The sequence below is a fragment of the Kiritimatiellia bacterium genome (assembly GCA_018001225.1).
In the GTDB taxonomy this organism is placed as follows: Bacteria; Verrucomicrobiota; Kiritimatiellia; order CAIQIC01; family JAGNIJ01; genus JAGNIJ01.
Genome location: JAGNIJ010000034.1, coordinates 1 through 49690 on the forward strand (window position 1 = coordinate 1; position 49690 = coordinate 49690).

Consider the following 49690-nt stretch of genomic DNA (forward strand, 5'->3'; position numbering starts at 1 on the left):
GGTGGACGGCGGGGGCGACGAGGGCCGTGGGCTCGCGCGGGCGGCGCGGAAGAAGGCGGTGCGGTTCCAGTTGATGCGGAACGTGGCCGTGGCCGCCGACGACCGGCGGGCCTGGCGCTCCTCGGAGCGGATCGGGTCGCGCCGGTCCGACGGCCTGTAGGCGGAGGCGGCATGCACGTGCCCGTCCTGCTGCGGGAGACCCTCGAGGCGATGGGGATCCGGGCGGGGGGCACGTACATCGACGGGACGGTGGGGAACGGCGGGCACGCGGCGGCGATCCTGGAGCGGGCCGGACCCCGGGGGCGGCTGCTGGGGATCGACCGGGATGGCGAGACCCTGCCGCGCGCGGCGGATCGGCTTTCGCGGGTCGGCGGGTGGTACCGGTTGGAGCAGGGGGACTACGCGGATATGAAGGCGCTGGGGCTCCGGAACGGAATCGAGAAGGCGGACGGCATTCTCCTGGACCTGGGGATGTCCTCGGAGCAGGTGGACGACGCCGCGCGCGGGTTCAGCTTCCAGCAGAACGGGCCGCTGGACATGCGCATGGACCGCGCACAGGTTCCCACGGCCGCGGAGTACGTGAACCATTTGGGCGAGGCGGCGCTCGCGGAGCTCCTGTGGAAGCTGGGCGAGGAGCCGATGGCGCGCCGGATCGCCCGCCGGATCGTGGAGGAGCGGGCGCGTCAGCCGATCGAGACGACCGGCGAACTGGCGGACATCGTGGCGCGGGCGAAAGGCGGGCGAAGGGGCCGGATTCATCCCGCGACGCAGACCTTCCAGGCGTTGCGGATGGCCGTTAACCAGGAACTCGAGAGCCTGGACCGGGCCCTGGCCGCGGCGCCGGACCTGCTGGCGCCCGGGGGCCGGCTGGCGGTGATTTCGTTCCACCGGCTGGAAGACCGGCGGGTGAAGGCGGCGATGGCGGCGCACGTGGGCCGGTGGGAATCGCTGCCGGCGGGCGGGCGTCGATGGGTGGGAGAGCGGCCGGTGCTGCGCTGGATCACGCGCAAGCCGGTCACCTGCTCGGAGGAAGAGCGCGGGGTCAATCCCCGGGCCCGTTCGGCCAAGCTGCGGGTGGCGGAAAGGATCGATTAGGTCATGCGACGGCGGCGGAAACAGAACCGGAAGACGATCCAGGAGGGCTCGCCCTTCCCGGTGTCGCTGGCGCTCATTCTCGTCCTGGTGACGGGGCTCGCGTTCGGATTTCTCTGGCTGCGCGACCAGTGCGACACGCTGGGGCGCCGCCTGCAGGGGCTGGAGGCCCGGCGCGTCGAGGTCGAGCGGCAGTACCTGCGCGAGGAATCGAAGTGGTCGAACCTGAAGAGCCCGCAGAACCTTGAGCGGCTCATGGCCCAATTTCACCTGACCATGGTCTGGCCCGGGGAGCAGTACACCAAGCGCCTGCCCCGGCCCGAGCTGGAGCCCGAGGCCGCAGCGGAGATGCAGTACGCGCAACGGGAACTGGCGACGCGCCATGACTGATTGGAAATACAGGATCCGCATGGACATGGTGGCGGGCGTGCTCCTGGTGATGCTGGCCGCCCTGGCCGGCCGCGTGGTCCAACTGCACGTCGGCCCCAACGAAACCTTGCGCCGCCGGATCGAACAGGCCCGCCGCTACGAGAACCGCCTCCCCGAGCCGCGCGGGCGCATCCTGGACCGCCACGGCAACATCCTGGCCCTCGACCTGGCGATGAAGGACGTTGTGGCCGACCCGAGAGAGGTGATCGCCAGCGGGCACATGCGCTTCATCGGGATGCAGCTGGCCCGCGTGCTGCAGCTCGACCCGGCGATGGTCCTGGCGACGCTCAACCAGCCCCGCCGGCGCTTCGAGTACATCCAGAAGCGCGTGCCGGAGGAGACCGCCGAGCAGATCCGGCGGATGCAGCTGAAGGGCGTGCGTTTCGACGAGGTCAGCGCCCGCCACTATCCGCAGGGGATGCTCGCCTGCCACGTCATCGGGTTCGCCAACCTGGAGAACATGGGCAGCGCGGGGATCGAGCAGCGCTTCCACAACTACCTGCGCGGGCAGCCGGGCCTGCGCGTCAGCGAAAAGGACGGGCGCCGGCGCGAGATTTACGACCGGCGCGTCCTCGACATCCCGCCGCAGCCGGGCGCGGACATCTATCTCACCCTCGACCAGAACCTGCAGTACATGGTGGAGAAGGCCCTCGCCGCCGCCGTCGCGGAGCACCAGGCCAAGGGCGCCTGGGCGCTCGTCCAGCGCGTGCGCACCGGCGAGATCCTTGCCATGGCCTCCCTGCCGGGCTTCGATCTCAACGAGTTTCGCGAGGCCGGCGACGCGCAAAAGCTCAACCGGGCGATCGGCTACGTCTACGAGCCCGGCTCGACGTTCAAGGTCGCCACGATCGCCGCCGCGCTGAACGAGCAGGCCGTCTCGCCCGACGACGTGTTCGATTGCGAGAACGGCTGCTGGTTCTTCAAGGGGCGGCCGCTGCGCGATTTCCACCCGAACGGCCCCCTCTCGGTGGCCGACGTCCTGAAAAAGTCGTCCAACATCGGCGCGGCCAAGATCACCCTGGCGATGGACGAGAAGACCGTGGAGCGGTACCTGCGCGCCTTCGGGTTCGGCGTGCCGGCCGGCATCGAGCTCCCCGGCGAGGAGGGCGGCCTCCTGAACGACCGGTCGCGGTGGACCTCGTTGAGTCTCTCGCGCATCGCCATGGGCCACGAGATCGGCGTGACGGCCCTCCAGATGCTCAACATGCTCTGCTCGGTGGCCAACGACGGCGTGCGCGTGCGCCCGACGATCGTCCGGCGCGTCGTGGACGCCGAGGGCCGCCTGCTCATGGAGTCGCGCCCCGACTTCGTGGCGCAGACCATCCGCCCGGAAACTTCCGCGCTGATGCGCCGGCTGCTGGTCCGGGTCACGGAGGAGGGCGGCACCGGCACGCGCGCCGCCGTGGAGGGCTACACCGTCGCAGGCAAGACGGGCACGGCGGAGAAGGCCATCGACGGCAGCTACTCCAGCCGGGCCAACGTCTCGTCCTTCATGGGCTTTCTTCCCGCCGAGGACCCGGACCGCATCGCGATCATGGTCGTGATCGACGAGCCGCAGGGGACCTATCGCACGGGCGGCGTGGTGGCCGCGCCCGTGTTCCGCGAGATCGCGAGCCAGGCGGTCCGCTACCTGGATATTCCGCCCGATGTCCCGGCCGTCGCGGAGGAGGACCGTCCGCCGGAGCCGTGGCGCAGCCTGTAAGGAGGCCGCCGTGATCCTCGGCCAGCTTTGCGTGGAGACCATGAGACTCGAATACCTGACGCGCGTGATTCAGCCCGTGACGGTCCGCGGGTCCGCCGACTGCGAGATCGAGGGCGTGGCCTACGATTCCCGCCAGGTCCGGCCGGGATTCCTCTTCGTCGCCCTCCCGGGTTGGCGGCGGGACGGCCGGGATTTCGTGGCCGATGCCGTCGCGCGCGGCGCGGCGGCCGTGCTGTCCGAGCAGAACGAACTGGCCCGCCGCGACGTGACCTGCATCCGCGTCGAGGATGCCCGGCGCGCCATGGCGGAGATCGCCTGCGCGTTCTACGGGGAGCCGTCCCGCGAGCTTTTCGTGGTGGGCGTCACGGGTACCAACGGCAAGTCCACGGTCAGCTTCATGGTGCGCGACCTCCTGCGCGCGGCCGGCCTCGCGCCCGGGCTCATCGGCACCATCCGCTACGAGATCGGGGAGCGCTCCATCCCGGCGGGCCGCACGACGCCCGAGTCCCCCGACCTGCAGGGCATGCTCGACCGCATGCGGTGCGCGGGCTGCCGCAGCGCGGTGATGGAGGTGTCGTCGCACGGCCTGGACCAGAAGCGCGCGTGGGGCACCGATTTCGACGTCGGCATTTTCACCAACCTCACCCAGGACCACCTGGACTACCACCGGACCATGGACCGGTATTATGCGGCCAAGACGCTGTTGTTCCAGGGACTCGGGCAGATGGAGAAGACGGCCCATGCCGTCGTGAACATCGACGATCCCTGGGGCCTGCAGCTGGCCGGCACGGGCGGCTTCAACGCGACCCTGCTGACGTTCGGCATGCATCCCGGCGCGGCCGTCCGAGCGGAGAACGTGGAACTGTCCGCCGACGGGTCCTCGTTCGACGTCGCGACGCCGTGGGGCTCCGCCCGGGTCTTCCTCCGCCTCCTCGGGCGCTTCAACGTCAGCAACGCCCTGGCCGCCATGGCGGCCGGCGGTGTGGCCGGGCTCGCGCCCGCGCGCATGGCCGAGGTCCTCGGGGAGATGAGGGCCGTGCCCGGCCGCCTGGAGCCGATTATCTCGCGGCACCCGTTCCGCGTTTTCGTGGACTACGCGCACACCCCGGATGCCCTGACCCAGGTGTTGCGGACGCTGCGCGAGCTGACCCCGGGCCGCGTCCTCGTGGTCTTCGGGTGCGGCGGGGACCGCGACCGGGCCAAGCGGCCCCTGATGGGAGCCGCGGCGGCGAGCCTGGCGGACTACGCGGTGGTGACCAGCGACAATCCGCGCAACGAGCCGCCCGGGCAGATCATCGCCGAGATCGTCCCGGGGTTCGGCGAGGCCGCGAATTTCGAGATCGAGGAAAACCGCGAGAAGGCCATTTTTAAGGCGCTGTGCACCGCGCGGGAGGGCGACACCGTGCTCCTGGCCGGCAAGGGACACGAGACCTACCAGGAGATCGGAAACACGGTCTCGCCCTTCGACGACCGCGAGGTGGCGCGGCGGCTGCTGGATAACTTGTAGGCGGGGTAAAAAACGATCCCGGGAAAAAGGGGCGAAGTATGGAAGAGAAACATATCGTGGTGAAATGCTGCCGGTGCCGCCGCGTGCGGCTCCAGGACCGGTGGGTGGCGGAGGGCGAAGCCTTCGTCAGCCATCCGCTGTATTCGCACAGCTACTGTCCCGTCTGCATGGAGCAGGTCCATGCCGAGATCAGTTCCTGCCCCGCGGCCGCGGCCTGCTGATCTTCGCGGTTCCGGTTACAGGCGTCATGCCCTTGCTGTCGGCAAAGGACCTCGCGACGTGGTCCGGCGGTGCGTGGGAGGGGGCCGCTCCCCCGTCCGCGCGCGGGGTCTGTGCGGATACCCGGCGCCTCCGCGAGGGCGATCTCTACGTCGCGCTGGCCGGCCCGCGTTTCGACGGGCATGATTTCATTGGGGCGGCCTTCGCCGCCGGGGCCTCGGCGGTCATGGCGGAGCGCGCGCCTGTCCCGGCGCCCGGGCCCGTCCTTCGGGTAGGCGACACCCGGAAAGCGCTCGGCGAACTGGCGGCCGGCTATCGGCGCACGCTGGACGCCCGGCTGATCGGCGTGACCGGCAGCGTGGGCAAGACGACGGTCAAGGAGATGACCGCCGACATGTTGGCGCAGGCCGCCCCGACGGCCCGCACGCTCGGGAACTGGAACAACGACATCGGCCTGCCGTTGAGCGTGCTGGCGATCGAGCCGGTGCATCGCTACGGCGTGATGGAAGTCGGAACCAGTCATCCCGGCGAAATCGCGGCGCTCTGCGCGTGCCTTCGGCCCGACTGGGGCCTGGTCACGGCGGTCGGGCCGGGCCACCTGGAGTACTTTGATTCCGTGCAGGCCATCGCCCGAGAAAAAGCCGAGTTGCTGCGTTCCCTGCCTCCCGGCGGGCTGGCCTTTCTTTCGCGGGACGATGCCTGGTACGAGCTGCTGTACGCCGCCACGCCGTGTCCCGTCGTGACCGTGTCGCTGGAGGCCGGGGCGGACTACCGCGGCCGGCCCGATCCCGCGGGTGGACTCCGGTTCACCGTCGAGGAGCGCGAGAGCGGCCAGGCGGCGGAATTGGAAGTGCCCCTGCCGGGCCGGCACTTGGTGGCCGACGCCCTCCTGGCCGTGGCCGTGGGCCGGCGGTGCGGCCTGTCGTGGGAAGCGATCGGCGCGGCCCTGGCGCGGTTCCGGCCGCAACCCCTCCGGTGGGCCCGCTCCGTGGCGCGCGGCGTCGCGTTCGTCAACGACGCCTACAACGCCAACCCGATGAGCATGAAGGCGGCGCTCGAAACCTTCGCGAAAAGCCCCGTGGAAGGGCGTCGCTGGCTGGTGCTCGGCGGCATGCTTGAACTCGGGGCCGCCGAATGCGATCTTCACCGGCAATTGGGTCGTATCGTGGCGGCGGGGCCGTGGGCGGGCCTGTTGGCCGTCGGGCCGCTCGGGGCGTGGATCGCGGAGGGGGCCCGCGAGGCCGGCTTGTCTGACGGCCGGGCTTTCCTCTGCCCCGACGCGGAAACCGCGGCCCGGCGGCTCCTGCAATGGACGCGGCCGGGCGACGCCGTACTGCTCAAGGCCTCGCGCGCCGAGCAACTGGAGAAAGTGCTGGAGGCCTTCGCCGCCGGGTAGGCGGGCGCGCGTATAAGGATTTGGTCATGTTCTACTACCTGCACCTGCTGACGGATTGGTTTTCGCCGCTCCGCGTGTTCCGCTACATCACCGTGAGGGCCATCGCCGGCGCGGGGACGGCCTTCCTGTTCAGCCTGCTCCTCGGCCCCTGGCTGATCCGCGAGCTGCGCCGGTTCAAGATGGGGCAGCAGGTCCGCAAGGACGAGGCGCCGCCGCTCTACATCTTCCACGGCAAGAAGGCCGGCACCCCCTGCATGGGCGGCCTGCTGATCATCTCCGCCGTGCTGGTCTCCACCCTCCTATGGGCCGTGCCGACCAACGAGTTCGTCCTGCTGACCCTCGCGACGATGTGCTACATGGGGCTCGTCGGCTTCCGGGACGACTACCTGAAGGTGACCCGTAAAAGTTCCCGCGGCCTGGGCGTCCGCGCCAAGCTGATCTACCAGCTCGGTTGGGTGGCGGTGGTCGTCACGATTCTCCTGCTCCTGCCGTCCACGCGCGTCCACGTGCAGCAGTTCTTCATCCCGTTCGTCAAGGATCCGGTGACCCGGCACATGGGGTTCCTGGCGATCTTTGTCTTCCTCGCCCTCGTCATGGTGGGGTCCACGAACGCGGTGAACCTCACCGACGGGCTGGACGGCCTCGCGATCGGCTGCAGCAATTCCGTGGCGGCGGCCTATCTCGTCATGGCCTACGTGGCCGGCCACGCGCGCTTTGCGCAGTACCTGCAGGTTTCCTATATCGCGGGCAGCGGGGAGCTGGCGGTGTTCTGTGCCTGCCTGCTCGGGGCCGGGCTTGGGTTCCTCTGGTTCAACTGCCACCCCGCCCGTGTGTTCATGGGCGACACCGGGAGCCTGGCGCTCGGCGGCGCGATCTCCATGGTCGCCATCCTGATCAAGCAGGAGCTGGCCCTGGTCATCGTCGGCGGCGTGTTCGTGATCGAGGCGGCCAGCGTGCTGCTCCAGGTGTCCTTCTTCAAGCTGACCGGTGGGAAGCGCATCTTCAAATGCGCGCCGCTGCACCACCACTTCGAGGTGCTGGAGAAGGAGCAGGCGGAGCGCGAGCACCGGGACGTGGAGGTGATCGAAACCATGATCACCACGCGGTTCTGGATCCTGGCCATCATTTTCGCCCTGATCGGCATCGCCACGCTGAAAATCCGATGACGGATTCCTGGAAAACGGCCCTGGTGCTCGGCCTCGGCGAAAGCGGTGAGGCCGCCGCCCGCCTGCTGCGCGCGGAGGGCGTCGCCGTGACCGTGGCCGACGGCGCCGAGACCCCCGCGCTGCGGGAGAAGGTCGCCCGGCTCGCGGAGGAAGGCGTACCCGTGCTCGTGGGCGCGAAGGAACTACCGGCCGGCCCGTTCGACGTGGCGGTTATCAGCCCGGGGATTCCCGCCTCCTCGCCCTGGGTGGCGGAACTGAACCGCCGGGCCGTCCCCGTGATCTCCGAGCTGGAGCTGGGCTGGCGGCGCCGGGCCTGCCGCGTGGTCGCGATCACCGGCTCCAACGGGAAGAGCACGGCCGTCAAGTGGCTGGCGGAATCCCTCGCGCAGGCGGGCCTCCGGGCGGCGCCCTCCGGCAACTACGGTGACGCGATCTGCCGCGTGGTGCGGGAGCGGCCGAACCTCGACTGGCTCGTGCTCGAAGTCAGCTCGTTCCAACTGGAAACCGTGGACGAGTTCAGGCCCGAGGTGGGCGTGCTGCTGAACGTGCTGCCCAACCATCTCGACCGGCACGGCACCATGGCCGCGTACACCGCGCTCAAGGCGCGGCTGTTCGCGAGGACGCGGGCCGGCGACACGTGCCTGGCGCCCTGCGTGCTCCGGGAGGCCGTGCGCGGCCTGGCCGGCGGGGCCGGGCGCTGGCTCGCCTTCGGCCCGGAGCCGGAGTCGGACTATCGCTGGTGCGACGGGCGGGTGTGGCGCGGGGACGCGGCGCGGGCCGACCTGCGCGGGACGCGATTCGATAACGAGATCCTGGGTCCCGCCGCGGCGGCCGTCGTGGCCGCGGCCGAAGCCTGCGGCGCGGACGCGGCCTGCGTGGAGCGGGCCGCCCGCGTCTTCGAGCCGCTGCCGCATCGCATGGAGACGGCCGCCGAGTCCGGCGGCGTGCGATTCATCAACGATTCCAAGGCGACCAACATCGCCGCCATGGTCGCGGCTCTCCAGATGGCCGGCCGGCCGGTGCGTCTGATCGCCGGCGGCCTGGCCAAGGAGACCGATTTCACGCCGGCGCGCAAGGCCCTGGCGGCGCACGCGCGGGGTGTATACCTGGTCGGGCGCGCCGCCGAGCCCATGCGGCAGGCCTGGGCGGACGTGGTCCCGTGCGAGCTGTGCGGCACGCTGGACCGGGCCGTGGCGCGCGCGGCGGAGGTCGCCGTCGAGGGGGAGACCGTGTTGCTCTCTCCGGCCTGCACGAGCTACGACCAGTACAAAAACTACGGCGAACGAGGCGCGCACTTCATCCGGTGCGCGCGAGAGCGGGCGGCGGCCGGCGCGCCACGGACGGGCGCATAGACTGTTTGCATTGCGGACGGATTCGGTTCTATACTGAACGCGCGAATACCAATAAGGAGAAATGGAATGAAGTCATCGGTGTTGATTGCGGCGGTCGTCGGCATACACGTGCTGGCGGTCGGCGGGGTGGTCATCATGCAGGGGTGCGAAACCCGGCGGGTCACGGTGGACCAGGCTCCGCCGCCCGCGCCGCCCATGCCGCCCAGCCCGGAAACGGCGCCCGTGCCGTCGCCCCGGCCCGTCCTTCGTCCGCCCGTGCCCGTCGAACCCGCCCCGTCGGTGATCGAGCCGGGTTCGGGCCGGACCTACGAAGTTCAGAACGGCGACTCCCTCTCGAAGATCGCCAGCAAGTTCGGCGTCAGCACCCGCGAGCTTGCGGAGTTGAACAAGATCAAGGATCCGAACCAGATCCGGATGGGCCAGAAGCTCATCATTCCCGACTACGCCAAGGAACAGCCTGCCTCCGCCTCCAAGCCGAAGGCCAAGGCCAAGGTCGTCGTGCCGGAAGGCGCGGAGACCTACACGGTCCAGGCCGGCGACATGCTCTCGAAGATCGCGGTCAAGTACGGGGTGAAGGTCGCCGATCTGCGGGAGGCCAACAGCCTGTCGGGCGACAAGATCCTCGTCGGCCAGAAGCTCGTCATCCCGGCGGGCGGCAAGGCGGAGAAGAAGGAAAAGGCGAAGGACAAGGACGCGAAGCAGGACGAGGGGAAGAAGACGGAAGAGGTCGCGCCCCCGCCCGCCCCGGCCCCCGTGGCCGCCGCGAAACCCGACATCATGCCGGCGGTGGAGCCCGCGGCCCCGCTCCTGCAGGGCGAGGAGCCGCCGATGGAATACACGGTGCAGCCCGGCGACACGGTGGATTCGATCGCCAAGATGTACATCATCCGCCGGGAGCAGATCCTCCAGTTGAACAACCTTTCGGAGGGCGCGGAGCTCAAGCCGGGACAGAAGATCAAGCTGCCGACGACGATGTAAGGAGCGGCGGATCGCGGCCGCGGGGTCGCGGGAAAGGCCCGGGGACACCCGTTGCAGGGGTCGCCCGGGCTTTTCTGTTGAATCGAGCAGTGGGGTATGTACAGGACCATGGTCATACTCATCGGGATCGTCCTGATCCTGGTGACGGTCGGGATTGTCATGCTGGCCAGCACGAGTTCCGTGCAGGGCGGCACGCAGTTTCACGATCCGCTCTACTACGTGAAGCGGCAGGCGGTCGGTCTCGTGGTCGGCGCTTTCATCGCCCTGTTCGCGGCCCGCGTGGACTACCACTACTGGAAGGCGTTCGCGATCCCGTTGGCGCTATGCTCGCTGGTCCTGCTGGCGCTGGTGCTCGTGCCCGGGATCGGCCTGACCGTGAAGGGCAGCAGCCGCTGGCTGCGGCTGGGGCCTGTGACCTTCCAGCCCTCCGAACTGGCCAAGTTCTCCAGCGTGATCCTGATCGCGTGGTGGATGGCGCGCTTCCAGCTGCACGCGCGGGAGTTCCGGATGGGCTTGGCGTATCCCCTGTCGATCCTCGGCCTGTTCCTGGGGTTGGTCTTTGCCGAGCCCGACTTCGGCACGACCATGCTGCTGGCGGCGGTGGGTATGCTGCTGCTCTTCCTGGGCGGCGCCCGCATCGGGTACCTGGCGGTCGCGGGCGCGGGGGGCGCGACCCTGTTTGGCCTGGCCATTCTCCATGATCCGGTCCGCCTTAGGCGGATCACGGCGTTCCTGGATCCCGAGCAGTACGCCCGCAACGAGGCCTTCCAACTGCTCAACGCCATCTATGCCTTTGTCGTGGGCGGGGGCCGGGGCGTCGGGTTCGGGCAGAGCCTGCAGAAGCATTTCTATCTTCCGGAGGCGCACACGGATTTCATCTTTGCCATCATCGGCGAGGAACTGGGCATCAAGGGCTCCCTGGGCGTCTTGGTGCTGTTCATGGGCTTGTTCCTGTGCGGTCTGCATATCAGCCACAGGGCGCCGGACCGGTTCGGGCAACTGCTGGGCTTCGGGTGTACGCTGATGCTGACCATCCAGGCGGCCATCAACATGGGCGTGGTGACCGGCAGCCTGCCGACGAAGGGGCTGCCGCTGCCGTTCATCAGTTTCGGGGGGTCCAGTCTCGTGGCCTCGATGGCCATGATCGGCGTGCTGCTCAACCTGGCGCGCCACGCGGTCGCCGAGGAGGCCGAGCGCGACGCGCGCTGCATTCGCGACGCCGCCCACCGGATCTGATCCTACGGCGAGCCTGCTTCGGCCCGCAGGATCCCCGCTGCCATGATGGCGGCGGTTGCGCCAAGAATCAGAATCACGATGGTCGGGGCGGCCCAGTGTTCCCATTCCCGGTCGAACTCCGCCTTCCGCGGGTCGGGGCGGCCCCAGATCGAGAAGTCGACCAGCAGCCGCAGCGTGGAAACCGTGTTGGCCAGCAGGGCGAGTCCGCCGATCCACCGGCGGACCGGCGGCAGCGCGGCGATACCCGCCCGGAGGGGCGGAAACAGGAAGGCCAGTGCCAGAACGATCATGGCCATCACGGCGGTCAGTCCGAGGGCCCACCTCGCGGCGGGCGGGCCGGCGGGCGTCGGATTACGGACGCGCCGCCGCAGGGCCGCGCCGGCGAGCAGCGCCATGGCGGCGGTCAGGGCGGCCAGCGTGACGTACAGTCCGGTGTACGCGGCGAAGAAGACCGAGTCGCCGGACCACGCCAGTGCGATGAACTGGACGGCGAATCCGCCCGCCAGGATGATCGCTCCCCCGAGCCGGAGCGGAAAACGGTACATGCACAGCAGGGCCTCCGCCATCAGCCATAGGATCAGCGTCACGGCGCCGGAGAGAGCGAGGGCCCCCTGGTGGAGGAACCGCGGAATCGAAAAGGACTCGGGGGCCGCCGCCGCGGGCAGGGAACGGACCAGGTGAACGGCGGCCAGCGCGGGCATCACGCCCTGGGCCAGCAGCCAGGTCCATTTCAGCAAGCGATAAATGGCGGGTCGGGGTTTCGCATCCATGGCGAATGTGTACACCAATCTCGGCTTCGGAAAAAGCCGGGAACGAATCCGGCGTGACGTGAGAAGTGAAAGCTATCCCTGGCTTGCCAGCCGGAGTCGCGGCCGGTTCAGCCCGTCCGCCTTCGTCCCGCCCGTGGCGGGGACTCCGGCGGACAGCCTCCGCGCGGCACGTGGCCGTGCCGCGCGAAGGCTGGTGGAGGGTAGGAGAGTTGAACTCCCGACCTCCTGAATGCCATTCAGGCGCTCTCCCAACTGAGCTAACCCCCCACCGGGGTCGACGTGAATGACGTCGATGCAGGGACAATATGAAGGCGGCCTTGATTTGTCAATGGCCGGGAGGTATTTTTTAGCCGTTCCTAATAATGCCTGCGCGATAAAGGAGCGCTATATGAACGTACTGGTCGCCCTGATGATGGCGGGGATGATGCTGGCTTCGTCCATGACCTGGCTCCAGTCCCCGGTTCCCGGCAGCGTGGTCGATTCCGGTTTTCCCGCGGAAGCCCCGGCGGAGGAGGCCATGACGGAACCGGCGGCGGAAGAGTCCGCGCCGGCCGCGGAGCCCGAACCGGCGGCGGTCCCGGAGGATACCTCGAGCGGCGCGCCGAAGTTTGCCGTCTTCCTGCCCGAGCGGATCGAGAGGGTCTGGTACTGGTATGCCTATACCGAGGAGATCCAGCATATCGTCCAGAGCGCGGTCGAGAAGGCCCTCCTGAACGCGGGCCTGGAGGTCGTCGACATATCGAGCCTTTCGCTGCCGGAGCAGGGCGACCTGAACCAGGTCATGTCCGCGCCGCAGGTGGTGCGCTGGGCGGCCGCGGCCCGCGTGGACTATATCATCATGGGCACGGCCACGGCGGATCCGCAAAGCGAGGGCACGGCGTACGGCCAGCGGGTCGTGCGGTCCACGGCCAACATCTCCGCGCGGATCATCCGCGTCAGCGACGCGCGCATCGTCGCGGTGCAGGATGCCACGGCGCTGATGGGCGGACAGGCCCTCGCCGCGGCGGCGCGGGAGGCCCTGAAGAAGGGCGGCGAGGATATCGGCCGCAAGCTGGCCCGCTCCGCGAAAAGCCTGGCGGGCCCCTGATCAGAACAGCGACTGCCAGGCGCGGACGCGGCCCGGAAGATCGGCCGCGTCGCGCAGGTCGGAAATCACGGCGATCCCGTCCGTCCCCGCCGCGAGCAGCGGCGGCGCATTTTCCAGCGTGATACCTCCGATGGCGACGACCGGCAGGGCGCACCACCGACACATGCGGGCAAACGATTCCATGCCCAGCGGCGTGTAGCGGATGTCCTTGGAGGCGGTCGGATAGACCGCGCCCAGCCCGATGTACGAGGGGCGGAGCGCCAGGGCCCGGGCGAGGTCCGCGTAGGAACTGGCGCTGACGCCCAGGCGCAGGCCCGAGCCGGCCAACGCCGCTAGATCCGCACGAGGCAGGTCTTCCTGCCCCAGGTGAACCCCCCAGGCGCCGTGCCGGAGCGCGAGGTCCGCGCGGTCGTTGATGACCAGCCGAACTCCCCCCTCGCGGGCCAGGCGCACGGCTTCGCGCACTTCGCGGTCCAGCGCGTCGCCGTCCAGCTCCTTGGCGCGCAACTGGATCATGTCCACGCCGAGCGGGATGAGCCGCTCCAGCCAGGCCGCGCGGTCCACGATGGGATAGAGCCCGATCGGCTTGCCGCCGCCGGGAAAGGCCGGCCGCAGACGCCCGGTTTCCGCGGCCGCGGTAAGCCAGGGCGCATCCTCCGGCGAGGCCGGCCATCCTTCGTGGGCCAGGGGGCCGTGCCCGCGGCCGATACCGCCCCCGAGCCGAAGCCCCTGGTTGACATACGCCTTGGCCAGGACGAGGGCGTCTTCCAGCCCGTACCCCAGGGCACGGACGGCGGCGGTCGCCGAGGAAAAAGTGCACCCCGTGCCGTGCGTGTGCCGGACCGCGCGACGGGGGCTCGTGATCCAACCGGACCGCGCGCCGTCGGTCCAGTAATCCTGGCTGAACTCCGGATCGTCGGCGTGGCCGCCCTTCAGCACCACCGCGCGCAACCCCATGCCGAGTATCGCGTGGGCGGCCTCGATCGAGTCCGACGCCGACCGGATCGCGCGGCCTGTGAGCCGCTGCGCCTCCGGGATATTCGGCGTAAGCAGGTCGACCCGCGGCAGCAGATCCTCGATGACGGCGGGGAGCAGGTCCGGCGCCATCAGCCCGTGCCCGCTGCTGGCACCCATGACGGGGTCGTACACGACGAAGGCCTCCAGGCCCCGGATCGCCGCGGCGACGGCACGGGCCGTCGCCGCCGTGCCCAGCATGCCGATCTTGACGGCGACGGGCGGGAGATCCTCGCGAAGCGATTCCAACTGGGCGGTGACGAGGTCCGTGGGCATATAGTCCACGCGTTGCACGCCGAGCGTATTCTGCGCGATCACCGCCGTGATCACGGAACAGCCGTGGGCGCCGAGTGCATGAAGGGTTGACAGGTCGCCCTGGATCCCGGCGCCGCCGCCGGGATCGGTCCCTGCGATGGTCCACACGATGGGTTTCATGGGCGGCCGCTCCTCTCTCCAGCGGGAACGAGTTTTCGCAGGGCGACATACAGGGCCGCGGCGCCGAGCAGGCCGGGCAGGGAAGCGCCGAGGCTCCAGCCCAGCTGGGACGCCGTCCGATAGATCGCCCAGCCGGCGAGCCAGGCGATCACGGCGAGGCCGCGCACGCCGGGCTCGGTCGGGCCGAAGCGCATGCGGCGGATCACGAAGTAGTCGGCGAGCACGACACCGAACAGCGGGCAGAACAGCGCGCCGATGAACAGCAGGAAGGCCTCGTATTCCGTGGCAGGGAAAAACACGGCCAGCAGCGTCCCGAGCACGCCGCCGGCGACGATCAGCGCGCGCTCGTTCAACCGGGGCGCCATGCTGCGGGCGGACACGGCGTTGGAGTAAATGTCGAGGAACGTCGTCGTAACCGTGGAAAGCACCACGATCAGGAGCGCGGGCCCGGCCCAACCGGTCCGGGCCATCAGGTCCATCACCATGCGGTCGGGGGTGGGCGACCCCGAAGCCAGGGCGGCGCACAGGCCGACGGCATACATCCAGCTTCCTGCCAGCAGGTAGCCCCACCACGTGCCCCAGAAGGCGCCCCGGGAATTCCGCGCGAAGCGCGAGTAGTCCGAAACGAGCGGGAGCCACGAGATCGGCATGGCGATGACCAGGTCCAGTCCCTGCCCGAAGGAGAGGCCGCCGGCCGGCCGGAGGGCCAGCAGGTCGGAGAGCGCGTGCCGGCGGAACACGATCACGGTCATCAGGACGGACAGCATCGTCAACAGAAGCACCGCCGTGCGCTGGAGCCAGCGCCGGAGGCCGTGACCGGTCAGCGTCCAGGCCGTGGTCACGGCGCCCGCGACGAGCACCCAGCCGCGGGCTCCCAGAACGGCGTTCTCGGGTAGCACGGCGGCGGCCGTGTGCCCGCAGATCCACAGCATGACCGCCGTCCAGCCGACCAGTTGGACGCAGTTCAGGGCCGCGGGCAGGAAGGAGCCGTGGACTCCGAGGGCGGCGCGGGTGCTGACCATGGCCGGCACGCCGTGGCGGCTACCGATGAGCCCGCCCAGGGCCATTGGCGTGTTGCCGATGACGTGGCCCAGCACGATGGCCGCGAGACCCGCGGTCAATCCGAGCGGAGCCAGCAGTCCGCCCGCCCAGATCTCGGCGAGCGAAATCGCCGCGCCCATCCAGAGCACCAGGAAATCCAAGGACGTCAGGTTCCGGCTGTGACCCGTCATCATCGCTTCCCTCCGTCGGCATGACCCGTACAGGTTCAAGGGGTTATCCCATCGCGGGAACTCTCAGCCCCGGCCGCGTCGGCGGATCGGGGCACCCCCAGCGAACACTACCAGTGTCCCGCAGGGCCCGGCGCCTGTCAACGTGCGAAAAGAAGGCTGCTCCAGCCCGCCATGCTCGTGCTCGTACTCTTAATCGTAATTTCCCCGTCGGGAGAGAGTGCGAGGACGAGAGGGAGAACGAGAACGAAGGGATTCAAACGAGCGGGCGCAGGAATTCGGCCACCTGGTCCGGGTTCATGGGGATCGGGTTTCCGGACATGCTGGTGCCCAGGGAGCGGCGTGCGATCTCCTGCACGTCGTCTTCCGACAAGGCCATTTCCTTCAGGTCCGGGGGGATGCCGATCGAGTCAGCCAGGTTTTCTACGGCCTGGATGCCGTCCTCGACGATCCGGGGCGCCATGCCGCCCTGGTTGAGGAACGCCGAGAGCGCGTGCGCCAGCTCGGCGGGGCAGGCCGGGGCGTTGTAGCGAAGGGTGTAGGGGAGGAGGATGCCGCAGGCGAGTCCGTGCGGCACGCCGTAGAGAGCGCCCAGCGCGGCCGCGATGCCGTGCGCCATGGCCAGGCCGGCGTTGGCGAGACACACCCCGCCGAGCATGCTGACGAGGGCCATCTTGTCGCGGGCGGCCTCGTTGCCCGGCGCGTCCACGCTGACGGCGATGGCCTCGCGCGCCATGCGCAGGCCCTCGTGGGCCAGCGCCGTGGTCTCGGGGCGCCGCCGGTTGCTGATGCACGACTCGATCAACTGGGTCAGAGCGTCCATCCCGCCGGAGGCGGTCACGTCGTGGGGGACGCTCAAGGCGAGCATGGAATCGATCAGCGCCACCGTGGGGATCATCGAGTCCGCGCGCATGCTGCGCTTGAACTTCTTTTCCGGGCAGCCGATGACCGCGTTGCGCGTCATCTCCGCCCCGGTTCCCGCGACGGTCGGGATCGCGACGTGCGGGAGGGGCGCGACGCCCAGGGATCGCGTCTGGGTCTCGCCTTCCAGGTAGTCCTCCACCGAGCCCTCGTTGACGACCAGGGCCGCGACGGCCTTGCCGGTATCCATCACGCTGCCGCCGCCCGCGCTGACGATCAGGCCGGGCTGCAAGTCGCGCGCCCGTGCGGCGAGTTCATCCACCCGGGCCACCGTGGGCTCGCCGTGGACCCCTTCCAGGATTTCCGCGGCGACGCCGTGCCGGCCCAGCAGGGTGGTGATTCGCTGGTCCAGGCCCGACTGCCGGGCCGAGCCGCCGCCCAGCAGGATCACCGCTTTACGGCCGGCGGCGAGGGGAAAAGCGAGATCGCCGAGTTCGTTCAGGCGGTTTTTCCCGAACACGATCGTGCGGGGCGCCTTGAGGCCGTAGCGATGCACGGCCTCGATCATTTCGCGGGCCTTCTGGGCTGTGGGCACGGTCGGCATGATGTCCCCCGGAGTCTTTGTCTTAAGGATAGAGAGATTCCGCGCTCCTGTCCAGCGTGACGGCCTCCCCGGCCCCCGGTCCCGGCTGTAACAAATTGCATCACGACCGTGAATAGATTTGTTACATTGCTTCCGGCGGGGCAGTTTGTCGTTGCGCGGCCCGGCGCGGTGTGAGAAAGACAACGCCAACACTACGTCATGCGCATGCTGTTCATAGGCTCGGGATCGGTCGCCTGCCCGGCGCTGCGCGAACTCGCCGCGCGGCCGGACGACACCGTCGCGGCCGTCGTCACCCAGCCCGACCGGCCCAGCGGACGGCGCCGGGAACTGGCCGCCTGCCCGGCGAAACACCTAGCCGAGACGCTGCGGCTCCCCGTGCGCACGCCCGAGAAAGTGGGCGATCCTTCCGAACTCGACGCCTTGAAGGCCCTCGCCCCGGACCTGATCGTCGTCGCGGACTACGGCCAGTTCCTGCGGCCCGCCCTCCTGGCGCTGCCGGCCCGGGGCGCCATCAATATTCATCCCTCCCTCCTCCCGAAATACCGCGGCGCCGCGCCCGTCCAGTGGGCCGTCGCCAACGGCGAAACGGAGACCGGGGTGACAATCCTTCACGTCACGGAGAAAATGGACGCCGGCGACATCATTCTTCAGGAAAAAGTTCCGATCCGCGACGAGCACACGGCCGCGACGCTCACCCCGCTGCTGGCCGAGTTGGGGGCCACGCTGCTGATCCGCGCGATCGAGTTGATCCGCCGCGGCGCGGCGCCGCGGCGCCCGCAGGACGAGGCCCTGGCTACCTTCGCGCCGAAGCTGGCCAAGGAGGACGGCCGCATGGATTGGAGCCAGCCGGCGGAAAGCCTGCGAAATCGCCTCCGCGGCTTCACGCCCTGGCCGGGTTGCTTCACCGAATGCCCGAAGGGTTCCGGGCGCTTGCTTCGGATGCTATCGGTCCGCGTGGAATCGGCCGCCGGCGAACCGGGCCTGGTGCTCGACGCAGGCCCCGAGGGCCCCCTGATTGCCTGCGGGCAGAGGTCGCTTCGATGGCTGGAAGTTCAGCCCGAAGGCCGGAAGCCCATGCCCGGCACGGACTTCGTGCGCGGGTACCGGCTTCAACCGGGCGACCGGGTGGGCTGAAGGGAGTGCGCGCAAAGCCAGTGCGCGAAGGCCGTCGGATGTGCGGACGGCAGACTGCCCATCGCCGCCACGGCGGCTTCGGCGGCTTGACGGAACCGCGTCTCGCCGGTCAGGCCGGCCAGTTTCAGCAGCGTGTGAGAAGCCATGGCGCCGCCGCTGGGGATCGGGTGGTCCTGCGTCTGGCGCGGCCGCTTGAACAGCGGCTCGTGGTCGTCGGCGACGTCATAGAAACCGGGTCCGGCCGGGTCGCGGTATCGGGCCAAAATGATCTCCGCCAACTCCCGCGCCCAGTCCAGCCAGCTTGGTTCGCCGGTGGACTCGTGCAGGGCCAGCAGGCCGTCGGCCATGAAGGCGTGATCTTCCAGCAGGCCCGGGTGGGCGGCCGCGCGGCCGGCCCGCCAGGACCGGCGCAGGCGCCCGTCCTCGCCGCGGAGCGAAGCGCGCACGAAGTCCGCCGCGCGCCGCGCGGCCTCCGTGTAATCGGGCCGGGCCAGGGCGAGGCCCGCCTCGGCGAACGCGGCCACGGCCAGCCCGTTCCAGCCGGCCAGGACCTTGTCGTCGCGGCCCGGCCGGGGCCGCCGCTCGCGCACCTGAAGAAGCCTTTGCTTCCATCCCGCGAGGCCGGCCGGCGCCGCGGCGCCGTCGGGCACGTGCAGAATAGTGCGGCCTTCCCAGTTTCCGCCCTCCGTCGCGCCGAAATACCGCATGGCGTCTTCGGCCTCCGCGCCGAGGGCCTGCCGGATTTCATACGCCGTCCAGACGTAGTACCGGCCCTCCTCGCCCTCGCTGTCGGCGTCGAGGCTGCACGCGAAGCCGCCCTCCGGCCGCCGCAGCTCCCGCAGGAGGAAATCCAGCGTCTCCTCCGTGACGCGGCGGTACAGCGGCTCGCCCGTGATCCGCCAGGCATGGAGGTAGACGCGGGCGAGGAGGGCGTTGTCGTACAGCATCTTCTCGAAATGGGGCACGAGCCACTCCGCGTCCGTGGCGTAGCGGGCGAACCCGCCGCCGACCTGGTCGTACAGTCCGCCGCACGCCATGGCGTCCAGCGTGGTTCGCGCCATCTTCAGCGCCGCGGGATCCGCAGTCCGCTCGTGATGCCGCAGCAGGAACTCCAGCGCCAGGGCCGGGGGGAACTTGGGGGCGCCGCCGAACCCGCCGCGCGCTTCGTCGAACTGCTCCGCCAGCCGCGCCGCGGCGGCCGGGAGCGAGAGTGCGCCGGCCGCACCCTCCGGCTTCCGGTTCAGCAGCCGGACGAGACGCTCGGCCCCTTCGAGCAGGTCGTCTGGCCGGCGTTCCCACGCGTCGGCCACGGCCTCCAGAATCTGCCGGAAGGAGGGCATGCCGTGGCGCGGCTCGGGCGGGAAATACGTCCCTCCGTAAAACGGCCGGCCGTCGGGCGTGAGGAAGACGTTCATCGGCCAGCCGCCCTGGCCGGCCAGGGCGACCACGGCGTCCATGTAGATACTGTCCAGGTCGGGGCGCTCCTCGCGATCGACCTTGATATTGACGAAGTGCCGGTTCATGAACGCCGCGGTGTCCGGATGATCGAACGATTCGTGCGCCATGACGTGGCACCAGTGGCAGGCGGCGTACCCGACGCTCAAGAGAATCGGCCGGTCTTCCTCGAGGGCTCGCCGCAGGGCCTCGGGGCCCCACGGGAACCAATCCACGGGCTGGTGCGCGTGCTGCAGCAGGTAGGGGCTGGTCTCCCCGGCCAGGCGATTCGTCCCTGCAGGCGGTTGGTGCATGCCCTACTGATACAACGGGACCGGTGAATTTCCAGTCCGCCGCGGATCGAGCGGTTTCTTCAGGTCAGGTCTTCGGTCTTGAGGGCGTACAGGTAGCGTTTGACCTTGCCCGTGGAGGTCTTGCCGAACTCCTCCCAGCGGATCTGGATGCGCCGGGGGCGCTTGTACTCGGCGATCTGGCCGCAGACCCGTTTCACGTCGTTGCGAATCAGGTCCGCGACCTGCGACTCGGAGAGCGCCTTCTTCTCCCGCTCGGCGTGGGCGTCGATCGCTTCCTGGTTCGGGACGACGATCACGCCGACCTGTTCGCCGACCTTCACGTCCGGGTCGCGGAACCCGGCGACCAGGCATTCGCGGACGAAAGGGCTCTTGCTGACCGCGTATTCGACCTCTTCGGGATAGACGTTCTTGCCCTCGCGGTTGACGATGAGATTTTTCTTGCGCCCGGTGATCTTCACGTACCCCTCGGCATCGATGAAGCCGAGGTCGCCGGTCAGGAACCAGCCGTCCCGGAAGACCGATTGCGTGGCCTCGGGATTGTTGTAGTAGCCCTTCATGATGTTCGGGCCGCGGGCGGCGATCTCGCCCACGCCTTCGGCATTCGGATCCATGATGCGGATATCGACGTTGGCCAGCGGTTTACCGACCGTGCCCGTCTTCGGACGGCCCAGCGGGTTGAAGGTCAGCACGGGCGCCGTTTCGGTCAGGCCGTAGCCCTCCAGGATGGGAAAGCCCAACCGCGCGAAGTTCACGAGCACATCGGGATCGCACGGAGCGCCGCCGGTGACAATGAGGCGCAGCTTGCCGCCGAGCTTCTTCGCGATGCCGTGCCGCACCGGCTTGCGCAGCCCGAGCCGGTACAGGGTCCACGCCAGCGTGTTCTCCTTGAGGCCGTTCCAGATGCGGTTGTACATCTTTTCGATCAGCAGCGGCACGCCGATCAGCACGGTGGGCGAGACCTCGCGCGTGTTTTCCCCGACGGTCTTGAGGCTTTCCACGAAGCTGATCTCGCACCCGGCCCCGACCGGCGTCAGCAGGTTGGCGGTGAACGCGAAGGCGTGGTGGAGGGGGAGCACGAGAAGAAAATTATCGTCCTGCCGGATATCGATGGCCGTGAGAATGGCCTCCACGTTGGCGGCGAAGTTGCCGTGGGTCAGCATGGCGCCCTTCTGTCGGCCGGTGGTGCCGGAGGTATAGATGAACGACGCGATGTCGTCCGTCGCGGGCTGGTGCCGGTCATAGGCGCGGCCGGCCCCGGCGGCCGGTTCGGCGACGGATTCCGAGGCCTCCTCGTAGTCCATGTACGTGATGCGCCGGGAGGGCTGGGGGCCCACTTCGCGGCCGCCGACCAGGATGGCCGCCTGCAGGTCGGGCACGTGCGGCTCGACCTCTTTCAGCAGGGAATAGTTCCGGGCGTCTGAAAACAGGAGGCGGGCGCCGGAATCGCGGAGGATGTGCGCCACTTCCTGCTCCTGGAGCTTGGCGTCCACGGGGACGGCCGTCGCGCCCAGGCCGGTGATGCCGAAGTACATCTCCGGCCAGTCCGGCGCGTTTTCGCGGAAGAGGGCCACCCGGTCGCCCGGCTTGATGCCCCGCCTCGCCAGCAGTTCCGCCACCCGCCAGGAGCGCATGAGCAACTCGTGATAGGTGACAATCTGCCAGCAGGCGTCCTTCTTGTACCGAAGCGCAATGCCGTCGCCGTGCCTCGAAACCGAACGGGCCAACAGGTCCTTGATGGTCATGCCGGGCTCTCCCGTGTTGCCGCTGCCCGGGTTCATGATAACAGGCCGCTCGGCGCGGGGAAGGCTTTTTGTTCAGCGTTGAATCCCGGCGCCCGCCGCGCTAGGAATGGGGCCGTGCGCTTCCTGCTCTATAACCTGCGGTACTGCGCCGGCACGGGGCCGAACTTCCATTTTCCCGTCCCGGGGCGCGGCTACCTGAAGCGCACGTCGGCCACGCTCAAGCAGGTGACCCATTTCATTCACGCGCAGGACCCGGATATCGTGGGCCTGGTGGAGGTGGACAGCGGCTCCTACCGGTCGCGGCGCCTGAACCAGGCGGAAGAAATCGCGCGCGCCCTGGGGCACTATCACGTCTACCAGTCGAAGTATCCCGGCTCTTCCCGCCTGCACCTGCTGCCGCTGGCCGGCTACCAGGGCAACGCGTTCCTGACGCGCGAGAAAATCCACGCGCAGCAGTTCCATTACCTCGAGCGCGGCGTCAAGCGGCTTGTGATCGAGCTGGAGCTGAAGAACCTCGCGATCTTCCTGGTGCATCTTTCCCTGCGGCGCCGCACGCGCCAGGCCCAGTTGCAGGCGCTGGTGCCGATTGTCCGGGCCGCGCGCAAGCCGAAGATCGTCGCCGGCGATTTCAACACCTTCCGCGGGGCCGGGGAATTACAGCCGTTCATGGAGGCCCTGGACCTGCGCGACGCGGCCGGCGGGGTCGTGCTGTCGCACCCGAGCTGGTCCCCGCGGCGCCCGCTCGACTACATCCTGCATAGCCCGGGAATCACGGTACAGCGCTTCATGGCGCCGTCGGTGACGCTGTCCGACCACCTCCCCCTGATCTGCGATTTCAAAATCTCATCCTAGTCCTGACAAGCCGCCCCGGCCGCGGAAGAACACAAGGCGCACGTGTCCGCCTCTGGAGGAAAGGACGCGAAGGCGGAACGGGAGGTCGAGTACGATTATGAGTACGAAAAGATAGTCCTGAACCCCGCCCCCTCAAACCCGCGGCAGATCCATCTCCCCCTTGGCCGGCAGCAGCGAAAAGCCCATCAGGTGCTCGTCCACCGCCCGCGCGGCCTCGCGGCCCTCGGAGATGGCCCAGACGATCAGCGACTGGCCGCGGCGCATGTCGCCGGCGGAGAACACGCCCTTGACGTTCGTGGCGTAGTTCTCCGTCTTCACGTGGCCGCGCCCGTCCAGGTCCACGCCCAGCCGCGCCAAGATGCCGTCCGGCTCCGGCCCCAGGAATCCCAGCGCGAGGAGAACCAGCTCGGCCGGCCACTCGTGCTCCGTGCCCGGGACCTCGGTCATCTGCATCCGGCCGGTCTCCGGGGAGCGCGCGAACTCGAGGTTGACGGTGACCAGGCTGCGGACGCGGCCCCCCGCGCCGATGAAGCGCTTGGTGCTGATCGCCCAGAACCGGCGCCCGCCTTCCTGGTGCGACGAGCTGGTGCGCCTCCGCATCGGGTAGTAGGGCCAGGGCTGGCCCGCGGGCCGCTCCTTCGGCGGCATCGGCATCAACTCGAAGCTGGTGACCGACTTGGCGCCGTGCCGCACGCTCGTGCCGATGCAATCGCTGCCCGTGTCGCCGCCGCCGATCACGATCACCCGTTTGCCCTTGGCGGAGACGGCGCGAAACCCGTCGCGTTCGGGCCGGTCCCCGGCCACGAGCCTGTTTTGCGGTCCGAGGAACTCCATCGCGAAATGGATACCTTCCAATTCGCGGCCCGGCACCGACAGGTCGCGCGGCTTTGTCGCGCCGCCGCACAGGACGACGGCGTCGAATTTCTTAAGATCCTCGACGGGAAGGTCCACGCCCGCATTGACGCCCGTCCGGAACACGACACCCTCGGCCTCCATCAGCTTCAGCCGCCGGTCGATGATCCCTTTCTCCAGCTTGAAGTCCGGGATCCCGTAGCGGAGCAGCCCCCCGATCCGATTCGCGCGTTCGAAGACCGTCACGGTGTGGCCTGCCCGGTTGAGCTGTTGGGCGCAGGCGAGTCCCGCCGGTCCCGAGCCGACGACGGCCACGGTCTTGCCCGTCCGGACCGGCGGCGGCTGGGGGACCACCCAGCCGTTCTCGAACCCGCGTTCGATGATCGTTTTTTCGATCTGCTCGATCGTCACGGCCGGCTCGTTGATCCCCAGCACGCAGGACTCCTCGCACGGGGCGGGACATATACGGCCGGTGAACTCCGGAAAGTTATTGGTCGCGTGCAGCCGGTCCAGCGCCTCGCGCCACCGGTGGCGGTACACCAGGTCGTTCCAGTCCGGGATGAGGTTACCGAGCGGGCACCCGCTGTGGCAGAACGGCACGCCGCAGTCCATGCACCGCGCCGCCTGCTGGCGGAGCTTGTCGTCCGGGAACGGCTCGTAGAGCTCCCGGTAGTCCCCGACGCGCGCCTCGACCGGCCGAGAAGCCGGCAACTCGCGAGTGTATTCCTTGAAGCCTGTAGGTTTGCCCATCTTTTACTCCAAATACGAAATCCGAATATCGAAATCCGAAACAAATTCGAATTTCGAAAGAACAGAAATGTTCAAAACCGCCATTTGAATTTCTTCCATTTGATATTGTTTCGAATTTCGATATTCGGATTTCGAATTTTCTTCCTAGAGTCTTTCCAAGACATCCGTGTCGCTGACGTAGACCGGCTCGGTCTTCGGCACGCGGACCTGCGGGCGGCCGACCAGGCCCAGGGCGCGCTTGTAGTCCACCGGCATGACCTTGACGAACCGGCGCAGGCTGTTCTCCCAGTCGTCCAGCAGGCGCCGGGCGACCGTGCTGCCGGTGCGGTCCGCGTGCATCTCCACGAGCGCCTTGAGCTCCGCGCCGTCGGCCTCCTCCGCGACCGGCTCCAGTTCGACCATCTCCAGGTTGCACCGGTTCGCGGCGAAGTCGCCGGCCTCGTCCAGGACGTAGGCGATGCCGCCGCTCATGCCGGCGGCGAAGTTGCGGCCGGTCGGCCCGAGGATCGCCACGCGGCCGCCGGTCATGTACTCGCAGCCGTGGTCGCCCACGCCCTCGACGACAGCCCGGGCCCCGCTGTTCCGCACGCAGAACCGTTCGCCCGCGAGACCCCGGATGCACACCTCGCCGTCGGTGGCGCCGTAGAGGGCGACGTTGCCGATCAGGATGTTCTTCTCCGGCACGAAGGCGGCGTCGCGCGGGGGATAGATCGCCACGCGGGCACCGGACAGGCCCTTGCAGAAATAGTCGTTCGCGTCGCCCTCGACCGTGACGGTCAGGCCGCGCGCGCCGAACGCGCAGAAGCTCTGCCCGGCCGAGCCCGTGCAGCGGAGCGTGATGGTGTGGTCCGGCAGGCCCTCCTCGCCGTAGTAGCGGGAGATCTGGCTGCTCAACATCGTGCCGACGGTGCGGTTCACGTTGCGGATCGGCAGGTCGATCTCAACCGGCTCGGCTCGCTCGAGCGCCGGCGCGGCCCGTTCGATCAGTCGGTGGTCCAGGGCGTCCCCGATGCCGTGGTCCTGCGCCTGCGTGCGGCGCGTGCCGACGCGGGGCGGGATGTCCGGCTTGAAGAGAAGCGCGGAAAGGTCCATGCCGCGGGCCTTCCAGTGCTCCACGGCTCGGCGCGCCTCCAGCCGGTCCGCGCGGCCCACCATCTCGTCCACCGTGCGGAACCCGAGGCGGGCCATGATCTGGCGCAGCTCCTCGGCGATGAAACGGAAGAAATTCACCGCGTATTCGGGCTTGCCGGCGAACTTCTTCCGCAGGTCGGGATCCTGCGTCGCGATGCCGACGGGGCAGGTGTTCAGGTGGCAGACGCGCATCATCACGCAGCCCAGCGAGACCAGCGGCGCGGTGGAGAAGCCGAATTCCTCCGCGCCCAGCAGGCAGGCGATGGCGACGTCGCGGCCGGTCATCAGCTTGCCGTCGCACTCGACGACGATCCGGCTGCGCAGGTCGTTGAGGACCAGCGTCTGGTGCGTTTCCGCCAGGCCCAGTTCCCACGGCAGGCCGGAGTGCTTGAGCGCGGTCTCCGGCGAGGCCCCCGTGCCGCCGTCCCAGCCGCTGATCAGCACGACGTCGGCCTTGCCCTTCGCCACGCCGGCGGCCACCGTGCCGACCCCGACCTCGGACACGAGCTTCACGCTGATTCGCGCCTGCGGGTTGGCGTTCTTCAGGTCGTGGATCAGCTGCGCCAGGTCCTCGATCGAATAGATGTCGTGGTGCGGCGGCGGCGAGATGAGCTGCACGTACGGCGTCGAGTGCCGCGTCTTGGCGATCCAGGGATAGACTTTTTCGGCCGGGAGCTGGCCACCCTCGCCGGGCTTGGCGCCCTGGGCCATCTTGATCTGGAGCTCCTTCGCGCTCGAGAGGTAATAGCTTGTCACGCCGAACCGCCCGGAGGCGACCTGCTTGATCGCGCTGATCCGCCAGTCGCCCGCCGGCGTGGGCAGGAAGCGCTCCGGGTCTTCGCCGCCCTCGCCGCTGTTGCTCTTGCCGCCGATCCGGTTCATGGCGATCGCCAGCGTCTCGTGGGCCTCCTGGCTGATCGAGCCGTACGACATGGCGCCCGTCTTGAACCGGCGCGCGATGGCCGTCCACGGCTCGACCTCCTCCAGCGGCAGCGGCGGCCCGTCGGCCTTGAACTCCAGCAGGCCGCGCAGGGTGCACAGCTGCGTGTGCTGGTCGTTGATCATCTTCGCGTATTCCGCGTACACCCGGGCCTCGCCGGTTTTCGTGGCCTGCTGCAGCTTGGCGATGGTCAGCGGGTTGAACAGGTGATATTCGCCGCCGCGCCGCCATTGGTACTGGCCGCCCACGTCGAGCTCCAGCCGCGCCGGGACCTGTGCCGGCGGGAACGCCCGCTCGTGGCGCCGCCGCGCCTCCTCCGCCAGTTCGTCCAGCCCGATCCCGCCGACGCGCGACGGGGTGGCCGTGAAGTAACGGTCGATGACCTCGGGACCGAGCCCGACGGCCTCGAAGATCTGCGCGCCGCAGTAGCTCTGCAGGGTGGAGATGCCCATCTTGGACATCACCTTCAGCAGGCCCTTGTTCACCGCCTTGCGGTAGTTCGCGTAAGCCTTGTGCGTGTCCTTCACGTCCGCAAACAGCCCGTCGCGCACCATGTCCGCGAGGGTCTCGTAGGCCAGGTACGGGTTGATCCCGCCCGCCCCGTAGCCGATCAGCAGCGCGAAATGGTGCACCTCGCGGGGCTCGCCGCTCTCGACGATCAGCCCGCATCGCGTGCGCTGCCCCTTGCGGATGAGATGGTGGTGCACGCCGGCCGTCGCGAGCAGCGCCGGGATCGGCGCCCGGTCCTTCGTCGCCCCGCGGTCGGAAAGGACCAGTATCGTCGCGCCGGACTCGACGGCGCGGGACGCGTCCGCGCAGAGCGCGTCCATCGCCTTCCGCAGGCCGGCGCCGCCTTCCGCGACGGGGTAGAGCATGGACAGCGTCGCGGACCGCAGCCGGCCGACCCGGAGCTCTCGGATCTTGTTCAACTCTTCGTTCGTCAGGACCGGGTACTCGATCTTCAGCCGGTGCGCGTGCTCCGGCGTCTCCTCGAACAGGTTCTGCTCCGGCCCCACGTACAGCGCCAGGGAGGTGACCAGTTCCTCGCGGATGGCGTCCAGCGGCGGGTTGGTGACCTGCGCGAAAAGCTGCTTGAAGTAGTTGTAGAGGAGCTGCGGCCGGGACGACAGCACGGCCAGCGGCGTGTCCGTGCCCATGGAGCCGATGGCCTCCAGCCCCCGCGCGGCCATCGGGGAGAGGACGATCCGCAGTTCCTCCAGCGTGTAGCCGAACATCTGCTGATGCCGCCGCAGTTCCGGAAATTCGCCCGTGTCCGTCTGCATCGAGCGCGGCAGCGACTTGAGCGTCACCAGTTGCTCGTTGAGCCAGGCCCGGTACGGCCGGCGCCGGCTGACCTCGCCCTTGATCTCCTCGTCGTCCACGATCCGCCCGCGCTCGGTGTCCACCAGCAGCATGCGGCCCGGCTGGAGGCGCCCCTTGTACTCGACGTTCGAGGCCGGGATGTCGAGCACGCCGGTCTCCGACGCGAGGATCACGAAGCCGTCGCGGGTCACGGTGTAGCGCGAGGGGCGCAGGCCGTTGCGGTCCAGCACGGCGCCCATGCAGCGGCCGTCGGTGAACGGGATGGACGCCGGGCCGTCCCACGGCTCCATCAGGTTGGCGTGGTACTCGTAGAAGGCCTTCTTCCCGTCCGGCATCGTGCGGTGGTTCTGCCACGCCTCGGGGATCAGCATCATCACCGCGTGGGGCAGGGGGCGGCCGGTGTGGTAGAGCAGCTCCACGGCGTTGTCCAGGATCGCCGAGTCGCTCGCGCCCGGCGTGGCGATCGGGAACAGCTTGGCCATGTCGTCGCCGAACCGCTTCGACTCGAACAGGTACTGGCGGGTGTTCATCCAGTTGATGTTCCCGCGCAGCGTGTTGATCTCGCCGTTGTGGCACAGGAACCGGAACGGCTGGGCGAGATCCCACGTCGGGAAGGTGTTGGTGCTGTAACGCTGGTGCACCAGGGCCAGGCCGCTGGCCATCGAGGGATCGGTCAGGTCGGGGAAGAACGGCTCGATCTGGTCCGCCAGCAGCAGTCCCTTGTACACGAGGGTCCGGCAGGACAGGCTCGGGATGTAGAAGTACTTCTTCTCGCGCAGGTCGGACTCGCGGATCGCCCGCTCCATGACCTTGCGGATAACGAACAGCTTGCGCTCGAAATGGGCCTCGTCGTCGAGGCCCGGGCCGCGGCCGATAAACACCTGCGCGATGAACGGCTCGACCTTCCGCGCCAGGTCGCCGATCCCCTCGTTGTTCACCGGCACGGTCCGCCAGCCCAGCAGCACCTGGCCCTCGGCCCGGATCACGTCCTCGAAGAGCGTCACGCAGCGCTCGCGCTCGCGCTCGTCGCGCGGCAGGAAGACCAGCCCGGCGCCGTACTCCCGCTCGCCCGGCAGCTTCATTCCCGCCTCCGGCGCGCGGCCCGCGAAGAACGCGTGCGGGAACTGCATCAGGAGGCCCGCCCCGTCGCCGGTCTTCTCGTCGCAGCCGCAGGCCCCGCGGTGCGAGAGGTTGACGAGGATCTGCAGGGCCTTGTGGATCACGTCGTGCGACTTCTCGCCGCGCATGTGACAGACGAACCCGACGCCGCAGGCGTCGTGCTCATGGCCGGGATGGTAGAGGCCTTGGGCCGAAGGGGGGCGCAATAGCTCCGGCGCTCCGCCGCCGGAGAAATCTTCCGCCGCCGGAGCGGCGGAACTGCAACTGCTGTGATCGGTCTTCATCCTGCTGTCGCCTGCGCCTTTTCCAGCGCGGTTTTGGAGTGCTGTTCCGGGACGGGCGCGGGGTATGTCCCGGAGAAGCACCCCGTGCAGTAATCGCCCGGCTGGTCGAACGCGGCGAACAGGCCCTCCAGCCGGAGGAAGGCCAGGCTGTCCGCGCCGACGAACTGACGGATTTCCTCGATCGTGTGCTGCGCCGCCGCCAGGTCCTTGCGCGACGGGAAATCGATGCCGAAGTAGCAGGGATGCCGGATCGGCGGGCAGGCGATGCGCAGATGGATCTCCCTGGCCCCGGCCTTCCGCAGGGCGGCGATCCGCCGCCGCGAGGTGTTGCCGCGGACGATGGAATCGTCCACCACCACGAGGCGCCGGTCCCGGACCACGCCGGGGACCACGGCCAGCTTCAGGTCCACCTGGTCCGCCCGCTGTTCCATTTCCGGCATGATGAACGTCCGCCCGATGTAGTGGTTGCGGATGAAGCCGTAGTCCATGGGCAGGCCGCTCTCCTGCGAGTAGCCGAGCGCGGCCGAACTGCCGCTGTCGGGCACGGGCATCACGAGGTCCGCCTCGACGGGGTGTTCGCGGGCGAGCTGGCGGCCGAGTTCCAGGCGCGTCTCGTGGACGCTCTGCCCGAATACCAGGCTGTCCGGCCGCGCGAAGTACACGTGCTCGAAGATGCATTGCCCCAGCGGCCCGCTCACCGGTTCGCAGAACGTGCTGCTGCGGAACCCCTTCGCGTCCGCGCTCACGAGCTCGCCGGGCAGCACGTCGCGCTCGAACGTCGCGCCCACCTGCTCCAGGGCGCACGTCTCGCTGGCGAAGACATATCCGCCCCCGAGCCGGCCGATGGAAAGCGGGCGGAATCCGTAGCGGTCTCGCGCGGCCATCACCGAGTCGCGGGTCATCAGGAGGAACGAGAAGGCCCCCTGGAGTTCCGCCAGCGCCCGCTCCACGCGCCGCGGCCGGCCGCGGTACGCGGGGTCGGCCAGCAGGTGCATCAGGATCTCGCTGTCCGTGCTCGTCTGGAAGATCGCCCCGGCCTCCTGGTACGAACGGCGCATCGCCTGGGAATTGGTCAGGTTGCCGTTGTGCGCCAGCGCCCACAGGCCGTCCACGCATTCGAACACGATCGGCTGCACGTTCTGCGGGCGGGACGAGCCGGTGGTCGAGTAGCGCACGTGACCGATCCCCAGGTGGCCGCGCAGTTCCGCGGGCTGCCGTGTCGCGAAGACCTCCGAAAGCAGGCCCATGCCCTTGATCGAGCGGACCTTCTCGCCGTCGCTCGCGACGATCCCCGCGCCCTCCTGGCCCCGGTGCTGCAGCGCGAAGAGCCCGGCGTAGATCGCCTTCGCGGCGTCCGGCACGCCGAACGCGCCGAACACGCCGCACGCCTCGCGCGGCTCCGCCGGCCCGGGGCTGTCGCCCCGCTGCTGCAGGTTCCTGTCCATCTCATTCTCTTCAGCTAGAACCATTCCACTTTCCAGGCGGTCCGCGAAATCACGAGCAAAATATAAAAATTCAATTCGCGGACTTCATGAATCATACTTTTTTGTATGGCCATCGCGGATTCGTGCTACAAAAATGTAATTCGGTCCGATGGCTCTGTATAGCACCTTGCCGGCGGGTTCGTCAAACGGGGGCCGCCGGAAGCGGGGCGTTGACTCGCGGGGCGGGGCGGGGATAATGAAAACAGGTTTAACGGAGGAGGGTTCCATGAAGAAATTCGGGATGGTCGTGCTGGGGATCGTGGTGGTGATCGGCGTCCTGATCGCCCTGTTGCTGGTCGCGACGAGCGGCCTGCCGAAGGCGGCGGACGAGTTCTTCTCTCTCATCGAGCAGGGGAAGATCGGGGAGGCCTATCTCGCGACGGCCGCGGAGTTCCGCGCGGCGACGAGCGAGGGGGAATTCGCGGCGTTCCTCCGGGACAGCGCGCTCGGCGGCTACGCGAGCGCCTCCTGGTCGACCCGCAGCATCGAGAACAACCGGGGCCAGCTCAAGGGCACCGTCACGACCCGCGACGGGGGACAGATTCCCCTGGAGATGGACCTGGTGAAGGAGGGCGACGCGTGGAAGATCCTGGCCGTGCGCAAGGCCGCCGCGGGGCTCCTCCCGGGTGGCGCCTCGACCGTCGAGATCCCCCCGGACGCCGAACTCCAGCGCCTCACCTCGGAGGCCATCGCGAAACTGGCCGACGCGATTCAACGCAACGACTTCGGCGACTTCCATGGCTCCGTCTCCCGGCTCTGGCAGGGTCAGATCACCGCCGACGAATTGAAGAACATCTTCGCGTCGTTTGTGGAGCAGGGCATCGACCTGGCCCCGTTGAGCGGGCTCACCCCCGTTTTCAGCCAGAAACCGGCCGTGGACGAGGACGGCGTGCTGCTGCTCGAAGGCTACTACCCGGACGGGGAGAACCAGGTCTTCTTCCGCCTGAAGTACATCTACGAACACCCGCAGTGGAAACTACTGGGGATCAACGTCAAGTTGTGACCGCCCGCCTCGGCATACTGGGCGGGACGTTCAACCCGGTGCATCTCGGCCACCTGATGATGGCCCAGGACGCCCTGGAACGGTTCCGCCTGGACCGCGTCGTCTTCATGCCCTGCGCCCGCCCGCCGCACAAGGCCGCGCGGGACCTGGCGTCGGACACCGACCGGCTGGCGATGCTGCGCCTGGCCGTGCGGGGCGATCCCCGGTTCGCCGTGTCCGACCTGGAGATCCGGCGGGGCGGGATTTCCTACACGATCGAAACGATCCGGGCGCTTCAGCGCCGCCGCCCGGGCGTACGCTGGCATTTCATCATCGGGTCGGATTCGCTTTTCGAGCTGCACAGCTGGCGGGAGATCGGCGAGCTGCTGCGCCGCTGCGCGTTCCTCACGCTGGAGCGTCCCGGCTATTCCCCCGCGCGGATGACCGCGCGGCGCCTGCGCCTGCCGGAGCCCTGGCCGGAACGGCTGGCCCGGAACGTGTTCCGCGGCCACGTGATGGATATCTCCTCCACGGAGGTGCGCGCCCGCGCGGCGGCGGGCGCGAGCATTCGATTCCTTGTCACCCCGGCCGTGGCCGGGTATATTCGGCGCAGGAAACTGTACCGGTAGGGAGAACGAACGATCGAACCGCTCGAGCTAGCCAAAACGGCCCGCGAAGTCCTGTCCGCCCGGAAGGGCGAGGATCCCGTCCTGCTGGACATGCGCGGGCTTTCCGGGGTGACGGATTTCTACCTGGTGGTGACCGGCCTCAACCCGCCGCACCTGAAGGCCCTCGCGGATGAACTGGAAAGGACGCTGGCCCGGAGCGGCGTGCGCTGCTTCCGCCGCGCGGGCGCGCCGGAGAGCGGGTGGGTGGTCGCCGATTACCTCGACACGGTGATCCACCTGTTCTCGCCCGCGGCGCGGGACTATTACGCGCTGGAAAAGCTCTGGGGCGACGCCCCGCGGATCCGGTAACGGCTACCACTTCAGCGATTCGTCCGCGGTCAATTCCTGCAGGCGGCGCTCGATGATCTCCTCCCGGCTCGCCCGCCGGCTCTCCAGCATTCCCTGCAATCGGGTCATCTCGGCCTGTATCCGCTGGATGTGCTCCCTCCGGCGCTGTTCCCGGGCGTCGAAGAGCTCGCCCAGCCGCGCCTTCAGGTCGGCCCGGATCTGTTCGCGCTGCGCCGGGTCGCTCGCGGTCCGGAATTCCCGGGCCAGTTTCGCGATTTCGCCCTGGCCCGCCTGGACCGGCCCCTCGTCGTGCGGCGGAGGCGGGCCTTCCGGCCGGAGCGCCCGCCCGAGGGCGAGCAGGATGTCGGCGCGCTCCTCCTCCGGCAGGGATTCCAGAAAGGCTTGCAGCCGGGGATGGGCCTGCAGGGCCTTTTGGAGGCGCTCGCGGCCCAGTCGTCCGGCCAGCTCGCGGCGAAAGCCTTCCGGGTCGCGGTGCCGCATGTCCTGGTAGCGTCTGTACTCTTCCGGGTTTCGCCTTTCCAGCCGTTCCATCCACCGGTCCACGGGGCGGCCTTCAGCGGGTGGGGGCGGCGGGGCCAGCTCCCCGGGCGGCGGTTCTTCCATGGCCGGCGGCGGGAGTTCCTCGTCCGGCTCCTGGGCCCCGGCGCTCCCGGCGAGGGCGAGGAATCCGAGCATCAGGCCGAGGGCCATTCGCGGATAAAGGGCCTTCATATTTGTTCTCCTTCCAGCGCCAGTAATTGCTGTGCGATCGAATTGACATCCTCCGGCTCGGTTGCGGCGGTGTCGGTCCAATCCAGTTCCGTCTCTTCCAGCCAGGCATCCAGCGTGGCCAGCCGGTCGTCCAGGTTGGCGTCCCAGGCCAGCGCGGCGTCCGGCGCGACGCGGGCGATTTCCGCCGGCTTCCGGAACGGCTTCATGACCAGCACGAAGGCCAGGGCCAGGAACACGCTCAACGTCCCGTACGCCAGGGCCGGGTGCCACGGGAAGGCGGGCAGGCGGGCGCGACGGGGCTCGGCGTCCGTCACGCGCGCCGGCAGCGGCGCCGAGTACCCCTCGGCCCAGGGCACCCGGCGGACGGCGTTCGTCAGGCCGGCCAGCCCGCGGCGGAATGCGGCGCAGTCCACGCAATGCGCCAGGTGCGCCGCCAGGCGGCGCCGGCGCCACCCGGACAGCTCTCCGGACTGCTCCAGCAGAACGAAGTTTTTTGCGTTTTCACAATTCATGTTCATCCTCCCACCCATACCGCATAATCATTCCTTAAATCGTTCCTCAATTTAGCCAGCGCGTAGTGCATGCGCGCGAGCGCCGTGTTGATGGAGACCCTCTGGAGCCTCGCGATTTCCCGGAACGGCACCTCGCCCTCGATCCTCATCAGAAACACCTCCCGCTGCTCGGCGGGCAGTTGCCCTATGGCGCGGCGGAGACGCTCGCCGAGATCCCGCCCGGCGGTTTCGCCGGCCGGGGACAGCCCCGGGGCCGCCAGCCGGTCCGCGAGCGGCAGGGCGCCCAGTTCCCCGGCCGCGAGAGGTTGATTCAACGATTCCATGGGTTTTTTCGCGCGCGCGCGGTCGATCACCAGGTTGCGGGCGACCCGGAACAGCCAGCTCGAAAGCCGCCGCCCGTCCAGGCGGTCGAGGTGCCGCAGCGTTCGATGCCACGTCTCCTGGAAGATCTCCTCCGCGTCGTCGCGCCCCTCCGTCATGTTGAGAATGAACCCGTAGAGCGGGCGCCGGAAGTGCTCCACGAGCCGGTCCAGGGCCGCCCGGCGGCCTTGCCGGAACTCGTCGAGCCACGCCGCCGCCTGCTCGTTCTGAATGTCATATTCCGACGCCATGCGTCTTCTTATACCATAATACGGCCCCGAACCTAATTTAGTGTATAAAAAGCCAATTTAGTTTGACAATATAGGTTCAGCGGGGTTTAGTACGAACCTAACATCCTGGTTCGGATGATTAAGGAGAAAAGGGAAATGGCACGAGTGGCATTGAAGCAGTTGAGCGTCGCCCAGTTGCAGAAGGAGCTGGCTCGCCGGCAGAAGGCGCTGCCCCGCCTGCAGAAGAAACAGAAGCAGTTGAAGGCCGCCCTGGCCGAAATTGAACAGGCCATGGCGGACCTGGGCATTGCGGCCCCGGCCCCGCGCAAAGCGGTCCGGAAAATCAAGGCCCGCCGCGGCCGTCCGGCCAAGCGGGGCCGCCCGGCCAAGCGGGGGCGTCCGGCGAAGCGCGGCCGCCCGGCCGGCAAGGCGCGCCGGGTCAAGAACGCCCAGTCGCTGGGCGACGTCCTGGTCAGGGTGCTGACCGGCGTGAAGTCCATGAAGGTCGTGGAAGCCGCCGAGGCGGTCATCAAGACCGGTTATCAGTCCAAGGCGAAGAACTTCAAGCTGATCGTCAACCAGACGTTGGCCAAGGACAAGCGGTTTCGCAACGTGCGGCGCGGCCGCTACGGGCTGTCCAAGGCCGGCAAGCCCGCCGCGGTGAAACCGGCGGCCCCGAAGGCCCCGGCGAAGAAGGCGCGCGCGAAGAAGGCCCCGGCGAAGAAAGCGGCCGCCCCGAAGGCGCCGAAAGCCGCCGAGGCGTCCGCGGCCGGCTGACCCGGCCCGTTCAGCGCGAGTTCGCATCGGCCCCGCCGCCCGGCGTCGGGGCCGTTTTTTCTTCCTCCAGCAGCGCCGAGGCCGGGACGTGGAACTGCCGTTTCACGAGGCGCGGCAGGTAGACGAGCAGCGCGAAGCCGGTGGCGCCCACGGAGAGGTAGAGGAGCGTGCGCGCGATGTCGCCCCGCCCGGAGATGAGCGAGCCGCCGACGAACACGTAGGTGGCGATCGCCGGGATCATCGTGATCCAGGAGACCAGCGTGTAGGTCCAGAACCCGATGCCCGTGAGCCCGTAGGCATAGTTCTGAACGTTGAACGGGAAGATCGGGACCATCCGTGTGATCATGACCATGTGCCAGCCTTCGCGGCGCACGCCCCGGTCGATGCGGTGGAACAGCCGGCTGGCGCGGATGCGCCGCTCGACCAGCGGGCGCAGGGTGTGGCGCGCGGCGAGGAACGACAGTGCCGCGCCGACCGTCAGCCCGATCGAGGCGTACAGCGTGCCCCGGATCACGCCGAAGAAGGCCGCCGGCAGGATGAACGGGATGCTCGGCGCGAAGAAGAGGGAGGCCAGGACGCAGAGCCCGATGTAGGCGGCGGGGCCCCAGAGCCCGAGCCCGCGGATGTACCGGCGGAAGGCCAGCACGCTTTCCCGGCTGAACTCCGGGCACAGCCCGGACCGGCGCAGCCACCACGCGCCGACCGCGACGAGCAGCGCGAGCACGGCCAGCGCGGCGAGTTTTTTCCTGCGATGATTCATGACATGGCGCGCGGCGGATACTAGCGGCGCGTTTCGGAAGTTTCAAGCGGCCGACGCGGCCTTGAACTCCGAGACCAGCGCCTGGAGCGTGGCCTTCGCGTCCCCGAAAACCATGCGGGTGTTGGGATAGAAGAACAGGGGATTTTCCACGCCGGCGAACCCGGCGGCGAGCGAACGCTTGAGCACGAAGACCGTGCGGGCCTGGTCCACGTTGATGATGGGCATGCCGTAGATCGGGCTCTTCGTGTCTTCGCGGGCGGCGGGATTGACCACGTCGTTGGCGCCGATGACCATGGCGACGTCCACGGCGGGCATCAGGGGATTGACGTCCTGGGGCTCGGCCAGTTGTTCGTAGGGGACGTTGGCCTCGGCAAGCAGGACGTTCATGTGGCCGGGCATGCGGCCGGCCACGGGGTGGATCGCAAACTTCACCTCGCAGCCGTTCTCCGCCAGCTTGTCGGCCAGCTCGCGCGCCGCGTGCTGGGCCTGGGCGACGGCCATGCCGTAGCCGGGCACGATGACCACCGAGCGCGCGGCCTCGAGGATCAGGTAGGCGTCCTCCGGCGGGATCGGCCGGGCCTCGCCCTTGACCTGCGAGGCCTGCGCGGCGCCGGCAGCGCCGAACCCGCTGAAGAGCACGTTGGTCAAGGAACGGTTCATGGCCTTGCACATGATCGCCGTCAGGATGATCCCGCTGGCGCCGACCAGCGCGCCGGAGACGATCAGCACGTTGTTGGAAATCACGAAGCCCGCGGCGGCGGCCGCCATGCCGGAGTAGCTGTTGAGCAGCGAGATCACGACGGGCATGTCCGCGCCGCCGATCGGGATCACGGAGAGGACGCCCAGGGCGAGGGAGAGCAGCAGGACCCCGAGGAAGGCCGCGTAGGCGGCGGCCGAGGCGGGGACCCAGACGTAGGCCGCGCCGAGCGCCAGCGTCGCCGCCAGCAGCAGCAGGTTGACCCACTGCTGGCCCTTGAACAGGACCGGCCGCCCGCTGATGAACTTCTCCGCCAGCTTTAGGTAGGCGACGAGGCTGCCGGAAAACGTCACGCCGCCGATGAGGACGGTCAGCCACGTGGCTGTTGCCGTGAACCGCGACACGTCCCGGTTGAGATGGTACGCGGCCCAGCCGACCAGCAGGCTGGCCAGCCCGCCGAAGCCGTTGAAGAGGGCGACCATCTGCGGCATGTCCGTCATGGGCACGGTGTACGAGGCGACCGCCCCGATCAGGGCGCCGATCCCGGCCCCGACGATGATCCACGTGTATGAAAGCCCCTGCTGCAGCAGCGTGACCACGACGGCCAGCAGCATTCCGAGGGCGGACAGGAGGTTGCCGCGCCGCGCCGTCCGCGCCGAACTCAACATCTTGAGGCCGATGATGAAAAGGATCGAGGCGGCGATGTAGCCGTAGGTGCTGAACGCTTCCCGGTTCACTTCCCGCTCCCGTCCTTCTTCTTGAACATGGCCAGCATCCGGTCGGTGACCAGGTAGCCGCCCACGACGTTGACCATGGCCGCGGCGACCGCGACCACCCCCAGGATCGTGGTCAGCACGCCGCCCTCCAGCGCGCCCGCGACCATCAGCGCGCCGACGATGGTGATGCCGGAGATCGCGTTCGAGCCGGACATCAGGGGCGTGTGCAGCTGGGACGGAACCCGGGAGATCAGCTCGACGCCCAGGAACACCGCCAGCACGAAAACGAAGAAGAGAAGGCCCATCGCATCCATGAATTGCCTCACTGCATCCGCTGTTTCACCATTTCGTTGACGACTTCCCCGCCATGGGTGACCAGGCAGCCCCGGAGGATCTCGTCCTCGCGCAAAGGCGCGAAGGCCTTGGCGCCGGCGTCCCAGCCGTGCTCTATAAGGTGCCCGAAGTTACTGGCGATCATCTGGCTCGCGTGCGCCGGCACGCGGGCGGGGAGGTTGGCGTGGCCCAGGATCAACACTTCGCCCGCATCCACCTCCTCGTCCAGCCGGGAGCCCTCGACGTTGCCGCCGCTCTCGACCGCCATGTCCACGATCACGCTGCCCGGCTTCATGCCGCGCACCATGTCGGCCGTGATGATCAGCGGCGCCTTCCGCCCGAAGACCTGGGCCGTGGTGACGACCACGTCGGCCTGGGCGCAATGCTTCGCCATGGCCTCGCGTTGCTTCCGCATCTGCTCCTCCGTGAGCGCCCGGGCATAGCCGTCCTTGGTCTGCCCCGTTTCGCCGAGGTCCACCTTGACGAAGCGGGCGCCGAGGGACTTCACCTGCTCCTCGACCACGGGCCGCGTGTCGAAGGCCTCGACCCGCGCGCCGAGGCGGCGCGCGGTGGCGATGGCCTGCAGGCCGGCGACACCGGCGCCGATCACGAAAACCATCGAGGGGGCCAGGGTCCCCGCCGGTGTCATCATCATGGGGAAGATCCGGGGCAGCCGCTCGGCGGCCATGAGCACGGCCACGTAGCCGGCGAGGCTGGACTGGGAACTCAAGGCGTCCATCTTCTGCGCCAGCGTCGTGCGCGGGATCAGTTCCAGGCTCAACGCCGTGATGCCGGCGGAATTGAGCGCGCGCACCAGGTCGGGTTCGCGAAAGGGATCGAGGAAGCTGATGTGGACCGCGCCCCGCTTCAGGCGGGGGATTTCATCGAGCGGCGGCTTGTGGATTCGCAGGACCAGGTCGGCCTCGGCCAGGCCCTGCTCGCGGGGCAGGGGGCGGCCGCCGGCGTTCCGGTAGGCTTCGTCGATGATATGGCAGCCCGTGCCCAGGCCCGGCTCGAACGTCACGTCCGCGCCCAGCCGGACGAGTTTCGTCACCACGTCGGGCACGAGCGCGGCCCGCCGCTCGCCTTTTCTCGTTTCTATGGGTACGAATATCCGCATGGCCGGTCCTGAATGAAATCACCCGTAATGTAATAGCCGGGCGCTCCGAGTCAAATCGGCGCGGGTTAGAGAGGATCGAACGCGTCCTTGGCCGCGTAGCAGATCGGGCATTTCCAGTTCTCGGGCAGTTGCTCGAAGGGCACGCCGGCCGGCAGTCCGTGGGCGGCGTCCCCCGTGGCCGGGTCGTAAACGTACCCGCAGCAGGTGCAGACCCATCGCCCTTCGCTTCCCGTGTTCATCGTTTCCCGCCTTTCGCCTGAATCATTAGCGTGCGTGACTCTTCTGTACGATCCGGTGAAATGTGACACGGGCGCCTCGCCCGCGCTTTTTCACGGCCGGGACGGCCGTGCCACACTTCAGATCCAAGCCTTCGTTAAAGATTCAGGCCTTTCACAGGACTGATTCATAAAGGAGCGTAACCCGTTCCAACCATGGAAGAACAAGGCCCGCGCACAGCAGGGCATGCGTCGGCCTCGAGGGCGAGGCCGCGCTACGCGGACGCCGCGGATGCGACACGCGGCGTAGCCCGCGACCGCCCCCGGTCGCGGGGCCGGTTGGCTCCGCGGATTCCGGACCTCCGCGTTTCGCGAGGGGAGTCCCCTCGAGAAAAATCGCATTCCCTTCACGGATCGAGGGTTCACCGTTCTCATGAATCAGTCCTGGGCCTTTCATGAAACATGCCGCTTTTACTGGCTCTTTGTCCGCGGCCCTGACACCATAAGTGAAACAGCGCCTGGCGGACAAGGTTCAACTTTTCGGGGAGGGAGCCGGCCATGATCAGCCGAATCTGCGACCGTTGCGGGCAGCCCTTGGAGCCGAAGGCTCTTCGGTATATCGCCCGCATACAAGTCTACGCCGCCTACGATCCCCTCGAGATCACGTTTGAGGACCTGACCCGCGATTATACGTCGGAAATGCGGCGGATCATGGAAGAATGCAGGGATCTCACGGAAGAAGAACTTATGCGGGACGTTTATGTGGACTTCACCTTCGATCTCTGCCCGGCCTGCCAGAAAAAATACATACAGAACCCGCTCCAGATTGCCGGCCCGGCCGCTTGAAGAGGCATTTCATCCATGTGAAAGTTATGGTTTGTTTTAATAGTAAAGCGGTTTATCTTATATTATTATATTGACAATTTATTAACGATTCTGCTTGCAAGCCGTTTTTGATGGGTTAAACTGCGCGACCATTTTTTCCGATTCTGTTTCGCGTTTTTCAAGGGTTTCGACGGGCGGCCTCCTGAAAAGAAGGGCTGCCAAAAGCAACGGATGAACTACAGAAAGTCCATAAACGGGTACGCTCGCCACGCGCCGGTTGTCCGGGCGGTTCTGGCGGTGCTGGGCGCCGTGACGCTCCTGGCCCAGTTGGCCCTGGCCGGCTGGCGGAGCGCGCGGTCCTCCGATACAGAGCTCGCTGATCATCAGATCCGGGCGTGGAGCCAGCAAAAAACGGAGGTCACGCCGGCATGGGCTCCGGAAGATTGCCTGGTGGAAGCGGTGATCCAGGTGGAATCCGGGGGCAATCCCCGGAAAGTCGGCAAGGCCGGCGAGCGTGGCCTCATGCAGATCAAGAAGGGAACTTGGCGCGAGGTGACGAGGCGCCTGTACGGCAAGCCCCTTCCGTTCGACCGGGCCTTCGAGCCGGAACTCAACCAGATCGTCGGCCGGGCTTACCTGGAGTACCTTGGCGGTTTTCTGCGGCAGAACCAGGCCCGCTGGCAAGCCGACGAATTGTCCCTTCTGCTGGCCTGCTACAATGCCGGGCCCACGCGCGTGGAGAAGGGCGGCTTCAACCCGGCTCGCTGGCCGGCCTTCACGCGGGATTATGTCCAGCGCGTCACGGCCCTCCGCGAGCACTACCTGGCCGAAGGGCCGCCGGCCGCGCGGATATTGATCGCCCGCGTGCCTCCCGCGGTTCCCTCCCGCTCTTGATTCTTCAAGGGTTCGTCAAGGATTCTCCACCGTCCAGGCCGTAGCCCCTTGACCGTGGGCGGGTTACGTCTTTCCCTCCCGGCCTTGCTTTTTTTGCAGAATTCGAAGGGGGCCGGCGTAGTAGAGGGTGAGGGCCAAGGTGAAACCGCTGCATAGGGGGAACCCATGAAGAAGCGCTTCGGGATGCTGGCGTGGATGCTGGCCGGAGTTGCCGGCTGGGCCCGCGCCCAAGCACCGTTCCCCTTTTTCGACGGCTTCGAATCCGGCGCGCTGTCCGGCTACTGGTCCGCCAGTTCCACCGGCAACGGGCGAATTCGCGTGACCTCCGTGGGGCCGCCATACGAAGGGGCGTACAATGCCGTGCTGGACAGCACCAGCGGCTACGCGCTCAACGAACTGGTGCTGGCGGTGGATCTTGCCGGCCAGACCAACGTGTTCCTCGACTGCTGGGCCCGGAACTACTACGACGATAGCCATCCGATGCCCGACCAGTTCGCGGGCTCCACCAATGCCGACGGGATCGCCTTGAGCACGGACGGCGTGACGTGGCACCGGCTGGCGGCCCTGTCCTACTCGTCGTCGCAGGCGTTCACCAACGTGCTGGTGGACCTGGTGGCGTTTGCGAACAGCCGGGGCCTGACCTTGGACGGCCACGTGCGAATCAAGTTCCAGCAGTACGATAACTTCGCCTTCCTGTCGGATGACGGCTGGGCCTTCGACAACATTCGGCTTTACGACGCCGCGCGGGCGGCCGACTTGGCCCTGGGCCTGTCGGCTTCGCCCGACCCGGTCGCCGCGGGCCATTCCCTGGTCTATGCCCTCGTGGTGTCAAATTCCTCCTCCATGACGGCGGAGGAGGTGGTGCTCACCAACACGCTGCCGGCCGGCGCCGCACCGGTGTCCGTCACGGCCAGCCAGGGCGCGTGGGTCACGAACGGCTCCGTGATCGTGGCCGAACTGGGCGCCATCGCGGGCGGCGGGGCGGCCACCCTGGACATCGTTGTGCAGTATGCGGCCGAAGGCTTCGTCACCAACCGGGCCTCGGTTACCACGACAACGACGGAAGCCGGCGCCGGCCGCAACGAGGCCGCCGTCACCACGCGCGTGGACCGGGTGGGCGGCGACCTGTTCTTTCGCCCGGCGGTGTACAACCGCGACGAGGCCCGGGGATCGGTCACCCTGACCGTGCAGCGGACGAACGGCGTGGTGGGCGAGATCACGGTCGACTACGAAACGGTGGACGGGACGGCGGTCGCCGGGATCGACTACACGGCCCGGAGCGGCACGCTGACCCTGACCAACGGGCAGACGAACATCCAGTGGACGGTTTCGATCCAAGACGACGGCGAGTCCGAGCCCGACGAGTCTTTCTCCGTACGTCTTGGCCATCCCGCCGGCGGCGCCGTCCTGGCCGCGCCGAGCAACGCCACCGTGACGATCCGCGACGACGACGGCGCGGCCGCGATGCCGTTCGAGGAGGATTTCGAATCGGGCGCCCTCTCGAATTACTGGGCGACGTACACCACCGGTCTGCTCGGCCCCCAGATCACCGTCAGCAACAGCCCGTACGGCGGGCTCTCGCACCTCAACATGAACGGCGATTACGCCTCCTACTCGCTCAACGAGTTGATCCTGTCTGTCGATCTCGCGGGCCGCGAGGGCGTGTACCTCCGGTTCTGGCACAAGCGCTTCCAGTACGAGACCGACAGCGCCATGAGCGATTCGTTCCAGGGCCACACCTACGCGGACGGCGTGGCCATCAGCGTGGACGGGACGAACTGGTACAAGGTCCAGGACCTGACGTTCGCCGAGACCGGGACCAACGAGTACCGGCAGTTCGACGTGGCGCTGGACCCGGTCCTCGCCGCGCGGGGGCTGGGCTTCACCGACCGCGTGCGGATCAAGTTCCAGGCCAACGGGTATTACTATCCGCCGTATTACGGGCGCTTCTTCGACGACATATCGCTTTACACGAGCGCCGGCGATCTGCGGTTCAGCGCGGAAGACTGGCCGGTCGCCGAGGGCGCGGGCGCGGTCACGGTCACGGTGGAGCGCGTGAACGGGGACTCCGGCGAGGTGAGCGTGGACTACGCGACCGCCGACAGCACGGCCGCCGAGGGCGATGACTACGCGGCCGCGTCGGGCACGCTGGTCTTCTCCAACGGGGTCCGCGCGCAATCGTTTGCCGTGCCCATTTTCGAGGACGTCGACGACGAACCGTCGGAAGCCTTCACGGTTCAACTGTTCGACCCGCTGGGCGGCGCCGGCCTGGCCAGCCCGACGCAGGCGGTCGTGACCATCGAGGACGACGACGGGCCCGGGGAACTGTCCTTCAGCGCGGCCCAGTACGCCGAGCAGGAAGACACCGGCCTGGCCGCGATCGCCGTGAACCGCCGGTTCGGTTTCGACGGGGAGGTGTCCGTGTCGTGGCGCACCCAGGCGGGCACGGCGACGCCGGGCGCGGATTACGTGGAGACCACCGGCACGTTGACGTTCGCGGAAGGATCAGCCCAGGAAATTTTCGAGGTGCCGCTGCTGGACGACGCGGACATCGAGGGGCCCGAAACCGTCCAGGTCTTCCTCTACGACCCGGAGGACGGCGCGGCCCTCGCGGCGCCGACCAACGCCTGGCTGACGATCCAGGACGACGAGGCGCCGCGCGCCGCCTTCCCGTTCTACGAGGGCTTCGAGTCCGGCGCGTGGTCGAACTACTGGACCGTCCAGTCCTCCGGCGCCGGCCGGATCGCCCTGACGAACCGGACCGCGGGCTTCGAGGGCGACCGGAGCCTCACCATGGACTCCGCCTCGGGCGAGGCGCTCAACGAGGCGACGCTGACGGTGGACCTGTCCGGCCAGACCAGCGTGATCCTCCGCTGCTGGACGCGCGATTTTTCCGACGCCGCGCACGCCATGCCCGCGACGTTCACCGGGGCCACCAACGCCGACGGGATCGCCGTCAGCGCCGACGGCCTGACCTGGCACCGCCTGGTGGACCTCGCCGCGGTCGGCGCGCACGCGGTGTACACCAACCTGGTCGTGGACCTTGCGGGCCTGGCCTCCACGCAGGGAGTTCCCCTGACCGCGACCTTCCAGGTCCGGTTCCAGCAGTACGACGACGGGGCCTACCCGTCGCGCGGCCGGTCCTTCGACCACGTCAGCCTGGCCCCGGCGCCGGCGGCGACCTCCACCGTCATCCGCGCCCAGGATTTCGAGGGCGGGACCGGGGACACGTGGGCCTTCCGGATGGCGCCCGGGACGGGCCGGATGGCCGTGCGCCCGGAGCGGAAGAACACCGGAGCGAGGTCGCTGCTCCTCGCCGGCTCCAACCGCCAGAACGCCGATCCGTACCTCGAGTTCGATAACGTTTCCATCGCCGGGTACAACCACGTCCGGCTCTCGGTCGCGTTCAGCGCGTCCGGCGTGGACACCTCGGATGACCTGTACCTGGACCTCTCGTACAACAACGGCGCGAGCTGGAGCGGCGCGGGCTCGGTCAAGTTGGTGGACGGTTACAGCAACGCGGAGATTCCCTTCGGCGGGACGAGCCCCAGCAACCCCACGACCGTCAGCAACAACCCCTGGACCGTGGAAATCCCGGCCGGACAGACCCAGGTCAAGGCCCGCCTGCGCTTCGACGAGCGGTCCGGCGACTACAACAACACCAACGATTATTACTTCGTGGACGCCGTGACGCTGTATTACCTGCCCACCAACCAGCCCCCCGCGCTGGCGCCGATCGGCGACCGCACCGCCCTGGTCAGCAACCGCCTCGAGTTCGCCGTGACGGCCACGGACATCGACGGCGACGCCGTCACGCTCACCGCCAGCAACCTGCCGTCCGGCGCCGTTTTCGATCCCGTCACCGGGGTCTCGCCCGTCACCAACCGGTTTGAATTCACGCCGGACGTGGGCCAGGCGGACGCGGTGTACGAGATCACGTTCCACGCCGCGGACGCCGACGGCTCGATCTCGGAGACCGTCACGGTCCGCGTGCTGGACAAGGTGGTCACGTTCTCCACGAACCGCCTGTTCGTCGACGAGGAATCGGGTGGCGTCACGATCGGCGTGGCGTTGTCCCGCCCCGCGGACGTGACCGTGCCGCTGGCGATCACCGGCCCGGCGGAACTCGGGGTGGACTTCAACCTGTCGAGCACGGCGCTGACTTTCACGGCGGACGGCCCGGCGGAGCAGACCTTCACGGTGACGCCCCTGGATGACGCCCTGCCGGAAGGGCCGGAAGGCATCGGGCTGGCCCTTGCGAGCACGCCGGACGCCACGGCCGGCGACGACGGCTGCGACGTGTTCCTCCGCGACGACGACAGCGTCACGATCGCCACGGCCAACCTGACCAGCGGCGGGACGGCCGTGTACCAGGGGCCCGGCGAGCGCATCCTGGAGGCGCTGATGGCGGACGTGGTGGCGATCCAGGAATTCAACGTGACCAACGCCGGCGGGCCCCGGGCGTTCGTGGACGCGCATTTCGGAACGAACTTCTCGTACTACGTCCAGCCTTCGGGCGCCCTGCCGAACGGGGTGATCAGCCGGTGGCCGATCCTGGACGCCGGCGTGTGGGAAGATCCCCAGGTCAGCGACCGCGAGTTCGTCTGGGCCACCGTGGACGTGCCCGGCGGCCGGCCCCTGCACGTGATCTGTGTGCACCTGCACTACTCCGGCGGCGTGTCGTCGCGGCAGCTCGAGGCCGCCATGCTGACCAACTACATCGCCCAGGCGGGATTCCATCCTTCGGATTACGTCGTGGTCGGCGGCGACCTGAACACGCAGAACCGGTCCGAGGCGGCCTGGACAATCCTGAAGACGGTCGTCAGCGACGATCGCCGGCCGGCGGATCAAAACGGCGAGACGGACACCAACCAGCCGCGCGACAAGCCCTACGATGTGGTGCTGCCCAACCCGTTCCTCGACGCCCGGCACCAGCCCGTGTCGTTCGGCGGCCTGACCTTCCCGGAGGGCGTCGTGTTCGACACCCGCCTCTGGGCGGAGGACGCGATCCCCGCGCCGGCGCTGACGTCGGATTCGGCCGCGTTGAGCATGCAGCACATGGGCGTCATGAAGCTCTTCGCCCTCGACCGGTTCGTGACTCTCCTGACGACCGCGGGCGCCGGCGGCTCGGTGGACCCGGCCGATCCCGAGGTCGGGGTGGGCTCCAACCAGGTCTTCACCATCACGGCGGATCCGTACTGCCACATCAGTTGGATCGCGACCAACGGGGCCGCCTGGACCCCGGCGGGCCAGCCGTCGGAACTGGTCTGGACGTGGACCAACCTCCAGGAGAACGGCCGGCTGGAAGTCGGCTTCGCCGAGAGCCGGGCCACCAACGACGTGCCGTACCGCTGGCTGGCCGGCTACCAGCTGACCAACGAAACCTGGGACGCCGAGGCGATGAAGGACGGGGACGACGACGGGATGGCGGCCTGGGAGGAGTTCCTGGCCGACACCGATCCGACCGATCCGGATTCGTTCTTCGCAGTGATCCAGTTGGCGGGCGAGGCCGACCGCTCAATCACATTCGTGTCATCCACCGCGCGCGTGTATGCCGTATACTGCACGGCGGATATTTCAGAGGGCGGAGAGTGGGACGTGCTGGTGCAGGCCCAACCCGGCGCGGGCCGGCTGACGACAGTGAGCGATACGAACCCTGCGCCGGCCCGCGTCTACCGGGTCGGTGTATCCGTCCCCTGAAGTCGGTCAGGCGCTTAGCTTCTTTTCGAACTCCCGCCGCTTGGAGCCGGTCAGCGGGTTTTCCTCGCCCTTGAGCATCCGGCGCAGGGCGTCGAGTTCGTCGGCCGAGAAGCGGCGGCCTTTCAGGCGATGGCGTTCGAAGGCGTCGTAGGCCAGCGGCGCGACCGCGCGCGCGATCTGCGCGATCGCCGCCGCGTACTGCCGGATTTCCCATTGCGCGTGGGCGTCCAGCCTCAACTCGATAAACCGGAACAGGTTGTGCAGGTCCATCTGCCAGTACCACTGCGTGTAGAGCGACAGCGGAAGGTTGATCCGCGCCAACTCGCGGGCGATGCCGTCTTTCAGCATTTCCTCGTAGGCGGCATAGGTCGCGCCCTGGTCGCGCCGCAGGATGTCGAGCACCTTCTTCCGCAGTTCCGCGGGCACCTCTTCCTCGGCCCGGCCCTGCTTGTTGTCGGCGCTCTGCTTCTGGACTTGCTCTTCGCCGGGCAGGTAGAACTCGTCGGCCATGACGCTGTAGCGGCCCGAGATCTCGTTCAGGCGCGCCGTGCGGTGGCGGATCCACTGGCGCGCGACGAAGATCGGCATCTTGCAGTGCAATTCCAGCACGACATGCTCGAAGGGCGAGGTGTGCTCGTGGCGCAGCAGGTAGTCGATCAGCCCCGCGTCTTCGCGGACGGTCTTCGTCCCCGCCCCGTACGACACGCGCGCCGTCTGGACGATCCGCGCGTCGCTGCCCATGTAGTCCACCAGCCGGACGAACCCCTTGTCCAGGACCTTGATCTCCTGGTCCAGCAGTTTCTCGGCCTCGGGGCTGGTTACGTGCGCCATTTCATTCTCTCTTATTAGGCTTCAGTTGTCAGGGTTCGGGGTTCAGGCCAGAGCACCAGATCCTGATCTGAGACACCATACTTGAAAAGCGCATGTAACATGTTTGTTTTCAACGCCCAACGTCCAACGTCCAGATTCCAAGGTCCGGAGCGGCTTCCATCGGACGTTGGAAGTTGGATGTTGGTTGTTGGACGTTGAGGTCTCATGGCTGTTTCCATCCGGCCCCTGGGTCCAGCGGCCCAACTGAACCCTGAACCCTGAACCCTTCCTCACTTCTCCACCGCCTGCCTCAACACGTACGGCAGGATGCCGCCCTGCCGGTAATATTCGACCTCGATCGCGGAGTCGATCCGGCACTTGACCTCGAAAGTCTTCGCCCCGGCCGTGACCTGCAGAAGTTTCCCGGGCTCCAGCGCGTCCGCGATGCCCGCGATGGCGATCTCCTCGCGCCCCGTGAGCCCCAGTTTCTCCGCGTTCTGCCCGCCCGTGAACTCCAGCGGCAGCACGCCCATCTCGACCAGGTTGCTGCGGTGGATGCGCTCGAAGCTCTCCGCGATCACCGCGCGCACGCCAAGCATCCGCGTACCCTTGGCCGCCCAGTCGCGCGACGAGCCCGCGCCGTACAGTTTCCCGGCGAGGACGACCAGCGGGACGCCGTCCCGCGCGTATTGCGTCGCCGCGTCGTAGATCGGGACGGCTTCGCCCCCGGGCAGTTTGAGCGTCCAGCCGCCCTCGCGATCCACCATGCGGTTGCGGATCCGGATGTTGGCGAACGTGCCGCGGACCATGACCTCGTGGTTGCCGCGCCGCGCGCCGTACGAGTTGAACGCCGCCGGCGGAATGCCATGTTCCTGGAGATACCGGCCCGCGGGGCTGTCCGCCGGGATCGAGCCCGCGGGCGAGATGTGGTCCGTCGTGATGAAATCGCCGAACAGGGCCAGCACGCGCGCCCCGCGGATATCGCCGGGAGGTTCCGGTTTCGCCGGGATGTCCGCGATGAACGACGGCTCGCGGATGTACGTGGAGCCCGCCGCCCATCCGAAAACCGGCGACGCGTCCGCCGCGAGCTTGTTCCAGGCAGGGCTGGACTCGGCGATGTTTTCGTACAGCGTCCGGTACAGTTCGGGGTCCGCCGCCTTCCCGAGCAGCGCCTCGACCTCGCCGGGCGCGGGCCAGAGCTCCTTCAGGAAGACCGGCTGACCCTTCGCGTCCCGGCCGAGCGGCTCGGTCGTCAGGTCGCGGCCGACCGTCCCGGCCAGCGCGTAGGCCACGACCAGGGGCGGGGAGCACAGGTAGTTGGCCTTGGTCAGCGGGTGCACGCGGCCCTCGAAATTCCGGTTGCCGCTCAACACGGCCGCCGCCACGAGGCCGCCGTCCTTGACCGCCTTCGCGACGCGCGGATCGAGCGGCCCGCTGTTGCCGATGCAGGTCGCGCAGCCGTACGCCGCGACGTGAAACCCGAGCTGCTCGAAGGCGGGGAGGAGGCCGGCCTTCTTCAAATAGGCCGTCACCACGCGCGAGCCGGGCGCCAGCGTGGTCTTGACGTGCGCCGGCACGGCGAGCCCCCGCTCGACCGCCTTGCGCGCCAGCAGGCCCGCGGTGAGCATGACGGACGGGTTGGAGGTGTTCGTGCAGCTCGTGATCGACGCGACCACGACGGCCCCGTGCCCGATCTCGCCATCGCCTTCAACGGCGATCCGCTTTCCCGTGTCGGCCGGCGGAACCCCGAAGCCCTGTTCCTTGACCGGCGCCGCGAGCGCCTTCCGGAACCCGGCGGCGACGTCCTTGAGCGCGAGGCGGTCGTGCGGGCGCTTCGGCCCCGCGACGCCGGCCTCGACGGCGCCGAGGTCCAACTCGATGACGCGGCTGAATTGCGGCTCGGGGTCTCCGGGCTCGCGGAACAGGCCCTGGAGCCGGCAGTACTGCTCGACCAGCGCCACGCGGGACTCGTCCCGCCCGGTCTCGCGCAGGTAGCGGAGCGTCTCGGCGTCCACGGGGAAGAACCCCATCGTCGCGCCGTACTCCGGCGCCATGTTGGCCACCGTCGCGCGGTCGGCGAGGGTCAGCGTGTCCAGGCCGGGCCCGCAGTATTCCACGAACTGCTCGACGACGCCGTGCTGGCGCAGCAACTGGGTCACGGTCAGCGCCAGCTCGGTGGCCGTGACGCCCGGCGCCAGCCGGCCGGTGAGCCGCACGCCGGTGACGACGGGGGTGAGCACGGGGATCGGCTGGCCGAGCATCGCGGCCTCGGCCTCGATCCCGCCGACGCCCCAGCCGAGGACGCCCGCGCCGTTGATCATCGTCGTGTGCGAGTCCGTGCCGACGAGCGTATCGGGGTAGGCGACGAGCCGGCCCTCCGCGTCGACCTCCGTCGCGACCACGGAAGCCAGGTATTCCAGGTTGACCTGGTGGCAGATGCCCAGTCCCGGCGGCACGACGCGGAGCTTACGGAAGGCCTGCTGGCCCCAGCGCAGAAATTCGTACCGCTCGGCGTTGCGTTCGAACTCGATGCGCATGTTGGCGTCGAGGGCGCCGGGCGAGGCGGTCTCGTCCACCTGGACCGAGTGATCGATCACCAGGTCCACGGGGATCTGCGGCTCGATGGCGCGCGGGT

General features: G+C 68.4%; 39 protein-coding genes, 1 tRNA gene and 1 riboswitch. Of the genes, 20 read left to right on the forward strand and 20 right to left on the reverse strand.

Annotated features, from left to right (window positions below; genetic code table 11):
• Positions 1–171: 171 nt before the first annotated feature.
• The 10 genes from rsmH (at position 172) to ftsW (ending at position 11077) form a co-directional block, all read left to right on the forward strand.
• Entirely contained in the window at positions 172–1095 is a 924-nt protein-coding gene (gene rsmH, locus KA248_11285; protein ID MBP7830491.1) for a 16S rRNA (cytosine(1402)-N(4))-methyltransferase RsmH, read from the forward strand.
• A 3-nt stretch (positions 1096–1098) separates the two neighbouring features.
• Positions 1099–1482 (forward strand): hypothetical protein, encoded by a 384-nt coding sequence (locus KA248_11290; protein MBP7830492.1) that lies wholly within the window; start codon positions 1099–1101, stop codon positions 1480–1482.
• Positions 1475–3223, forward strand: a complete 1749-nt coding sequence (locus KA248_11295; protein MBP7830493.1) for a penicillin-binding protein 2 — start codon at positions 1475–1477, stop codon at positions 3221–3223. The genes KA248_11290 and KA248_11295 overlap by 8 nt, the downstream gene beginning before the upstream one ends.
• A gap of 40 nt (positions 3224–3263) precedes the next feature.
• Positions 3264–4730 carry a UDP-N-acetylmuramoyl-L-alanyl-D-glutamate--2,6-diaminopimelate ligase gene (locus KA248_11300; protein MBP7830494.1) on the forward strand — a complete coding sequence of 489 codons (1467 nt, stop codon included), beginning with the start codon at positions 3264–3266 and terminating at the stop codon, positions 4728–4730.
• 38 nt (positions 4731–4768) lie between these two features.
• Positions 4769–4951: a hypothetical protein gene (locus KA248_11305; protein ID MBP7830495.1), complete on the forward strand. Its 183-nt coding sequence runs from the start codon at positions 4769–4771 to the stop codon at positions 4949–4951.
• Positions 4952–4977: 26 nt separating this feature from the next.
• Positions 4978–6345, forward strand: coding sequence for a UDP-N-acetylmuramoyl-tripeptide--D-alanyl-D-alanine ligase (locus tag KA248_11310; protein ID MBP7830496.1), 1368 nt, complete (start codon positions 4978–4980; stop codon positions 6343–6345).
• Positions 6346–6371: 26 nt separating this feature from the next.
• Entirely contained in the window at positions 6372–7511 is a 1140-nt protein-coding gene (locus tag KA248_11315) for a phospho-N-acetylmuramoyl-pentapeptide-transferase (GenBank protein ID MBP7830497.1), read from the forward strand.
• Positions 7508–8863: a UDP-N-acetylmuramoyl-L-alanine--D-glutamate ligase gene (gene murD / locus KA248_11320; GenBank protein MBP7830498.1), complete on the forward strand. Its 1356-nt coding sequence runs from the start codon at positions 7508–7510 to the stop codon at positions 8861–8863. Before KA248_11315 ends, murD begins: the two co-directional genes overlap by 4 nt.
• A gap of 66 nt (positions 8864–8929) precedes the next feature.
• Entirely contained in the window at positions 8930–9841 is a 912-nt protein-coding gene (locus tag KA248_11325) for a LysM peptidoglycan-binding domain-containing protein (GenBank protein MBP7830499.1), read from the forward strand.
• A gap of 108 nt (positions 9842–9949) precedes the next feature.
• Positions 9950–11077 (forward strand): putative lipid II flippase FtsW, encoded by a 1128-nt coding sequence (gene ftsW, locus KA248_11330; protein MBP7830500.1) that lies wholly within the window; start codon positions 9950–9952, stop codon positions 11075–11077.
• Between the two features lie 2 nt (positions 11078–11079).
• Here the strand turns inward: ftsW and KA248_11335 are convergent, their stop codons facing one another.
• Both KA248_11335 and KA248_11340 read right to left on the reverse strand, forming a co-directional pair.
• The gene (locus tag KA248_11335) at positions 11080–11847 is read right to left on the reverse strand and encodes a hypothetical protein (protein ID MBP7830501.1); all 768 of its coding nucleotides are present in this window, start codon (positions 11845–11847) and stop codon (positions 11080–11082) included.
• Positions 11848–12038: 191 nt separating this feature from the next.
• Positions 12039–12114, reverse strand: a tRNA-Ala gene (locus tag KA248_11340).
• Between the two features lie 121 nt (positions 12115–12235).
• Here KA248_11340 and KA248_11345 point away from each other — a divergent pair.
• Positions 12236–12934, forward strand: coding sequence for a hypothetical protein (locus KA248_11345; protein ID MBP7830502.1), 699 nt, complete (start codon positions 12236–12238; stop codon positions 12932–12934).
• On the opposite strand, the gene thiD is transcribed toward KA248_11345, so the two are convergent.
• From thiD to KA248_11360, 3 genes are all read right to left on the reverse strand, one after another.
• Positions 12935–14383: a bifunctional hydroxymethylpyrimidine kinase/phosphomethylpyrimidine kinase gene (gene thiD, locus KA248_11350; protein ID MBP7830503.1), complete on the reverse strand. Its 1449-nt coding sequence runs from the start codon at positions 14381–14383 to the stop codon at positions 12935–12937.
• The gene (gene cytX, locus KA248_11355) at positions 14380–15618 is read right to left on the reverse strand and encodes a putative hydroxymethylpyrimidine transporter CytX (GenBank protein MBP7830504.1); all 1239 of its coding nucleotides are present in this window, start codon (positions 15616–15618) and stop codon (positions 14380–14382) included. The genes thiD and cytX overlap by 4 nt, the downstream gene beginning before the upstream one ends.
• Positions 15606–15724: riboswitch (TPP riboswitch) on the reverse strand. Its footprint overlaps the gene before it by 13 nt.
• A gap of 144 nt (positions 15725–15868) precedes the next feature.
• Positions 15869–17077 (reverse strand): iron-containing alcohol dehydrogenase, encoded by a 1209-nt coding sequence (locus KA248_11360; protein MBP7830505.1) that lies wholly within the window; start codon positions 17075–17077, stop codon positions 15869–15871.
• Between the two features lie 198 nt (positions 17078–17275).
• On the opposite strand from KA248_11360, the gene fmt reads away from it, so the two are divergent.
• A complete protein-coding gene (gene fmt, locus KA248_11365) occupies positions 17276–18211 on the forward strand; it encodes a methionyl-tRNA formyltransferase (protein ID MBP7830506.1) in 936 nt (311 codons plus the stop codon).
• Here fmt and KA248_11370 read toward each other — a convergent pair.
• Together KA248_11370 and KA248_11375 are read right to left on the reverse strand one after the other, a co-directional pair.
• On the reverse strand, positions 18187–19959 hold the full coding sequence (locus tag KA248_11370; GenBank protein ID MBP7830507.1) for a thioredoxin domain-containing protein: 1773 nt from the start codon (positions 19957–19959) through the stop codon (positions 18187–18189). The genes fmt and KA248_11370 overlap by 25 nt on opposite strands.
• A 59-nt stretch (positions 19960–20018) precedes the next feature.
• Positions 20019–21701: an AMP-binding protein gene (locus tag KA248_11375; protein ID MBP7830508.1), complete on the reverse strand. Its 1683-nt coding sequence runs from the start codon at positions 21699–21701 to the stop codon at positions 20019–20021.
• Between the two features lie 114 nt (positions 21702–21815).
• On the opposite strand from KA248_11375, the gene KA248_11380 reads away from it, so the two are divergent.
• Positions 21816–22553 (forward strand): endonuclease/exonuclease/phosphatase family protein, encoded by a 738-nt coding sequence (locus tag KA248_11380; protein MBP7830509.1) that lies wholly within the window; start codon positions 21816–21818, stop codon positions 22551–22553.
• 132 nt (positions 22554–22685) lie between these two features.
• On the opposite strand, the gene KA248_11385 is transcribed toward KA248_11380, so the two are convergent.
• The 3 genes from KA248_11385 to KA248_11395 form a co-directional block, all read right to left on the reverse strand.
• A complete protein-coding gene (locus tag KA248_11385) occupies positions 22686–24155 on the reverse strand; it encodes a glutamate synthase subunit beta (GenBank protein MBP7830510.1) in 1470 nt (489 codons plus the stop codon).
• A 144-nt stretch (positions 24156–24299) separates the two neighbouring features.
• The gene (gene gltB / locus KA248_11390; GenBank protein MBP7830511.1) at positions 24300–28952 is read right to left on the reverse strand and encodes a glutamate synthase large subunit; all 4653 of its coding nucleotides are present in this window, start codon (positions 28950–28952) and stop codon (positions 24300–24302) included.
• Positions 28949–30397 carry an amidophosphoribosyltransferase gene (locus tag KA248_11395; protein MBP7830512.1) on the reverse strand — a complete coding sequence of 483 codons (1449 nt, stop codon included), beginning with the start codon at positions 30395–30397 and terminating at the stop codon, positions 28949–28951. Before KA248_11395 ends, gltB begins: the two co-directional genes overlap by 4 nt.
• A 265-nt stretch (positions 30398–30662) precedes the next feature.
• On the opposite strand from KA248_11395, the gene KA248_11400 reads away from it, so the two are divergent.
• Genes KA248_11400 through rsfS form a run of 3 tightly spaced genes read left to right on the forward strand, consistent with a single transcriptional unit; the run spans position 30663 to position 32395 of the window.
• On the forward strand, positions 30663–31439 hold the full coding sequence (locus KA248_11400; protein ID MBP7830513.1) for a hypothetical protein: 777 nt from the start codon (positions 30663–30665) through the stop codon (positions 31437–31439).
• Positions 31436–32047: a nicotinate-nucleotide adenylyltransferase gene (gene nadD, locus KA248_11405; protein ID MBP7830514.1), complete on the forward strand. Its 612-nt coding sequence runs from the start codon at positions 31436–31438 to the stop codon at positions 32045–32047. The genes KA248_11400 and nadD overlap by 4 nt, the downstream gene beginning before the upstream one ends.
• A gap of 12 nt (positions 32048–32059) precedes the next feature.
• Positions 32060–32395: a ribosome silencing factor gene (rsfS, locus tag KA248_11410; protein MBP7830515.1), complete on the forward strand. Its 336-nt coding sequence runs from the start codon at positions 32060–32062 to the stop codon at positions 32393–32395.
• Between the two features lie 3 nt (positions 32396–32398).
• On the opposite strand, the gene KA248_11415 is transcribed toward rsfS, so the two are convergent.
• From KA248_11415 to KA248_11425, 3 genes are read right to left on the reverse strand one after another with little or no spacing between them, the layout of a single operon-like run.
• A complete protein-coding gene (locus tag KA248_11415; protein MBP7830516.1) occupies positions 32399–33106 on the reverse strand; it encodes a hypothetical protein in 708 nt (235 codons plus the stop codon).
• Positions 33103–33618 (reverse strand): zf-HC2 domain-containing protein, encoded by a 516-nt coding sequence (locus KA248_11420; GenBank protein MBP7830517.1) that lies wholly within the window; start codon positions 33616–33618, stop codon positions 33103–33105. The genes KA248_11415 and KA248_11420 overlap by 4 nt, the downstream gene beginning before the upstream one ends.
• A gap of 2 nt (positions 33619–33620) precedes the next feature.
• Positions 33621–34229: a sigma-70 family RNA polymerase sigma factor gene (locus KA248_11425; GenBank protein MBP7830518.1), complete on the reverse strand. Its 609-nt coding sequence runs from the start codon at positions 34227–34229 to the stop codon at positions 33621–33623.
• 135 nt (positions 34230–34364) lie between these two features.
• On the opposite strand from KA248_11425, the gene KA248_11430 reads away from it, so the two are divergent.
• Positions 34365–34985, forward strand: coding sequence for a hypothetical protein (locus KA248_11430; protein ID MBP7830519.1), 621 nt, complete (start codon positions 34365–34367; stop codon positions 34983–34985).
• Between the two features lie 10 nt (positions 34986–34995).
• Here the strand turns inward: KA248_11430 and KA248_11435 are convergent, their stop codons facing one another.
• The 5 genes from KA248_11435 to KA248_11455 form a co-directional block, all read right to left on the reverse strand.
• Positions 34996–35745 carry a TVP38/TMEM64 family protein gene (locus tag KA248_11435; GenBank protein MBP7830520.1) on the reverse strand — a complete coding sequence of 250 codons (750 nt, stop codon included), beginning with the start codon at positions 35743–35745 and terminating at the stop codon, positions 34996–34998.
• Positions 35746–35787: 42 nt separating this feature from the next.
• Entirely contained in the window at positions 35788–37110 is a 1323-nt protein-coding gene (locus KA248_11440; GenBank protein ID MBP7830521.1) for an NAD(P)(+) transhydrogenase (Re/Si-specific) subunit beta, read from the reverse strand.
• Between the two features lie 65 nt (positions 37111–37175).
• Complete coding sequence (locus KA248_11445; protein ID MBP7830522.1) at positions 37176–37472, reverse strand: NAD(P) transhydrogenase subunit alpha; 297 nt, start codon at positions 37470–37472, stop codon at positions 37176–37178.
• A gap of 8 nt (positions 37473–37480) precedes the next feature.
• Positions 37481–38611, reverse strand: a complete 1131-nt coding sequence (locus KA248_11450) for an NAD(P) transhydrogenase subunit alpha (GenBank protein MBP7830523.1) — start codon at positions 38609–38611, stop codon at positions 37481–37483.
• Between the two features lie 65 nt (positions 38612–38676).
• Positions 38677–38850 carry a rubredoxin gene (locus KA248_11455; protein ID MBP7830524.1) on the reverse strand — a complete coding sequence of 58 codons (174 nt, stop codon included), beginning with the start codon at positions 38848–38850 and terminating at the stop codon, positions 38677–38679.
• Between the two features lie 534 nt (positions 38851–39384).
• On the opposite strand from KA248_11455, the gene KA248_11460 reads away from it, so the two are divergent.
• The 3 genes from KA248_11460 to KA248_11470 all read left to right on the forward strand — a co-directional run bounded on the left by KA248_11460 (position 39385) and on the right by KA248_11470 (position 46245).
• Entirely contained in the window at positions 39385–39672 is a 288-nt protein-coding gene (locus KA248_11460; GenBank protein ID MBP7830525.1) for a hypothetical protein, read from the forward strand.
• A gap of 210 nt (positions 39673–39882) precedes the next feature.
• On the forward strand, positions 39883–40545 hold the full coding sequence (locus tag KA248_11465; protein ID MBP7830526.1) for a lytic transglycosylase domain-containing protein: 663 nt from the start codon (positions 39883–39885) through the stop codon (positions 40543–40545).
• Between the two features lie 165 nt (positions 40546–40710).
• On the forward strand, positions 40711–46245 hold the full coding sequence (locus KA248_11470) for a DUF11 domain-containing protein (protein MBP7830527.1): 5535 nt from the start codon (positions 40711–40713) through the stop codon (positions 46243–46245).
• Positions 46246–46251: 6 nt separating this feature from the next.
• On the opposite strand, the gene KA248_11475 is transcribed toward KA248_11470, so the two are convergent.
• The gene (locus KA248_11475; GenBank protein MBP7830528.1) at positions 46252–47076 is read right to left on the reverse strand and encodes an FAD-dependent thymidylate synthase; all 825 of its coding nucleotides are present in this window, start codon (positions 47074–47076) and stop codon (positions 46252–46254) included.
• 269 nt (positions 47077–47345) lie between these two features.
• Positions 47346–49690: aconitate hydratase AcnA (gene acnA, locus KA248_11480; GenBank protein ID MBP7830529.1), on the reverse strand; the 2345-nt coding region annotated here is incomplete at its 5' end.

Coding starts and splice junctions, on each gene's coding strand:
- rsmH (MBP7830491.1), top strand. CDS start 172: ATGCACGTGCCCGTCCTGCTGCGGGAGACCCTCGAGGCGATGGGGATC.
- KA248_11290 (MBP7830492.1), top strand. CDS start 1,099: ATGCGACGGCGGCGGAAACAGAACCGGAAGACGATCCAGGAGGGCTCG.
- KA248_11295 (MBP7830493.1), top strand. CDS start 1,475: ATGACTGATTGGAAATACAGGATCCGCATGGACATGGTGGCGGGCGTG.
- KA248_11300 (MBP7830494.1), top strand. CDS start 3,264: ATGAGACTCGAATACCTGACGCGCGTGATTCAGCCCGTGACGGTCCGC.
- KA248_11305 (MBP7830495.1), top strand. CDS start 4,769: ATGGAAGAGAAACATATCGTGGTGAAATGCTGCCGGTGCCGCCGCGTG.
- KA248_11310 (MBP7830496.1), top strand. CDS start 4,978: ATGCCCTTGCTGTCGGCAAAGGACCTCGCGACGTGGTCCGGCGGTGCG.
- KA248_11315 (MBP7830497.1), top strand. CDS start 6,372: ATGTTCTACTACCTGCACCTGCTGACGGATTGGTTTTCGCCGCTCCGC.
- murD (MBP7830498.1), top strand. CDS start 7,508: ATGACGGATTCCTGGAAAACGGCCCTGGTGCTCGGCCTCGGCGAAAGC.
- KA248_11325 (MBP7830499.1), top strand. CDS start 8,930: ATGAAGTCATCGGTGTTGATTGCGGCGGTCGTCGGCATACACGTGCTG.
- ftsW (MBP7830500.1), top strand. CDS start 9,950: ATGGTCATACTCATCGGGATCGTCCTGATCCTGGTGACGGTCGGGATT.
- KA248_11335 (MBP7830501.1), bottom strand. CDS start 11,847: ATGGATGCGAAACCCCGACCCGCCATTTATCGCTTGCTGAAATGGACC.
- KA248_11345 (MBP7830502.1), top strand. CDS start 12,236: ATGAACGTACTGGTCGCCCTGATGATGGCGGGGATGATGCTGGCTTCG.
- thiD (MBP7830503.1), bottom strand. CDS start 14,383: ATGAAACCCATCGTGTGGACCATCGCAGGGACCGATCCCGGCGGCGGC.
- cytX (MBP7830504.1), bottom strand. CDS start 15,618: ATGATGACGGGTCACAGCCGGAACCTGACGTCCTTGGATTTCCTGGTG.
- KA248_11360 (MBP7830505.1), bottom strand. CDS start 17,077: ATGCCGACCGTGCCCACAGCCCAGAAGGCCCGCGAAATGATCGAGGCC.
- fmt (MBP7830506.1), top strand. CDS start 17,276: ATGCGCATGCTGTTCATAGGCTCGGGATCGGTCGCCTGCCCGGCGCTG.
- KA248_11370 (MBP7830507.1), bottom strand. CDS start 19,959: ATGCACCAACCGCCTGCAGGGACGAATCGCCTGGCCGGGGAGACCAGC.
- KA248_11375 (MBP7830508.1), bottom strand. CDS start 21,701: ATGACCATCAAGGACCTGTTGGCCCGTTCGGTTTCGAGGCACGGCGAC.
- KA248_11385 (MBP7830510.1), bottom strand. CDS start 24,155: ATGGGCAAACCTACAGGCTTCAAGGAATACACTCGCGAGTTGCCGGCT.
- gltB (MBP7830511.1), bottom strand. CDS start 28,952: ATGAAGACCGATCACAGCAGTTGCAGTTCCGCCGCTCCGGCGGCGGAA.
- KA248_11395 (MBP7830512.1), bottom strand. CDS start 30,397: ATGGACAGGAACCTGCAGCAGCGGGGCGACAGCCCCGGGCCGGCGGAG.
- KA248_11400 (MBP7830513.1), top strand. CDS start 30,663: ATGAAGAAATTCGGGATGGTCGTGCTGGGGATCGTGGTGGTGATCGGC.
- KA248_11415 (MBP7830516.1), bottom strand. CDS start 33,106: ATGAAGGCCCTTTATCCGCGAATGGCCCTCGGCCTGATGCTCGGATTC.
- KA248_11420 (MBP7830517.1), bottom strand. CDS start 33,618: ATGAATTGTGAAAACGCAAAAAACTTCGTTCTGCTGGAGCAGTCCGGA.
- KA248_11425 (MBP7830518.1), bottom strand. CDS start 34,229: ATGGCGTCGGAATATGACATTCAGAACGAGCAGGCGGCGGCGTGGCTC.
- KA248_11430 (MBP7830519.1), top strand. CDS start 34,365: ATGGCACGAGTGGCATTGAAGCAGTTGAGCGTCGCCCAGTTGCAGAAG.
- KA248_11435 (MBP7830520.1), bottom strand. CDS start 35,745: ATGAATCATCGCAGGAAAAAACTCGCCGCGCTGGCCGTGCTCGCGCTG.
- KA248_11440 (MBP7830521.1), bottom strand. CDS start 37,110: ATGTTGAGTTCGGCGCGGACGGCGCGGCGCGGCAACCTCCTGTCCGCC.
- KA248_11445 (MBP7830522.1), bottom strand. CDS start 37,472: ATGGATGCGATGGGCCTTCTCTTCTTCGTTTTCGTGCTGGCGGTGTTC.
- KA248_11450 (MBP7830523.1), bottom strand. CDS start 38,611: ATGCGGATATTCGTACCCATAGAAACGAGAAAAGGCGAGCGGCGGGCC.
- KA248_11455 (MBP7830524.1), bottom strand. CDS start 38,850: ATGAACACGGGAAGCGAAGGGCGATGGGTCTGCACCTGCTGCGGGTAC.
- KA248_11460 (MBP7830525.1), top strand. CDS start 39,385: ATGATCAGCCGAATCTGCGACCGTTGCGGGCAGCCCTTGGAGCCGAAG.
- KA248_11465 (MBP7830526.1), top strand. CDS start 39,883: ATGAACTACAGAAAGTCCATAAACGGGTACGCTCGCCACGCGCCGGTT.
- KA248_11470 (MBP7830527.1), top strand. CDS start 40,711: ATGAAGAAGCGCTTCGGGATGCTGGCGTGGATGCTGGCCGGAGTTGCC.
- KA248_11475 (MBP7830528.1), bottom strand. CDS start 47,076: ATGGCGCACGTAACCAGCCCCGAGGCCGAGAAACTGCTGGACCAGGAG.